The following is a 57,023-nucleotide window of genomic DNA, read 5'->3' as shown; positions in this document are numbered from 1 at the left end:
ATGAAGGTCAGCAGAGTGCCGGCGACCAGGCCGGGTGCCGACAGCGGCAGGGTCACCCGCCAGAAGGCCCGAGCCGGGCTCGCGTACAGGTCGCTGGCCGCCTCCAGCAGCCGGGGATCGAGCCGGTCCAGGCTCGCGTACAGCGGCAGCACCATGAACGGCAGGAAGTTGTACGTCAGCCCGAGCACCACCGCGACCGGGGTGAACAGCAGGCGGCCGTCCGGCGCTAGCAGGTGCAGATCCCGCAGTACGCCGACCAGCCAGCCGTTCTCCGACAGGATCGTCTTCCAGGCCAGGGTGCGGACCAGGAAACTGGTGAACATCGGGGCGACGACGCAGATCAGCATCAGGTTCTTCCACCGGCCGGCCCGCCGGGCGATCGCGTACGCCAGCGGGTAGCCGAGCAGCACCGCGATCACGGTGGCGATGCCGGCGAAGAGGAAGCCGCGACCGAACTGCGTCCAGTACGCCGACAGCGCGTCCGGGTAGTTGCCGAACGACCAGGTCATCGCGTACCCGGTGGCCAGCGAGCCGGTCGGGTCGTACAGGCTGGTCGCGGCGAGCTGGATCGCCGGCGCCGCGAAGAACAGGGTCAGCCACGCCCCGCCCGGCAACAGCAGCAGGTACGGCAGCAGCCGGCCGCGCCGTCGGGCAGCCGGCACCGGGGCGGGGGGCTTACCCGCTCCGCCGCCGACGTGGGCCAGGATGCTCATGAGGCAGGTACGGCGTCGTCAGGCAGCGGGGCGGTCTGGTCGCCGGCGCCCGGCTCGCGGGCCAGCAGGAAGGCGTGCGCCGGCTGCCAGAAGGCGACCACCTCGGCACCGACGGGCAGGAGAGCTTCGTCCCCGCTGTTCGGGCTGAACACGCTCAGCTCGGTGCCCCAGCCGGTGCGCACCTGGTACTGGGTGCTGACCCCGAGGTACGCCAGTTCGGTGACCACGCCGGTGACCGACTGCGCCCCGGCCGGTACGCCGTCCGCGTCCCGGGTCAGGGCGAGCTTTTCCGGGCGTACCCCCAGATGGACCGGACCGTCGACGGACCGGGACCGGGCCGCGGGCACGGTGAACCGCGAGCCGTACGCGGTGACCAGCACGTCGTCGCCGGATCGGCCGGTGGCCTCGCCGGCCAGCAGGTTCGACTGGCCGAGGAAGTTCGCCACGAACGCGGTCGCCGGAAACTCGTACATCTGCGCGGGTGGGCCGAGCTGCTCGATCCGGCCGGCGTTCATCACCGCGACCGTGTCGGCCATCGTCATGGCCTCCTCCTGGTCGTGGGTGACGTGCACGAAGGTGATGCCGACCTCGGTCTGGATGCGTTTCAGCTCGGCCTGCATCTGCCGGCGCAGTTTGAGGTCGAGCGCGCCGAGTGGTTCGTCGAGCAGCAGCACCTGCGGGTGGTTGATCAACGCGCGGGCCAGGGCGACCCGCTGCTGCTGCCCGCCGGAGAGCTGCTGCGGTCGGCGCGGGCCGAACCCGTCGAGCTGCACCAGGGCGAGCATCCGATCGACCTGCGGGCGCACGTCGCGGATGCCACGCCGCCGCAGTCCGAACGCGACGTTGTCGGCCACACTGAGGTGCGGAAACAGCGCATAGCTCTGGAAGACGGTGTTCACCGGCCGCCGGTACGGCCGCAGCCGGGTGATGTCCCGCCCGCCGAGCAGCAGCCGGCCGCTGGTGGGCTGCTCCAGCCCGGCGACCATCCGCAGCGTGGTGGTCTTGCCGCAGCCGGAGGCGCCGAGCAGGGCGAAGAACGCCCCCTGCGGGATCCTCAGGTCGAGTCCGTCCACGGCTGTGAACGGGCCGAACCGCTTGGTCAGGTCGGTCAGCTGCAGGTCACCGGCGGGTGGGTCGGCTGGGCGTGGGCCGCCGCCGGTCGGGTCGGTCGCCATCGGTTGCCGCCTCAGGCTCCGATGACCTGCTGGAACTTCTGCTCGTACGTGCGTTCCTGCTCCTCGGTCAGCGCCATGAACACCTTGGCCTGGCCGAGCAACGCCTCGTCCGGGAAGATCAGCGGGTTGGCGGCCAGCTCCGGGTCGATGGCGGTCATAGCCTCCTGGGCGCCGGCGACCGGGCAGATGAAGTTGACGTACGCGGCCACCTCGGCGGCGACCGCCGGGTCGTAGTAGTGGTCCATCAGCTTCTCGGCGTTGGTCTTGTGGGCGGCCTGGTTCGGCACCTGCATGTTGTCGGAGAACAGGATCAGCCCGGACTCCGGTGCCTGGAAGACGATGTTCGGGTCCTCGGCGGACAGCTGGATCACGTCGCCGGACCAGCCGATGCAGGCGGCGACGTCGCCCCGGGCCAGGTCGGCGGCGTAGTCGTTGCCGGTGAACCGGCGGATCTGCCCGTCGGCGACCGCCCGGCGCAGCTTCTCCAGGGCATCGTCGAACTGCGCGTCGGTGAAGTCGGCCGGGTCGTGTCCGTTGGACTGCAGCAGCAGCCCCATGGTGTCGCGCATCTCGGTCAGTGCGGTCACCCGGCCGTTAAGGTCGGCCCGGGTGAGCAGCTCGTCGATGGTGCGCACCTCACCGGTCACGGTGCCGTTGTAGGCGATACCGGTCAACCCGGACTGCCACGGTACGGCGTACGAGTCGTCCGGGTCGAACGGGCGGGCGCGCAGTGAGGGCAGCGTGTTGGCGGCGACGTTGGGCAGGTTCGCCTTGTCGAGTTGCTGCACCCAGCCGAGCCGGATCATCCGGGCGGCCAGCCAGTCGGTGAGCACCATGATGTCCCGCCCGGTCGGCTGGCAGGCGGACAGCTGGTTCTGCACCCTGCCGAAGAACTCGTTGTTGTCGTTGATGTCCTCGGTGTAGGTGACCGTGATGCCGGAGGTCTGCTGGAACGCCTCCAGGGTGGGTCGGCGGCTCTCGTCGTCGGCGTCGACGTCGATGTACTGCGGCCAGTTCGAGAAGTTGATCACCTGTTCGCTGTCGGACAGGTCCTCGCTGACGCAGCTCTCCTCGGTCTGCTGGGCTGCCGGGGTGCCGCAGGCAGCGATCGCGCCGCCAGCGAGCAGCAGCCCACCGGAGGTGGCGGCGCCGCGTGCCAGAGTGCGTCGGGTAAGGGTACGGCGCATGCCGAGGGCCGCGAGCAGTGCGGCGGCCGGCGCGGACGGTGGGGGGCGGAGGCGACTGCGCATGGACGGCTCCTGAAGGGTGCGGGCCGGCGGGGCCGACCCGAAGGCAAGGCGTAGCTTGTGAACCAATCAGACGCCGATCCTGGCATGCAGATTCGCACTTCACAAGGGATTCCGTTGCGCAGCTCGCCGTTGGCCACGAAATACGCCAGACTCGGACTCTTAACGCCGACCCACTCGGCGACGTATCAGCGGTGCGGCACAATGCGCCGATTCTGACAGACGAGGAGACCCGGATGGGGACACGACAGCAGGGCGGCGACGGCTCCGGTCACGTCGTCCTCGACGACGTGGCGAAACAGATCATCGAACAGTTGCAGGAGGACGGGCGGCGCCCGTACGCGACGATCGGCAAGGCGGTCGGGCTCTCCGAGGCGGCGGTCCGCCAGCGGGTGCAGCGGCTGCTCGACGCCGGGGTGATGCAGATCGTCGCGGTCACCGATCCGCTGCAGCTCGGCTTCCCCCGCCAGGCGATGATCGGGCTGCGTACCGCCGGGGATCTGGAGACGGTCGCCGACCGGCTTGCGGAGCTGGACGAGGTCGACTACGTGGTGATCACCGCCGGGTCGTTCGACCTGCTCACCGAGGTGGTCTGCCGCAACGACGACCATCTGCTGGAGATCCTGCAGCGGATGCGTACGGTCGACGGGGTCGTCTCCACCGAGGCGTTCGTCTATTTGAAGCTGCGTAAACAGACCTACACCTGGGGCACGGCCTGACCCGCGTCGGCAGCGCCCCACCGGCGGGACCACGGGTGGGCGCCGGTGCGACATATGTCGATTGTTCACCGGGGTCCACAGGGGTCACCACTCGGTGCTACTTTGGAGCTACCCATGGTGACCAGACGGAGAGGCATCAGTCGTGCGCAATTATCTTCGCAGCGCCCTGGCGGCGACGCTACTGGCTGTGGCAACCACCATCGCGCTCACGGCCACCCCAGCGCAGAGCGCCCCACCCGACTACTACACCGTCATTTACTACTACTACTCGGACAGCAGCCACACCACCGAGGTCGGCATCGGCTACCGCTTCCGGTGCCCAGATGGCAACTACAAGTATCTGACGGGCGAAAGTACCGCGTACTTCACCTCGATCACGGTCCCGTACTGCTTCTAGCCCGACCAGGACGGCACGGTACGGCCACAAGCCGGTCGCGCCGGCAGCCGACCCCTGGGGTACGGCCGGACCAGTCGGATTGATTCGCTTCCCTACCCTGACGGCACACGTCGAGGGAAGTGGGGCAACGGATGCGTCGTCAGCTACGGGTGATCGCGGGTGTCGGTGCGCTGCTGGTGTTGACCGTGACCGGCTGCACCACGGTGAGCACCGAGTCGGACCAGGTGGCGCTGCACTATGACGCGGGCGCCTTCTCCAGCACCACCTACCAGGCCTGCGTCACCCAGAACAACCGCACCTGGGACGGGCCGGGCGAGCGGTACTACGTGTACCCGGCCGGCCAGCGGACGTTCGACTTCACCGGCAACGAGGGCTCCGAGTCCACGCCGTTCGTGGTGGTCTCCAAGGACAACCAGGAGCTGACCGTGTCCGGTGGGCTGACCTTCCACCTGGACACCTCGTGTGCCGACGAGGGTGGGATGCTGCGCGAGTTCCACGAGGAGATCGGGCTGAAGTTCCAGCCGGTGATGGACGGCGACGGCCGGACCACCAGCCACTGGCTGGACCTGCTGCGGTTCTACGTCGGGCAGCCGCTGCACAAGGCGATGACCACCGAGGCGCAGAAGTACGACTGGTTGGCGCTGTACAACGATCCGGCCACCCGGGCCGCGTTCGAGACGGCGATCAACGAGGACCTGGGCGCGGCGGTGCAGGCCACCACCGGCGGACGGGCGTACTTCCTGCAGTTCAACCTGACCCTGCAGAAACCGACACCGCGTCAGGATCTGGTCGACGGTCTGGCCGCGGTGCAGGTGGCGATCACCGAGCGTCGGGCGATCGTCGAGCAGAACGCCACAGTCGAGGAGAAGCTCAAGCAGATCCGCCAGCTCGTCGAGGTGCTCGGCCCGGAGGGCTACATCCTGTATGAGGTGTTCCAGCGCTGCCTGACCGACGAGACCGCCAAGGGTTGCCCGACGTTCCTGCCGGTGCCGGCCGGCGGCAGCGTCGACCTCAACGCCGGGCGCCCGGCGAACACCGACTGACCGCTCGCGGGTGTTTGTCGGATCTTCACCGCCCCACATTCCGCCTACGAGTTGCTACGGTATAACTACCGAAAGTCGAGCATCCTGAAGGGACTCGTACCGTGCCGGCTGTCATCCGCAACGCCCTCGCCGCAGCCCTGCTCGCCGTGTCCACCACCCTCGTGGTCACCAGCGCCCCGGCCCAGGCAGCACCCCCCGACTACTACGTGATCGTCACCCACTACTACTCGGACAGCAGTCACACCAACCGGGTCGGCACCTGGTTGCGTGGCCCCTGCCCCGACCGGGACTGGGACCGCCTGTCCGGCGTACGCACCCCGTTCTCCACCAGCGGAATCCACCCCTGCCCGTAGGCACGGACAGGATTCTCCCGGGCCGGCCGGCGTCGGCGACAACCGACCCGGTCGGCTTCGTCGACTCCCCGGAACTGCTGATCACCGATGAGATCCAACGTGTCCCGGAACTGCTGCTGGCTATCAAAGCCGCCGTGGATGAGGATCCCCGACCAGGTCGATACCTTCTCACCGGCTCCGCGCGGTTGTTCGGCACGTCAGCCGCTCCCGACGCGCTGCCCGGCCGGATGGAGACCATCGAGCTCTGGCCGTTCTCCCAGGGTGAGCTGGAAGATGAGCCGGACGGCTTCGTCGACGCCATCTTCACGCTCGGCCCTGAGTTGCGCCACGAGTCCGCCGTGACCCGCGCCGACTACGCCGCCAGAATCGTGCGCGGCGGTCTGCCCGAAGCCACCTCCCGCGACGACCCCCGCCGTCGTCAACGCGATGCTCTCGCTGCGACGACGTTCCAGCTTCCCGTTCACCCGGGTATGTCCGAGGCGGCCCTAGGATGGGTCGCGGACCGCATCCGCGTCTTCGCCGAAGGGCAGCTCCCATGACGATCCGGCACAACACCGCGTCCGCTGTCGTCCTCGACGACGAGGATCGAGTCCTGCTCCTGCACCACAAACAAGATCGGCCTATGGCTCTACCCAGGCGGGCACATCGACCCCAACGAGGACCCGGCCCAGGCGGCGGTGCGTGAGGTGGCCGAGGAAACCGGGATCCAGGCCACCGTGCTCGGCGAGCCTGCGTTCACCCACCCGGCGGTCGCAAGCCATGCCGCCCCGTGGACGGTCATCGAGATGGACGTGACCGACTCCAAGATCGGCGCGCATCGGCACATCGACTTCGCGTACGTGTGCCGCGCCTCCGGTGGCGACCTGACCGCGCAGCTGGAGGAAGTCGCCAGCGCCCGCTGGGTGCCGGTCGCCGACCTCGCCGGGCTCCCCACCCCGGCCGAGCTGCCCGAACTGGTCGCTGCGGCCTCGCGGTGGGCCAAGACACACAGATAGATGGCGAGCGGTTCCACCGACTTGCGCCGAAGGGCGGACCGCAGCCCGGGTCCGCCCTTCGGCGTATTCGTGTGACGGCGTCACACGTGGTCGGGTGTACCGCGCAATGTCAGCGAACGGCCCTGACTGGCCGACTCACCCGTGATGCGGATTTCGTCGTTACAACTGGCCAGGATTGCTCAAATCGTGGCCGAATACCGGTGTTGATCTCGTGAACCTTGCAGTGAGCGGCGGATCTGTGCGATAACCGTATCCAGGACGGCGCCTGCGCAGGTGCCGGTGCGACCGACGCGATGGGGCCACGACATGGGCAACCCGACCGACCACCTCTGGCTGCACTTCACCCGGATGTCCAGCTACCGGGACGCCCCGGTGCCGACAATCGTGCGCGGCGACGGCGCGTACGTCTGGGACAGCGAGGGACGCCGGCTGCTGGACGGGCTGGCCGGGCTGTTCGTGGTCAACGCCGGCCACGGGCGCACCGAGCTGGCCGAGGCCGCCGCGAAGCAGGCCAGCGAGCTGGCGTACTTCCCGATCTGGTCGTACGCCCACCCGACTGCGATCGAGCTGGCCGAACGGATCGCCGCGCTCGCCCCCGGCGACCTCAACCGGGTCTTCTTCACCACGGGCGGCTCCGAGGCGGTGGAGTCGGCCTGGAAGCTGGCCCGCGCCTACTTCAAGCGGGTCGGCAAGCCCACCAAGCACAAGGTGGTCAGCCGGGACATCGCCTACCACGGCACCACGATGGGGGCGCTGGCGATCACCGGGCTGCCCGGCATCAAGGCCGACTTCGAGCCGCTGGTCCCGGGCGGGATCAAGGTGCCGAACACCAACTTCTACCGGGCGCCGGAGCACGGCGACGACCCGGTGGCGTTCGGCCGGTGGGCGGCCGACGAGATCGGCCGGGCGATCGAACGCGAAGGCCCGGAGACCGTCGCCGCCGTCTTCCTGGAGCCGGTGCAGAACGCCGGCGGCTGCTTCCCGCCGCCGCCGGGTTACTTCGAGCGGGTACGCGAGATCTGCGACGCGTACGACGTGCTGCTCGTCTCCGACGAGGTGATCTGCTCGTGGGGCCGGCTCGGCGAGTACTTCGGCGCCCAGCGGTACGGCTACCAGCCGGACATCATCACCACCGCCAAGGCACTCACCTCCGGCTACTCCCCGCTCGGCGCGATGATCGCGTCCGACCGGCTGATCGAGCCGTTCCTGCACGGCACCGAATCGTTCGGTCACGGGATCACCTTCGGCGGACATCCGGTCTCCTGCGCGGTGGCGCTGGCCAACCTGGAGATCTTCGCCCGGGAGGAGCTGACCGGGCACGTACGGGCCAACGAAAGCGCTTTCCGGGGCTCGCTGGAGAAGCTATACGACCTGCCGATCGTCGGTGACATCCGGGGCGACGGGTACTTCTACGGCATCGAGCTGGTCAAGGACAGGGCCACCCGGACGAGCTTCGACGACGCCGAATCGGAGCGGCTGCTGCGCGGGTTCCTCTCCGGCGCGCTGTTCGCCGCCGGGCTGTACTGCCGGGCCGACGACCGGGGAGATCCGGTGATCCAGCTCGCCCCGCCGCTGATCGCCGGCCAGGCCGAGTTCGACGAGATCGAACAGATCCTGCGGGCCGTGCTCACCGAGGCCTGGCAGCGAATGTAGCGCGGGCCGACGGCGGAAGGTGGTGGACCATGCGCGGTCACGGTGACTACCGGGACGTGTCGCACTGGATGGCCACCGTGGACGACGAGCTGGCGGCCCGGCCCGCGCTGGACGGCGACACGGTCGCCGACGTGGCGATCGTCGGCGCCGGCTACACCGGGCTGTGGACGGCGTACTACCTGACCCGCGCCGACCCGGCGCTGCGGATCGTGGTGCTGGAGAAGGAAATCGCCGGGTACGGCGCCTCCGGGCGCAACGGCGGCTGGTGCTCGGCGCTGCTGCCCAGCTCACCGACCGCGCTGGCCCGCCGGCACGGCCGGGACGCCGCCATCGCGATGCAACGCGCCATGTACGCCACGGTCGACGAGGTCGGCCGGGTCGCCGCCGCCGAGGGCATCGACTGCCACTGGAGCCACGGCGGCACGGTCACCCTGGCCCGTACCCCGGCGCAGCTGCGGCGGGCCGAAGCGGCGGTGGCCGAGGTCCACGCGTACGGCGGCACCGACGCCGACCTCACCCTGCTGGACGCTGACGCGGCAACCGCCCGGTGCGCCGCCGACGGCGTACTCGGTGGCACCTACACCCCGCACTGCGCGGCGATCCACCCGGCCCGGCTGGTCCGTGGCCTGGCCCGGGCCGTCGAACGGCGCGGGGTGACGATCCACGAACGGACCCCGGTCACCGGGTACGGCCCCGGGGCGGCCCGGACACCGACCGGCACGGTCCGCGCCCCGGTGGTGGTACGGGCGACCGAGGGCTACACCCCGGCGCTGCCCGGCGCCCGCCGCGCGGTGGCCCCGATCTACTCGCTGATGATCGCCACCGAGCCACTGCCGGACGAGACCTGGGCCCGGATCGGGCTGGCGCGGCGGGAGACGTTCAGCGACTACCGGCATCTGATCATCTACGGGCAGCGGACCGCCGACGGCCGGCTGGCGTTCGGCGGGCGGGGCGCGCCGTACCACTTCCGGTCCCGGATCCGGCCCGAGTACGACCGCGACCCACGGGTGTTCACCGCGCTGCGCCGGACGCTCGGCGAGCTGTTCCCGGTGCTCGGCGACGCGGTGCCGGTGACCCGGACCTGGGGCGGCCCGCTCGGCGTCGCCCGCGACTGGGCGGCGTCGGTGGGGTTGGACCGGGCCACCGGGCTGGCCTGGGCCGGCGGGTACGTCGGCGACGGAGTGGGCACCGCCAACCTGGCCGGCCGTACCCTCGCCGATCTGATCCTCGGCGTGGACAGCGAGCTGACCGCGCTGCCCTGGGTCGGGCACCGCTCGCCGCGCTGGGAGCCGGAGCCGCTGCGCTGGCTCGGCGTCAACGCGGGTCTACGGCTGGTGACCGCCGCCGACGCGGCCGAGAACCGAGGGGACCGGCCGTCCCGGCTGGCCGGGCTGCTGGGCCGACTGACCGGGCAGTGACGGCCGTACCGCCTGTGGCCGGGCTGGCGGAGCGGGGTCGGGGCGGGGCGCAGTCGGGGGCTGATCGGCCGGGCGTCAGGCCGGCGGGATCACCCGGAGGTGGCCGCGGCGGCCGGTCGACGGGTTGATGTCGATGTCGACGGCGTCCGGGGCGCCGGGGCGCGGTGGTGGGGCCGGTCGGGCTGCTTCCCGGACCGCCTCGGCGAGCGCCACCAAATCGTCGGTGGTCGGCGGGGGCGGGTCGAACTCACCCTCGTGCCGGACGACCTGCCAGCCACGGGGCGCGGTCAGGCTGCGGGCGTGCTGCTCGCAGAGGTCGTAGGTGTGCGGCTCGGCGAACGCGGCGAGCGGGCCGACCACGGCGGTCGACTCGTTGTAGACATAGGTCAACGTGGCGACGGCCTGGCGGGGGCAGCCGTTACGGGAGCAGCGCCGTGATGACCTCACGGCGGCACGTTATCTCTAATACCGGCTCCACGACCAGCTTGCCGACGCGACACGCCGGGACTCCTGATCCCCACGCCCGGAAAGGGCCGATCCGGACTACGCTGGGCAGGTGACCGGAGGATTCCAGTGACCATTCCCGTGCCCGGCAGCGCGCAGACGCCCCGCCGGGCGCGTCGGGATCGCCGGGACCGGCACGGGCGCGGGCTGCGTGGTCGGCTGGTGCCGGCGACGGTGCCGTTGGCCCGGACCAAGGCCGAGGTCTTCGACGAGCTGGTCCTGGACACGGTCGAGACGCTGGAGCGGCGCTTCGCGAAGGAGCTGGCCGGTGTCGAGTTCGCCGTCGAGGACGTCCCACCGGATCTGAACGTCTACGACTCCGACGTGCTGGAGGACGGCGAGGTGCCGTTGGCCCGGTTGCTGCCCGGCCGGCCGGGGCGTCAGGAGATGCCGCCACGGATCGTGCTCTACCGGCGTCCGCTGGAGTTCCGGGCGTTGAACCGGGAGGATCTCGCCGACCTGGTGCACGACGTGATCATCGAGCAGGTGGCAAATCTGCTCGGCGTCGACCCGGACGAGCTGGCCTGACTCGGCAACCCGCCCGGGCCGACGGCGGCAGGTCAGGCGACCCTGCGCTTGAGCTTGCGTCGTTCCCGCTCGGACAGTCCGCCCCAGATGCCGAACCGCTCGTCTTGACCGAGCGCGTACTCCAGGCACTCGGACTTCACCTCGCAACGAGAGCAGATCCGCTTTGCCTCGCGGGTGGATCCACCCTTCTCCGGGAAAAACGCCTCCGGATCGGTTTGCGAGCACAGCGCCCGCTCCTGCCACTCCGGGGCGTTACCGAGCAGGTCCGCGACCTCCAGCCGACCATCCATACGCGTGCCTCCTTTCGCGCGCCGCCCCACCCGGCCGGCGCAACCCCCCACGCGGAAGGCGTGTCCATCTTGCCCGTTCGATCCGGTTTTGATGCAGCCCGTCCGAGCGACCCCGTTGAAATTACACGCGTGTAATGCGTGCGTCGTCAAGACGAACCTGGTAAATGGGCTTGCTGTCGCGCACCGGTCACCCGCCCTCCCCGTCGTCATCCGGCCCGCAACCTGCCCTATCGATTCAGCCCCCCACCGGGTAACGCGGGACCGGCGAGTCGCACCACCCGCTCGGCCAGTCCCAGCGCCGACGACCCTGTCCGCAGACAACACCGAGCCGGTGCCGCTCACGCGGCACCGGCTCGGTCTCCGGTCGGTCGACCGGTCTACCTCACCTGCCCTACTTCCCTCCCCAGAGGTCAATCACGCCTACGGCCCAGAAGCCGATCGCGCCTAGCACGTCGATCTCGTCACACTGTCGTGCGGGAGTCCCGTCACCCTGCCTTGGGGATCAGCCGCCCAGCGGCGGCGTGCTGCGGCCAGACGAACTCGGTCACCGCCCCGCCGCTGATCGCCACCTGACCGGCGGGCACCTCGTCGGAGCGCCACACGGTGTAGGAGCCCGCCGGCAGATCGGTGTAGACGGCGCTGAAGAAGACTCCGTCGCGTACCTGCCGCTCCCGGACCGCCGCATGGGTACGCGGGGCCGGATCCGGCTGGTCCGGACCGGCGGTCGGGCTGATCTCGATCTCCCGGCCGTGGAACTCCTGTCCGGTGTAGATGATCAGGGCACCCATGTCGCCGCCGATGTCGAGGACGACGCCGCCGGTCTCCGACGGGGCCAGACTGTGCTCGTGCATGCTCCCCACCTTCTCTGGATGTGCCGGGGTCGGCCCGGACGGGACGTGCGGGCCGGTCAGGACGGGTTGTTGAACCCGTCGTACGGCACGCCGAGGTACGGGAAATGCTTCAGGAACGGGGCAGTCACGTCGGCCGCGCTCAGCCCGTGGGTCACCGCGCCGGCCGCGTCGTCCGGGGTGAAGTTCTGATCGATCAGCGGGAACGTCAAGCCGGCGATGGCCCGGAGCGAGATGGTGACCACGTCGTCGGTCGTCCGGCGGCCGTTCGGGAAGCCGGCCAGGTCGCCGCCGAGCAGACCGAACCGGTCGGGCTGCTCCGCCGGCGGGATCGCGGTGTTCAGCCGCAGCATGTCCGCCTGCAGATCGCCGGTGTTGTTCTGAAAACCGTCGATCAGCCCGGCCGGGATTCCGGTCAGTAGGATCGCCACCAGATCGGCTCGGGGCACGCCAGACTCGTTGAGCTCGGCAAGGTTGGGAAAGACGTCCGGGTAGAGCACCGGCAGCAGCTGCGCCAGTTCGGGCTTCTCCACCAGGCCCGCGAAGCGCTTGTCCTCCGACGGGGGCAGGGTGTTCCACAGGTCCTTCTGCGCCATCGGCACGATGACCTCGTTGAACAGTGGATTACCGAGTCGCGACACCTGTACCGCCGGTCCGACGTTGACGTCGGCCGCCTTGGCACTGCCCAGCATCCGTACCTGCTGACGCGCGGCGGAGGTCCAGACCCCGATCACCGATCGCTGGTCGTTGACGCCGTACTGGCCGCCACCACTGACCAGATGGTTGATCGGGACCTGCAGCGCGATGCTGGAGACGTTCAGCCGGTCGGTCGCGTTGACCGGTTCGTCCGCCACGTTGAAGATGTCCTTACCGACTACGTGGAGCTGCTGGAACGGCCGTAGGTTTCCGAGGTCGAAGATCGAGCCCAGGTCGACGAAGAACCCCTCGGCCCGCTGCCCGGCGAAGACCCGCTCGCCGCTCTTGAGCTGGAAGGTGGCGTCGTTGGCAAGCCCCACGTAGTCGGGGGTGGACAGCGGACCGATGTTGCACGGCGGGCAGGGCACGTCGCGGGCCAGCAGCTGCGCCTTGCCGTGCGCATCGACCTTGGTCAGACTGTAGAACTGGCGCCTGTTCCAGTTCTCACTGTCCAGGGCGTCGATTGGCCCGGTGTTGTAGAGGAACGTGTTCTCGTTGGTGATCTCGGTGCGGAACTGAAACTGGTAGGTGATGTCCGGATGGCCGTCACCATTGTTGTCCACGTGGATCGAGTAGAGCACGTCATCGCCGAACTCGAAGAAGTTCGGCCCGCCCGACGGCACCTGAAAGGGCAGATAGTTGGCGATCAGAGTGACCGTGTCCGGACGGTCCGGACTCACAAAGGCATAGACGTCGGTACTGTCAGCGACCGGGTCCTTGGATATCTCCGGCGCTTCACGGTGCGAAGACATGACGAACCTACCTCACATAGCCTGAGAAGATCGGTGAGTGACGCGGTACGCGTCAGGTGAGACGTGCCCTTACGGCGCACTCAGCCCTGGCGGGCGGCGCGCTGCAACCGGGCGGCAAGGCTTTTGTCTTGTACCTCGATCCGCGACGTGCCGACGAAGACGTCCAACGTCCCGTTTGACGGATCCCGCAGGTGGACGACGATTGCCTCGTCACCTTCGGCAGATCCGGCGAGCCGGCTGTCCACAGCCGATGACAGGCCGGTGACGCTGACCGCGGCCGCGCCGACACCCGCGCTCGCCGCGACGGTCAGCACCTGGCGGCGGGACAGTTTGAACTTCGGTCGGTTCCGCTGGCGAGTTCTCATGGACAACCCTTCCGGTGGGTCAGGGGGTAACCCACTGTCGCGATGGGACCAGTGCCGGCGCGGCCCATCCGTCACCCGCGGTCGCCGGCACCTGTTCATACGGCCGACGACGCCGGTGGGTTCGATCATCCGCCAATCGACTTTTGTCGGACGCGCCACCGCACGGCGTCGGCCGGGACCGAGGCCGATCCGGCCGCCGGTGGGCAGCGGTGGGCGCAGGGCGGAAAGCCGGCATCAGCGTTGGTACGCGGTGGACCGTCGGACCGCCGGACGGCCGGCGGCGGCCGCGATCGACTGCAACTGCGCCTCGGTACGCGCTGAGCCGTTCGCCGAACCGGCCATCCGGGAGATCGTCTCCTCCATCAGCGTTCCGCCGAGATCGTTGCACCCGCCTTGCAGCATCGCGACGGTGCCCTCGTCGCCGAGTTTCACCCAGGAGCACTGGATGTTGTCGATCCGGCCGTGCAGCAACAGCCGCGCCATGGCGTGCACGGCACGGTTCTCCCGCCAGGTCGGCCCCGGCCGGGCCAGCCCAGCGAGGTAGATCGGCGCATTGGTGTGCACAAATGGCAATGCGACGAACTCGGTGAAGCCGCCGGTGCGGTCCTGCACCCCGGCCAGCACCCGGAAATGCGCCAACCACTGGCCGGGATGGTCCACGTGCCCGTACATCATCGTCGAGCTGGACCGCAGCCCCAGCTCGTGCGCGGTGGTCACCACCTCGACCCAGGTGCCGGCCGGTAATTTGCCCTTGGTCAGCACCCACCGCACGTCGTCGTCGAGGATCTCCGCTGCGGTCCCCGGGATGGTGTCCAGTCCCGCCTCGCGCAGCATCAGCAGCCAGTCCCGGACCGGCATGCCCGCCTTCGCGGCGGCGGTGACGATCTCCATCGGGGAGAAGGCGTGCACGTGCAGCTGCGGCACCCGTCGCTTGACCGCCCGGACCAGCTCGGCATACGCGGTCACCGGCAGCTTGGGATCGATGCCGCCCTGCATGCAGACCTCGGTGGCACCGGCCCGCCACGCCTCCTCGGCCCGGTCCGCCACCTGCTCGGCGGAGAGCCGGAACGCATCGGCGTCCCGTTCCCGCTGGGCGAACGCACAGAAGCGGCAGCCGACGTAGCAGACGTTGGAAAAGTTGATGTTGCGGTTGACCACGTAGGTGACGTCGTCGCCGACGGTGTCCCGGCGTACCTCGTCGGCGATCCGGCAGACCTGGTCCAGCGCCGCGCCATCGGCAGTGAACAGGGCGAGCGCCGCGTCGGTGTGCCGTGGTTGCAGCAGCGCCGCCGGATCGTCGGCGGCCAGCCGCAGCCCGGCCCGCAGATTCGCGTCGCCGGCGCCGTCGCCCTTGGTGCCGGCACCGGTCGGTGCGCTGATCCGGCCGGCGACCTCGGCCCAGTCGCCGTACACCCGGTCGAAGTCGCCCCGCCGGTCCCCGGTCCGCCCGGTGGTGTCGATCGTGGTGTGCAGATCGGTCCGGCCGACTGGGGCAAACACCTCCTCCGGCTCCTGCCAGGGGCGGCCGACCGGCATCGCCGACTCGTCGGCCAGACCGGTGCCCGGCTCGGCGAGCGCCGACACGTGCGCGGCGAGCCGGGGGTCCAGCCACGCCTCGCCGCGCCGCACATACTCGGGGTAGACAGTCAGCCGTTCCCGCAGAGTGAACCCGGCGGCGGCGGTACGCCGGGTCAGCTCGTCGATCTGCGGCCAGGGCCGCTCCGGGTTGACGTGGTCCGGGGTCACCGGCGACACCCCGCCCCAGTCGTCGATGCCGGCCCGCAGCAGCAGCGCGTACTCCCCCTCGACCAGGTTCGGCGGGGCCTGGATGCGGGCACCCGGCCCGAGCAGGAGGCGACCGACGGCAACCGTCGCGGCCAGGTCACGCAGTTCGGCGTCCGGCATGCCACGCATCGCCGTGTCCGGCTTGGCGCGGAAGTTCTGCAGGATCACCTCCTGGATGTGGCCGTACTCGCGGGCCGCCGACCGGATCGCGAACAGCGACTCGACCCGTTCCCGGAGAGTTTCGCCGATGCCGATCAGCAGGCCGGTGGTGTACGGCACGCCGACCCGACCGGCGTCGGCGATCGCCCGCAGCCGCACCGCCGGTTCCTTGTCCGGCGAGCCGTGGTGCGGGCCGCCCGGCTCGGACCACAGCCGGGTCGCGGTGGTCTCCAGCATCATCCCCATGCTGGGCGCCACCGGCTTGAGCCGTTGCAGCTCGGCCCAGCTCAGCACCCCCGGGTTGAGGTGCGGCAGCAGACCGGTCTCCTCCAGTACGGCGATCGCGCAGGCCCGCAGATAGTCGACGGTGGAGTCGTAGCCCCGCTCGTCCAGCCACCGGCGGGCCGCCGGCCAGCGGTCCTCGGGCCGGTCACCGAGGGTGAACAGCGCCTCCTTACAACCCTGTGCGGCACCGGCCCGGGCGATCGCCAGGACCTCGGCACGGTCCAGGTACGCGGCGGGCAGCCGGCCCGGCACGGTGGCGAAGGTGCAGTAGTGGCAGCGGTCCCGGCAGAGCCGGGTCAACGGGACGAAGACCTTCCGCGAGTACGTGATCACGCCCGGCCGGCCGGCGTCGCGCAGCCCCGCGTCGCGCAGCGAACCGGCGAGGTCGAGCAGTTCGTCGAACTCGCCATCGGTGGCGGCCAGCAGCGCGGCGGCCTCATCCAGGTCGAGGCTGCGGCCGGTCGCGGCACGACGCAGCGCCCGCCGGACGCTGGTGGTGGTGGGCTGTTCCGCCGGGGCGGCCCCGGTCACTCGGGCGACGACGGATTCAGTGTGCTCGGCCACCACTGCAGACTAGGCCCTCGGGCCTGCGCCGGCCGGTGGCGCTCGCCACAGCGCCCACCGGCGGCCAGCGGTGATCAGGAGATCCGTTGGGTCGTCCCGGCCGAGCCCGGCTCCTCCGGACCGGGCTCGTTCCCAGCCGGCCCCGGCTCGTCCCCGGGCGGGGCCGGCGGCCCGGATGACGGCGCAGGCGGAGCAGGCGGCGCGTACATCGGATGCGGGCCGCTCTGCGGCGGTGGCGGTGGCGGTGGCGGGTACGCCGGTCCGGGCTGACCGGACTGACCGGGCTGGTGGTACGGGTGGTACGGGCCCGGCTGGCCGTATTGACCCGGCTGGCCGTAGCCGGGCGGCGGTGGGCCGTACGGACCGGGGTGACCGTACTGCCCCGGCTGGCCGTAGCCCGGCGGGGGACCGTAGCCGCCCGGTGCCGGCGGCTTCGGTCGCACCACCTGGTAACGCCCCTGCCAGATCCGCCACAGTGCGTACCCGGCGACACCGAGCACCGCCAGCCAGGCCGCCCGGGTCAACAGCGCCTGGAATCCGCCGCGGATGGTGTCGTCGACCAGCACGACGAAGCCGACCAGCAGCCCGAACAGACCACCGAACACCGCGGCGACCCCGTACTCGACGAGGGCGACCAGGGTCATCAGCCGAGCCCGGCCCAGCTCCGGGGTGAGGTGCGTGGCGAGCAGCACCGCCAGCAACGGGAAGCCGACCGTGGCCAGATTGACGAAGCTGCCGAAACTGTCCGCCGAGCGGCGGGCGAACCCCGGCCCGAAGCCGAGCCGGTACGGCACGAGCAGGTCCAGCATTGCGGTGAACAGGAACACTGCGGTGGCACCGAGCAGGACGGCGGCGGCGAACTCCCGCAGCGGCATGGTGAGATCTCTGGCCGGCGGCCGGTCGCCGGGCCCAGCCTCTGGTTGGGTGGTCACGCATTCTCCCGGTGCTCGCAGGTGGCGGCGGTCGATGCCGGTGAGCGTAGTGCTCCGCCGATGGACGAGGATGGACGGCATGCGGATCGTGGTACTGACCGGCGGGATCGGCGGCGCGAAGTTCCTGGTCGGCGCGCGGGAGTACGCCCGACGCACCGGAGCCGAGCTGACCGCCGTGGTCAACGTCGGTGACGACGTCATCCTGCACGGGTTGCGGATCAGCCCGGACCTCGACAGCGTGATGTACACACTCGGCGGTGGCGCGGATCCGGAGCGTGGCTGGGGCCGGGTCGACGAGACCTGGGCGGTGAAGAACGAGCTGGCCGCGTACCAGGCGGAACCCACCTGGTTCGGGCTCGGTGACCGGGACGTCGCCACCCACCTGGTCCGCACCACCATGCTCAACGCCGGCTACCCGCTGTCGGCGGTCACCGAGGCGCTCTGCGCCCGCTGGCGGCCGGGGGTGAGGCTGCTTCCGGCCACCGACGACCGGCTGGAGACCCACGTCGTCGTCTCGGACCCGGAGTCGGGGCCGGGGCCGGGGCCGGGGCCGGGGCCGGGGCCGGGGCCGGGGCCGGGGCCCGATGCCGGCGGCGAGCGGGCCATCCACTTCCAGGAATGGTGGGTACGCCATCGGGGCGCGCTGCCCACCCACCGGTTCGTCTTCGTCGGCGCGGCACAGGCCAAGCCGGCGGCCGGCGTACCGGAGGCACTGGCCGCCGCCGACGTCGTGCTGATCGCACCGAGCAACCCGGTGGTGAGCATCGCGCCGGTGCTCGCCGTACCCGGGATCCACGAAGCGCTGGCCGGCAATACGGCCCCGGTGGTCGGGGTCTCGCCGATCATCGGCGACGCCCCGGTACGCGGCATGGCCGACCGGTGCCTCGCGGTGCTGGGTGAACCGTGCACGGCGGCGGGGGTGGCGGCGCTCTACGGTGCCCGGCGCGCCGGTGGGCTGCTGGACGGCTGGCTGGTCGACCCGGTGGACGAGGCCACCCGGGTGCAAGGGATCGAGGTGCGGGCCGTACCGCTGTGGATGTCCGACGAGACGGCGACGGCCGCGATGGTCGGCGCCGCGATCGAACTGGCCGGCCGGCCGACCGGGGTGACCGGATGAGGCTGGAGATCCTGCCGGTCGCCGGGATCGGCGAGGTGGTTCCCGGTGACGACCTGGCGGCGCTGATCGGGGACGCCGCACCCTGGCTGCGCGACGGCGACGTCCTCGTGGTGACCAGCAAGATCGTTTCGAAGGCCGAGGGCCGGCTGGTGGATCTGCCGGCCGACGAACCGGACCGCAGCCTGGTCCGCGACGAGGTGCTGGCCGCCGAGACCGTCGAGGTGGTGGCACGGCGTGGGGCGACCCGGATCGTCCGGACCCGGCACGGGTTCGTGATGGCGGCCGCCGGGATCGACAACTCGAATGTGGCTCCCACCCGGCTGGTGCTGTTACCGGTCGATCCGGACCGGTCGGCCCGGCAGCTGCGCGCCGGTCTCTACGCCCGGCTGGGGCTCGATCTTGCGGTCGTCGTGTCGGACACCATGGGACGGCCGTGGCGCAACGGCCTGACCGACGTCGCGCTCGGGGCCGCCGGTATCGACCCGGTGCGCGACTACCGCGGCCAGACCGACCGGTACGGCAACGAGCTGCGGCTGACGCAGATGGCGGTGGTCGACGAGATGGCTGCTGCCGGGGACCTGGTGAAGGGCAAGTCGGAGCAGGTGCCGGTGGCGGTGGTCCGCGGCTACCCGTGGCGGGCCGAACCGCCGGCGGGGCCGGCCGGTCCCGCCGGGCCGGGCGTACGACCGCTGATCCGCGAACCAGGTCAGGACCTGTTCACGCTGGGTACGGCGGAGGCCCGCCGGGCCGGGCTGCTCGCGGCGGCGACCCTGCCGCCGGGCGGGCCGGCGGGCGCTCCGGCCGCCGGAGTCGACGACCCTCGTCCGGTCGACGGCCCGTCTGCGGTCGACGGCGAGACCGTGGCCCGGGCGGTCCGGCTGGTGTCCGAGGTGGTGGCCCCCGGCACCCGCTTCGAGCTGGCCGACGCCGACAGCCTGCGGAGCGCGGCCGACGGTTTGCCGGCCGACGCGGCGTACCCGGCGTTGCTGCGCTGCCGGCCGCCGGGCGATACGCCGCCGGACCTGGTGCGCTTCGGCACCGACCTGCACCGGCTACGGGCGGCGCTGGCGGCCGACGGTGTCGCCAGCGCCGAGCTAGGTACCGTCGCCGGCCCCGACGGCACCGTCGTCCTGCTCGGGCTCGTCGCGACGCCGTGACGGACCGGGCGGCTTACACGTACCCGTCCTCGCCGCGTTCCTTGAGCGCGTCCACCAACCGTTTGACGTCCTGCGCCCGGTCGCGGGGGCAGACCATCACCGCGTCGGGGGTGTCCACCACGATCAGGTCCCGTACGCCGAGCGCTGCGACCAGCCGGCCGGAGTGCGGCACCACCACCAAACCGCTGCTGTCCCGCAGCAGCACCCCCGGCTTCTCCTCGGCCGCCGGGGCGCCGAGGACGACGTTGCCGTCCGGATCGGTGGGCAGCACGTCACCGAGGGTGTGGAAATCCCCGACGTCGTTCCAGCCGAAGTCGCCGGGGACGGTGCCGACCCGCCCGGCGGCGGCCGCGCCCTCCATCACCGCGTAGTCGACGGAGATGCGGGGCAACGTCGGCCAGACGTCGCCGAGCACCTCGTCACGGTCGGGGCTGTCCCACCGGGCGGCGATCCGGGTCAGGCCGGAGTGCAGCTCGGGTTGTTGGCGGGCCAACTCGGTGAGGAACACGTCGACCCGCCAGACGAACATGCTGGCGTTCCAGAGGTGGCGACCCGAGCGCAGGTAGTTCTCGGCGACCGCCAGCCCTGGCTTCTCGGTGAACTGCTCGACCCGGCGGACCGGCCCGGGGCCGATGGTGTCGCCGCAGGCCAGGTAGCCGTAGCCGGTCTCCGGCCGGGTGGGGGTGATACCAACGGTCATCAGCAGGCCGGTGCGGGCTCCGTCCACCGCCTGACGGATTGTCTCGACGTACCGGTCGGTGTCGCCGATCAGGTGGTCGGCCGCGAACGAACCCATCACGGCCTGCGGCTCACGCCGGGCGACGACTGCGGCGGCGAGGGCGATCGCCGCGCAGGAGTCCCGGGGCGACGGCTCGACGAGCACGTTCTCCTCCGGCACCGTAGCCAACTGCCGGGCGACCGCTGCGGCGTGCGCCGCACCGGTCACCACCAGAATCCGTTCCGGATCGGTCAGCGGTGCCAGCCGCGCGACGGTCGCCTGCAGCAGCGAGGCCGTGGTGCCGGTGAGGGGGTGCAGGAATTTAGGGTTACCGGCGCGGGACAGCGGCCACAGTCGGGTGCCGCTGCCACCCGCCGGAATGACGGCGAAGAGCATCAGCACATCATGCCCGGCACGGGCACGCCACCCGAGGAGATGGTGGATACCTCCCCGTACCGGTGAGTAGTGGCCGGGTCACCAGGCGGCCCGGTTCATGCTGGCGGCCCGGCTCCACGACGCCACGTGCACCTCGGCGCTGGATGACCAGGTGAACTCCTTGGCCCGGTCCACCCCGGCCTTGGCCAGCGCGTGCCGGCGGGCCTCGTCGTCGAGCAAGGCCACCAGGTCGGCGGCGATCCGGTCCGGATCCTCGCTGGTGTAGGCGACCGCATCACCGCCGACCTCAGGCAGCGACAGCCGCGGCGTGGTCAGCACCGGGGTACCGCAGGCCATCGCCTCCAGGATCGGCAGGCCGAAGCCCTCCCCATAGGACGGGTAGGCGGCGACGAGGGCACCGCCGAGGAAACCGGGCAGGTCGGCGTAGCGCAGGTAGCCGGGACGCAGCAGCCGCAGGTGGGCCGGGACGTCGGAGACGGCACGGTCGATGTCGTCGTCGTGGCCCTGCCCGCCGGCGACCACGAGCGCCGGCGGATCGGGCCGGTCCTGCACCGCGCGCACCCAGCCCCGGATCAGGTTGGGCACGTTCTTGCGCGGCTCCTTGGCACCGAGGAACGCGATGTAGTCGGTGCCGGTCAGCCCGAGCCGGGCCCGTACCCGGGCCTTCTCTTCGTCGCTGGGCACGTGGAAGGCGCCGCAGTCGACGCCGTGGTACGCCACGTCGATCCGGGCCTGGTCGGCGTTGAGCAGCCGGATCAGCTCGTCACGGCTGGCCTTGCTGGGCACGATCACCCGACTGGCCCGGCGCAGCGAGGTCTTGATCGCGCTGCGGAAGAAGGTTCGCCGCGACTTGTCGTAGTGCTCCGGTTCCGTGAAGAACGTCGCATCGTGCACAGTTACCGTTACCGGACATCCCGCCCGCATCGGACAGGTGTAGTACGGCGAGTGCAGCACATCAGCACCGGCCTGCTGGGCGAGCAGCGGCAACCCGGTCTGCTCCCAGGCCAGCCGGGCCGGGCGATGCGCGACGGCGGCCGGCGCGGCGATCACGTCGGCGGCCGGCAACATCCGGGTGTACCGCTCGACATCTGTACGCAGCGCTACGACGGAGAGCTCGACGCCGCTGCCGATGAGCGCGCCGAGGGCCCCCAGCAGGCCGTCAACGTATCGACCGACACCACCGCGGTCGGTGGGCACGCTCGTTGCGTCGATGAGTACGCGGGGCGGTCGACCGGCGGTCACTGGGCAACTCCTCTAAGGGGGTGGTGGAGGGTTGTGAAGAACGACACGTGTGCCAAGACTACGCCGCCCGACGCCGTCCGCCGTGTCGACGACGCGACCGAAAACGCGTCGCGGCGAACCGCGCCGCCGACGATCAGCGGGGCGAGACCACCCGGTGACAGCGTGTACGTACAGTGACGGCGCTACGCTCGGCCCGATGACCAACAACCTGGCCGGGCTGCTCGCGGTCGCCGTCACTGCGGACCCGACGCGGCCCCTGCTCACCTGGTACGACGACGCGACCGGCGACCGGACCGAGCTGTCCGGTGCGACGCTGGCCAACTGGGTGGCCAAGACCGCCAACCTGGTGGTGGACGGGGCCGGCGCGGCCGCCGGTGACCACGCCGACGTCGCGTTGCCGGCCCACTGGCAGACCGCCGGCGTCCTGCTCGGTTGCTGGTCGGCCGCGCTGGTGGTGCGGACCGCCCCGGCCGCTGGGCCCGGCACCCCGGCCGGCCGGGACCCCCTGCCGGCGCTGCCCGACGACCCGGCTGCGGAAGTGCTCTTCGCCAGCCCACCGGCGGTGCCCGAGGTCGATCGGCGGCCCGCCGGTGAGCGCTACCTGCTCAGCCTCGCCCCGATGGCGGCACCCGCCCGGGAGCTGCCGTCCGGCTGGACCGACTACATCACCGAGGTACGCGGCCACGGCGACCATTTCACTCCGTACCCGGCGGTCGACCGGCAGGACGCGGAGCTGGCCGGCCGGGCCCGCCGGCGCGGCGCGGAGCTGGGCATCGGGGCCGGGGCCCGGGTCCTGGTCGACTGCGACCGGTACCCGGACCCGACCGACTGGCTGCTGGCGCCGCTGGCCGCCGAGGCGACCATGGTGCTCTGCCGCAACCTCGACCGGCAGCGGCTCGACGGGCGGGTGGACAGCGAAAAGGTCGATCTGGTCCTGGCCTGAGCGGTCGTCGTCGGCACCGCCTGCCGGTCGGAACCAGTCAGAGTTCGCGGGGCACCACTTCCCGCAGTTCGCCGTCCGGCGCGCAGACGTAGAACCCGGCCCGGTCGGCCAGCCACGGCTTGCCCGCCGCCTCACCGGCGCTGAGCAGCTTCTCCTGCACGCCGAGGATGATGTACCGGGACCCGTCCGGGTTGCCGTCGCGCCAGCCCGGGCCGTACAGCCGGTCGACCAGCAGCTCGCGACGCTGTCGCGGCACCGCGCCGTCCACCACCCAGTCGGTTGGCAGCCGGTACCAGAACGTCCGGGTGATCCCGGCCAGCGGGTTGAAGGCGTGCGCCCCCTCGACCCGGACGCCGAGCGTGTCGGTGATCTTCAAGCGGAAGTAGACACCCACGCCTGTGAGACGCGCTGCGCTGACGCTGCGTTGCCATCCCGGCAGAATCGGTCAACCCACCGGCGTCCCCCGGTCCTGGGCGAACCGGATGAACGGTGCCAACGCCGCCGGATCGGTCAACGCCCCGGCCGCCGCCGCCTGCCCGGCCGGCACCCCGGTGAGAATCTTCTTCACCGGCACCTCCAGCTTCTTGCCGGACAGCGTCCGAGGCACGGCCGCGACCTGGTGAATTCCGTCCGGCACGTGCCGCGGTGACAGCGCCGACCGCAGCTCACGCACGATCCGGGTACGCAGCGCGTCGTCCAGCCCGACCCCGGCCCGCAACGCCACGAACAGCAGCAGCTCCCCCGCCCCGCCCTGTGGATCCTCCAGGTGGATCACCAGCGAGTCGGCGACCTCCGGCAACGCCTCCACCACCGAGTAGAACTCGGCGGTGCCCAACCGCACCCCGCCCCGGTTCAGGGTGGCGTCCGAACGGCCGGTGATCGCGCAGCTGCCGTCCTCGGCGATGGTGATCCAGTCACCGTGGCACCAGACCCCCGGATACCGGTCGAAGTACGCCTGCCGGTAACGGCTGCCGTCCGGGTCGTTCCAGAACCCGACCGGCATGCTCGGCATCGGCTCGGTGATCACCAGCTCGCCCAGCTCACCGACGACCGTCCGGCCGTCGGCGGCCCGGGCCTCGACCCGCGCGCCCAGACACCGGCAGGCGATCTCCCCGGCCCGCACCGGCAGCAGTGGTACGCCGCCCACGAACCCGGTGCACACGTCGGTGCCGCCGGACAGCGACGTCAACTGCAGGTCCTCGCCGACCGACTGGTACACCCAGGTGAAACCCTCAGCCGGCAGCGGCGCCCCGGTCGAGCCGACCCCGCGCAGCCGAGACAGATCGGCGATCTTCCGCGGCGCCAGCCCTTCCTTGCGGCAGGCCAGCAGGAACGGCGCCGAGGTACCGAAATAGGTGGCACCGGTGTCGGCGGCCAGCCGCCACAAGGTGCCCAGGTCCGGGCTGGCCGCGCCGCCCGGGGCCGCGCGCACCGCCGGATTGCCGTCGAACAGCACGATCGCCGCACCCACCGCCGGTCCGGAGGCGAGATAATTCCACATCATCCAGCCGGTGGTGGTGAACCAGAAGAAGCGGTCCCCCGGCCCCAGATCGTGATGCAACGCCAGCATCTTCAGATGCTCCAGCAGGATGCCGCCGTGCCGGTGCACGATCGGCTTCGGCAGCCCGGTGGTGCCCGACGAATAGAGCACGTACAGCGGCTGGTCGAACGGAACCGCGTCGAACGCCAACGCCTCGTCGGTCGGCGCGGTGAGCGCACTCCAGGTCGAGGTGGCCCATGGCAGCTCCGCCGGGTCCGCCGCCGACAGGTACGGAATCAGCACCCGGTGCCGCGCCGACGGCAACGCGTCCGCGATCGCCGCCACCTCGGCCCGGCGGTCGACCGCCTTGTCGCCGTACCGGTAGCCGTCGACCGCGACCAGCACCGTCGGCTCGATCTGCTGCCAGCGGTCGGTGACGCTGCGGGTGCCGAACTCCGGTGCGCAGGACGAGAAGACCGCGCCCAGGCTGGCGGTGGCCAGCATCAACACGTACGTCTCGGGGATGTTCGGCGCGTACGCCGCGACCCGGTCGCCCGATCGCACCCCGAGCCGGCGCAGCCCGGCCCGCACCCGGCGGACCTCGTCGCGCAGTTGCCCGACGGTGAGCGTGACCGGCGCTCGGGTCTGGCTGTGCGCGATCACCACCGGGGCGCCCTCGGCCAACCCGGGTGCGCGCAGCACGTGCTCGGCGTAGTTGAGCCGGGCACCGGGAAACCACCGCGCGCCGGGCATCCGCCGGTCGGCGAGCACCTGCTCCGCCGGCTGCTGGCCGGCCACCTCGAAGTAGTCCCAGACCGACCCCCAGAACCCGGCCAGGTCGTCGACCGACCACTGCCACAGCTGCTGGTAGTCAGCGAACCGCAGCCCTCGGGTGCGCTCCAGCCACGCCAGGTACCCGCCGATCCGGGTCCGCTGCCGCACGTCCGCCGGTGGGCACCACAGCACCTCGCTCACGACTGACACTCCTCCCCGGGTCGCGGCCGCGTCGCCGGACCGCGTGTGGCCGTCCACTTCCATCCTCGCGTACGTCGCGCGCCGCCGGCGGCGGTGCCGCTGATCGATTGTCCTGCCGACCGGGGCGCAACGGAGCGTGCCGGGAACACAAGCTGTCGTCAGCAGGTAGCGCAACGGGCACAGCCTGCGGCGTGTGCCAACGCGGACGGGAGAAAGTGCGCCGCCCCGTTGCGTCCCTGCCCGAGCCTCCCGCCCGAAACGGTACGGTTCGCCCATGCGTCATCTCTGGAGCTTCCTCAGCGGCCTGGCTGCGGCACCGCTGTGCTGGGTGCTGATCGCGGTCGGCCAGACGACGTCGGCCCGCACCATCGCCGGCTGGGTGACCGACGGCGGTTACCACACGGCGACCCTGCTGGCACCGGCCGCGTTCGTGTTCGCCGCCGGTCTGCTGCTCGGGCTGCTGGGCACGCTACGGTTCTCCCCGCTCGGTCCGCTCACCGCCGGGCTGGCTCTGGCGGCCCCGTACGTGGCGATGTTCGTCGACCCGTTCGGTGCCCGCGACCTGATCGGTACGCCGTGGCGGCTCTTCGGTGAACCGGTGGTGCTGCTGCAGCCGGTGGAGAACGGCACCCTCGCGTTGCTCGGGGTGCTGCTCAGCACCGCGGTGCTGAGCAGGCAGCGGTGGCGATCCCGGCCCGCGACGAACGGCACCGACGACGACGAGGCCGGTTCCGACGCGGCGGCGGCGGAGCCGTTGCCGGTCCGGCCACGCGGCGAGTTCGACCCGTCGCTCTGGTCGCTGCCGGGCGGCAGCGCCACGACGTCGGACGACTCCGCCGACGCACCGACCGGCCCGGACCGAGCCGACGCCGACCGGCCGGCGTCGTTGCGGACGAAGACGAGAACGAAGACGACACTGGCCGCGCCGGCCGGAGACGTTCGACCCGACGGCGACGGGCTACGGCCGGCCCGGCCCATCCCCCGGTCCAGTCGGGTGATTCGCTGAACCGACCCACCGACTGTTGCCGGTGACGTTGCGCCTGGCGGGTACCGTGCCCGGAAGGCACCATCCCCGCGAGGAGGTCAGATGCGGCACCTGGGCTCGCTGGTCCTGTCCCTGCTCCTCGCACCGGTGATCTGGTTCCTCGCCGGGCTCGGCCTGAGCGAGTACGCGCTGGCTCGACGGGACGCGTACAGCGAACCACCGCTCGACGTGTTCATCGGGTTGGCCGCGCTCGCGGTCTGCGGAGTGTCGTACGCGCTGTTGTTGCTGCCCCGGTTGTCCCCGGTCGGACCGGTTCTGGCCGGGGCGTCGTTCGTCGGAGTGTCGGCCTGGGCCACCGTCGACATCGTGGGGTTCTACGAGACGATGCCGCGCCGGCTGCTCGGCACGGATTTCGTCCTCACGGCGCCGGCCGAAGGGCTCGCCGTGGTGCTGGCCGTCCCGTTGTTGGCCACCGTGTTCAGCCCACGTCGTTGGCGGGGTGAGCGGATGGTGGCGCTGTACGCCGGCGGGCCACCGCCGCAGGACGTGACGCGGACCGCCCCGCTGCCCGGCCCCGGCGGATACGGCAACCCGAGCGGATACGGCAGCAACCCGGCCGGCGGATACGGCGGCAGCGCCGGACCGCCGGCGTGGTCGGCCCAGCCACCGACCGGCGATCCGGCTCGGACCATCGCTTTCCCGGCCGCCGCCAACCCGCCGCTGCGGCCAGCCCGATCGGCGACGGGTGCCGAACCCGACTCGGAGCACGACACGATGCGGCTGACCCCGCCGGGGCACCGGCGGGACGATCCGACCGTCGTGCTGCCGCAGGCGTCGGCGTTCGCACCGCCCCGACCGGCGGTCACCGGCGGCGACCCGGACGAGACCACCCGGATCAACCAGCCGACCACCACCGACCCGGACGAGACCACCCGGATCAACCAGCCGACCACCACCGACCCCGACGAGACCACCCGGATCGTCCGGACGACGGACGGCGCGGACGGCGGCGACGAGACCACGACGGTGCTGCCGGCCCGTCCCGACGACGCGGGGAAGTCCCCGAGCTGAGGCCGGCTCCGGAAGCCTCAGGTCAGGTCAGGGGGTCAGCAACTGGCGCGCCATCACGATCCGCTGCACCTGGTTCGTGCCCTCGTAGATCTGAGTGATCTTGGCGTCCCGCATCATCCGCTCGACCGGGTAGTCCCGGGTGTAGCCGTACCCGCCGAGCAGTTGCACCGCGTCGGTCGTGATCTCCATGGCCGCGTCTGAGGCGAAACACTTCGCCGCCGCCCCGAAGAAGGTCAGGTCTGCGTCGGCGCGCTCCGACCGGGCGGCGGCGACGTAGGTGATCTGCCGGGCCGCTTCCAGCTTCATGCCCATCTCCGCGATCATGAACTGGACGCCCTGGAAGTCGGCGATCGGCTTGCCGAACTGCTGGCGCTCCCGCACGTACCCGCGGGCGAAGTCGAGCGCACCCTGCGCGATGCCGACGGCCTGGGCGGCGATCGTCACCCGGGTATGGTCCAGGGTGCGCATCGCGGTGGCGAACCCGGTGCCCGGTTCGCCGATCATCCGGTCCGCCGGGATCCGGACGTTGTCCAGGTAGACCTCGCAGGTCGGTGACCCCTTGATACCGAGTTTCTTCTCCGGTGCGCCGAAGCTCACCCCGCGGTCGGACTTCTCCACAACGAAAGCGGAGATCCCCCGTGACCGGGCACCCGGCTCGGTGACCGCGAAGACGGTGTAGTACTCCGAGACACCGGCGTTGGTGATCCACCGCTTCACCCCGTTGAGCACCCAGTGGTCGCCGTCGCGGACCGCGCGGGTGGTCATCGACGCAGCGTCGCTGCCCGCCTCCGGCTCGGACAGGCAGTACGAGAACATCGCCGCGCCCAACGCCACCGGTCGCAGGTAGCGCTCCTTCAACTGCTCCGAGCCGGCCAGCAGCAGCGGCATCGTGCCGAGCTTGTTGACCGCCGGGATCAACGACGAGGACGCGCAGGCCCGCGCCACTTCCTCGATGACGATCGCGGTGGCGAGGGCGTCAGCGCCCGCCCCGCCGTACTGCTCCGGAACGTGCGGGGCATGGAAATCCGCTGCCCGCAGCGCGTCGTAGGAAGCGGTGGGAAACTGTGCGGTCTCGTCGGCTTCAGCGGCGTTGGGGGCGACCTTCGCGTCGCACACCTCCCGGACCGCTTCCCGGATCGCTGTGTGCTCCTCTGGTAACTGATAGACATCGAACGCCGGCCCGGACGTCATCACGCCCTCCCTCGCCTGGAGTGTTCCCTCGATATCCTGCTCGAGTGTGAGGATACCGGTGAGTAACGCCGATGCCGGTCGCCCCCGCCCAGCCGTACGGACTATCGTCTGCCGGGCAGCCGACCGGAACCCCTCGGCCGAGTCGGCACCCACGAAGCGGTACGCCGCGAACGTCAAAACCACGATGATTGGTGTCGAGCCCCCGGCACCGGGCCACCGAGTGCGACGCGACCACAGCGCCGCCAGCGCGAGCGGAGAACAAGGCGTGACCATCCCGTACCCGAACATCCAGCCCGTTCCGGCCATCGCGGCGGTGGCCCCGCCGTCGGGTGCCCCCCGCCCGCGGCTGACCTTCCTCGGCACCGGTTACCTCGGCGCGACGTACGCCATCTGTTTCGCCGAGCTCGGCTACGAGGTGATCGGCTACGACGTCGACGCCGACAAGATCGCGAAGCTGTCCGCAGGTGAAGTGCCGTTCCACGAGCCGGGCCTGGACGAGCTGCTCAAGCGGAGCCTGGCCGCCGGACGGCTGCGGTTCACCACCGACATGGCGGCGACGGCCGAGTTCGGTGACGTGCACTTCATCTGTGTGGGTACCCCGCAGCGGGCCGACGCGATGGGCGCCGACCTGTCGTACGTCGAGGCGGCGGTGACCGGTCTGGCCCAGCACCTGTCCCGTAAGGCGTTGATCGTCGGCAAGTCGACGGTGCCGGTCGGCACCGCGGAGTGGATCGAGCAGCTGGTCGGCAAGCACGCCCAGGGCGACCTGGGCGTCGAGGTCGCGTGGAGTCCGGAGTTCCTGCAGGAGGGTTTCGCCGTCGAGGACGTGCTGCGGCCGAACCGGATCGTGGTCGGGGTACGCAGCGAGTGGGCCAACGGCATGCTGTACGCCGCGCACAAGGGGGTGTTCGACCTGGCTGCCACCGAGGACCGGGAGGTGCCGTTGGTGGTGACCGACTTCGCGACCGCCGAGCTGGTGAAGGTCGCGGCGAACGCGTTCCTGGCCACGAAGATCTCGTTCATCAACGCGATGGCCGAGGTGTGCGAGGTGGCCGGCGGCGACGTCACCCAGCTGGCCCGGGCGATCGGCTACGACCCGCGGATCGGCAACCGGTTCCTGCAGGCCGGGGTCGGGTTCGGCGGTGGCTGTCTACCCAAGGACATCCGGGCGTTCCAGGCCAGGGCGCAGGAGCTCGGCGCGGGTGAGGCGTTGCGGTTCCTGCACGAGGTGGATCTGATCAACCAGCGGCGGCGGTCCCGGGTGGTGCAGCTCGCGGCCGAGCTGCTGGACCGTCGGTCCGGGCCGGCCGGGCCGGATCTGTCCGGCACGACGGTGGCGGTGCTGGGGGCGACGTTCAAACCCAACTCCGACGACGTACGGGACGCGCCGTCGCTCGCGGTGGCGGCGATGCTCGCCAAGACCGGCGCGCAGGTGCGGGTCTTTGACCCCGAGGGTACGGAGAACGCCCGCCGTGCGCAGCCGGACCTGGCCTACGTACCGTCGATGGTCGACGCGGTCCGCGACGCCGACCTGGTCTGCGTCCTGACCGAGTGGGCCGATTTCCGTAACGCCGACCCGGTGTCGTTGGGTGAGCTGGTCGCCGGACGGCGGGTGATCGACGGCCGGAACTGCCTCGACTCGACGTTGTGGACCGGCGCCGGCTGGCAGTACCGGGGCATGGGCCGCCCCTGAGCCCGGCACCGCCCGCGCCGAACCGGCCGGGGGGGGGGGGGGGGGGGGGGGGGGGGGGGGGGGGGGGGGGGGGGGGGGGGGAGGGGGGGAGGGGGGGGGAGGGGGACACCACCGAGCCAAAACACCACAACGAAAAGACGAGTTGTTCTGTGCCCCCCACCACCCCCACGACCGGTTTTTCTCCGATCTCCACGCCGCCTAGGGCTGTTCAACAGTTGCTTGGTTTAGGCATGCTTCGTAGGAAGTGGTCCACAGTGTGGTCCGGGCGTGGAGGAGGGTGCCATGAGTACGCCGTACCGCTGCGCCTCGTGCGGGCGGACCGTGCCGGCGGCGGCGACCTGCCCGCGGTGCGGTGCCGAGCAGCCGCAGTTCGCTGAGGACCTGGCCCGTATCGAGCGGTCCATCGCCGAAATGAAGGCCCGCGAGCTCTCGCTGGCCAAAGAGCAGAAGCAGACGGCCAGCGACCTGCAGGCGGCGATCTTCCAGCGGGACATCCTGTCCACCGGCGGTGCCGCCGGTCGGCGTGGCCCGGGGCCCCGGGTCTCGGTCCGCCGCCGGGCCGGGCGTCGACCGCCGACCGCCGACCAGGGCACCGCCCCGCCGAGGTTCCCCCGGCAGAGCCCCAACCTGGCCGCCGACGACGTGCCGCTGACCGGGCCGCCACCGGGCTCGGAACCGCCCGGCTCCGGCCCGGCCGGCTACCCGCCGGCCGCCGCCGGCGACGATCCGACCCAGGTCCTGTCGTCGGACGGCACCCGACCGGAGGCGTCCGCCCAGTCCATCCAGAACGTCCTGCTCGGCCTCGGCGCGCTGATGGCGGTGGTGGTGTTCGCCGCCGTCGCCAACAGCGCGTTGCCCGATGTCACCCGGTTGAGCGTGCTGTTCGCCGGCACGCTGCTGCTGCTCGCGGCACCGCCCGCAGTCGCCGCCCGCGGGCTCACCTCCACCGCGGAGACGATCGCCGCCGTGGCGCTGGTCCTCGTCCCGATCGACGGCTACGCGATCTGGGCGACCGACGCCGTCCGGGCCGGGCCGGTCAGCCCGTCGGCGTTCGCCGGCCTCACCTTCGCCGTCACCGCGCTGGTCGCCGCCGGTTACGCCGCCACCACCGGGCTACGCCTGCCCCGGTACGGCATGGTGCTCGCGATCCAGCCGGTGGTGCCGCTGCTCGGTCAGGACGTGATCCGGGGGCCTGCCGGGTGGGCGTCGGCCCTCGCCGTGGTCGCCGTGCTCGATCTGCTGCTGGTACGGCTACTGAGCGGCCCCGGGCAGCTCGGCGGCGGCTGGCGGTTCGGGTCGCCGACGGCGCCTCGACCCCGGCCGGACGCGCCGGCCGGGTCGGACAGCGGCAACCAGCCCGTCGACCGGTCCGGCGGGCCCGCCGGGTCAGCCGGGCTGGCACCGACCGGCACCGGCTCCGACCGGCCGGAGAACGCGCCGGAGGAGGCCGACGCCGTCGTCGAGGGTGAGCCTCCCGGTGGCGGCAACGGTGGTCGAGGGCCGGGCTGGCTGCCGCCGGCACCCACCGCGGCCGTCCTCTGGCTACGCGACCTGATCTGGACCCTGCACGGGCTCGCCGTCACAGCCGCCCTGCTGTTCGCCGTGGTGGCGGTACTGCGCGCCGACACGGTGCCCGACGCGCTGGTCGCAGCGGCGGTGCTGCTGATCGCCGCCGGGATCGGGCTCGCCGGTGGATTCACCCTGGGCCACCCGCCACTGCCGGACCTGGCCGCCGGCGTGTTCGCCCTGGCGGTCATCGGCGCGGCCAGCCGGGTCGCGGCGGTCGCCCTGCCCGGTCCGGCGCTGCTGCTGATCGCCGCCGTGGTCGCCGTCGCCGGAATCGGCGTACGGGCCCTGCCGGAGCAGGTCCGCCGTGGCCCGCAGCTCGCGGCGGCGGCCGCGTTGACCGTGCTCGGCGTACTGGTCGCCGGTGGCGCGCTGCGAGCGGCGCTGGCACCGGTCCGCGCCGCGTTGCCCGCATGGCAGGCCGACCTGGCCGGCTACCAGCAGAGCCTGGTCGACTACGCCGGGCCCGCCGACTGGCAGCTCGCCCTGGCCGCGCTGTTGATCACCATCGCGGCGGCGGTCGCCATGCCGGTCGAATGGCGCCGCGAGGCGACCGTCGTCGGCGTGACGTTGACCGCGCTGGCCGTACCGGCGTCCTTCGCACTGCCCTGGTACGCCGCACCGTGGCTGCCGGTGCTCACCGCCGTCGCGGTGGCCGGCACAGGTTTCCTCACCGACACCACCCGGGCCGCCCGGGTGCACGTGATCTGCGCGGCGGTGCTCGGCACCGCCGGTGCGGGCGCGGCGCTGGCCCGCCCCGGCTCCACCGCCGCCGCTCTGCTGGTGCTGGCCGCCGCCGGCGTACTGATCGCGGTGGCCGGGACCCTGCCGGAGGTACGTCGCCGGCCCGCCGGGGACGCGGTCGGCGGTTGGGCAGCCGGCGGTGCAGCATTCGCCCTGCCCGGTGGGGTGGCGGCGTTCGTCGCCGCTCTGGTACCGCCGCCGGGGCCGACCGCGCTGACCGTCCAGGAGACGACCGCCCCGATCCTGGCCGCCGGTTTCCTCGCGGTCTGCGGCACACTCGGCTACTCGGCGCTGGCGCAGGTGGCCGAACGGCAGATCCCCCGGCCGTTGACCATCGGCACCGGGCTCGGGGCGCTCGCGGTCACCGCTGCGACGTTCGGCTCCCCCGGCGCGACCGTCGCCGACGTGTGGGTCGCCGTCGGGCTGCTGGTCGCCGCAGGGCTGCTGCTCATGGCACCGTCGATCGACGCCGGGCGGCGGGCGGACCGGCTGCTCGACGGCCCCGACTACGCCGCAGCGGCCGCCACCGCCGCGCTGGTCGGCACCCTGGCCAGGGTCAGCGCGATCGTGGTACCCGGCACCGAACTGGTGGCCAGCGCGGCGCTGACCCTGCTGGTGGCGGTCGCCGTACGCGCCCTGCCCGAGCACTGGCGGCGCGGACCGGTCCTGGGCACCGCAGTCAGCGGTGGAGTCATCGCCGTCCTCGCCGGCTACACCGCGGTCGCCGGCGGCGTCCAGGCACTGGCCACCCCGGGCCAACTCTGGCAGGCGGACCTGACCGCCTGGTCCACCGAGGTCGCCGCCAACTCGTGGCAGGTGCCGCTGGCCCTGGTACTGCTCGCGCTGGCCGCCGCCGTCGCGCTGCCCCGACCCTGGTCGTTCCACGCCGCCGGCGTGCTGGTCGCGCTCGCCACCGTCGGCACCCCGGCGGCGCTCGGCCTGCCCTGGTGGTCGCCGATCGTGGTCGGATGCCTGGTCGCGATCGGGTACGGGATCGTCTCGGTGGCCGCCGACGATCCACAGGCAGCCACCGCCCGGGCCGGCGTCGCCGTGGCGGTCGCCCTGTACGCCATCGGCGCCAGCCTGGTCCGTCCGTGGACCACCGCCGCCGCGCTCGGTGTCGTGGTGCTGACCTGCGTGGTGGTGGCGGTACTCGCCCGAGTCGTCGCCACCGTGACGCTGGCCGACCAGTCCGCTCCGGCCGACCAGGCTGGTCAAACTGACCAGGATGATCAGGCAGGTACCGGGCAGCTCGTCCCCGACCGGGAGTCGATGCCGGCGCACCTGGCGAAGATCGGTGGCGCAGCGACCGGGGCCGCGCTGCTGGCGATGCCCGGGGCGGTCGCCGCGCTGGCCGCCGCGCTCGGCTGGACCACGGAGATCGTGCTGACCGGGGCGTTGGCCGCCTCGGCGCTCGGCGTCGCCGTGCTGGCCATGGTCCGCCGCCAGGTGCCGCACTACCTGCCGTACGCCACCGTCGGGTTGGCCGGCGGCGCGACGGTCACCGCCCTCGCGTCGCTCCCGACCGACCTGCCGACCGGCATGTACGCCGCCGGGGCCGCACTGCTCGGCGTACTCGCCGAACTGCTGCGGGCCGCCACCCCACCGCCGGTGGACCTGTCCCGGCCGAGTCGCCGATGGTCCGGGCTCGGCGGCCGGTGGAGCCAGCCGGGGCCGCTGGAGATCGGCCGGGAGTGGGCGATCAGCCCGGTCAAGGGTGCGCTGGCAGCCGCCGCGCTGCCCACCGCGTTGGCCGTCGCGGCGGTGGCACCGACGCTGACCGCCGCGCTGGTCGAGCCGTACCGCACGCTGACCGCGATCTGGCAGGGACCACCGGCCGGGCTGCTCGATCCGCCGGCCGCCGCCGTGGACCCGACCAACGTGCTCGCCGCGCTGCTGCTCACCGTCGCGGCGGCGCTGGCCGCGACCGGGTTCAACACCGGCGGGCCGGGCCAGGCGGTTCCGGTGGTGCTGCCCGGCGTGGCGATCACCCTGCTGATCACCCCGATGTCGTTCGGCGTCGGCTGGCCGGCGGGCACCATGGCGGCGCTGCTGGTCTTCGCGGTCGCCATGGTCGGACTGGCGCTGACCGAACCGCCGCCGGACACCGAACGGCACCGGCCGCTGCGCATCGCCCGCCGGCTGCTGTTCCTGATCGGCCTCGCCGCCGGTGGCGCCGGGCTTGCCGGCGCGCTGGCCAACGATCAACTGACCGTCTTCACGCTGGGCAGCTCGGTGTGCGTCGGAGCGGTGGCCGCGTACGCCGGACGCAGCCAGCCGGCTCGGATCCTCGGCTGGCTGTTCGCCTCGGTGATGGCGCAGATGTTCGTACTGACCGTGGGCCTTGTCGCCGGCCTCCCGCCGAGCTGGTCGGCGTTCGGCGTACTCGCCGTCGGTGCCGGCCTGCTGCTGTCCGCGACCCGGCTGCCCCGGCTCAGCCACCCCGAGGCGGTACGCGAGGCGGCGGTGGTCGAGTGGAGCAGCTACGCGGCCGCACTGCTCGCGCTGGCCCTGGCGTACGACTCGGCCGCGCATCTGGCCGGGCTGCTGGCCGCCTGGGGCGCGGTGCTCGGTGTGACGGCCACCCGGCCGGGCCGACGCGCGATGGAGCGTCGGGTCCTGTTCTGGCTGGCGGTCGGCTGTGAGATCACCGCCTGGTGGATGCTGATGCGGATCACCGACGTGGCGCTCACCGAGGCGTACACCTTGCCGTTCGCCGTCCTCGCCCTGCTGGTCGGGGTCCTGGAACTGCGGCACCGGCCGGACCTGAGCAGTTGGACGGCGTACGGGCCGGCACTGGCCGCGGCGTTCCTGCCCACCCTGGTGCTGGTGATCAGCTCCGGGGAGAACAGTTTCCGGCAGGTCCTGTTGCTGCTCGGTGCGGTCGGCACCCTGCTGGTCGGGGCGATGAGTCAGCAGCAGGCTCCGGTGGTGGTCGGTACGGTGGTCAGCGCGGTGACCGCGTTGCACGCGTTGACCTTCTTCGGGCCGTGGCTGGTGCTGATCCCGGTCGGTCTGGTGCTGCTGGCGCTCGGGGCCAGCAGCGAGTGGCGCCGGCAGACCCAGGAACGGGTGCGGGGCGCGCTGCGCGGCATGCGCTGAGGCCGCTCGGGGAGACCCGGCTGGACGGCTCCGGCCGCTGCGGCCGGCCGGGCAGATTCGGCCGGGGTTAGGCGGTACCGCCGTGTGACGCCTGCAGCGCGGCGTCCTTCGTGGCGACCAGCTCGACCAGCTCCTGCTGGTAGGCGAGCATCCGGGCGCGCAGCCCTGGGTCGGTGGCGGCGAGGATCCGCACCGCCAGCAGGCCGGCGTTGCGGGCACCACCGATCGACACCGTGGCCACCGGCACGCCCGCCGGCATCTGCACGATCGACAGCAGCGAGTCCATCCCGTCCAGATGTTTCAACGGCACCGGCACCCCGATCACCGGCAGCGGGGTCGCCGAGGCGACCATGCCCGGCAGGTGGGCCGCGCCGCCTGCCCCGGCGATGATCACCTGGATGCCCCGGTCGGCGGCGTTGCCGGCGTAGTCGAGCATGCCGTGCGGGGTGCGGTGCGCCGAGATCACCCGTACCTCGTGCTCGACGTCGAACTCGGCGAGGGACTCGGCGGCGGCCCGCATCGTCGGCCAGTCCGAGTCGCTGCCCATGATGACGCCGATCATCGCCCCTCCTGCAGCCAGCGGGCGGCCCGGGCGGCCCGGTTTCGGACGTCGGTCAGATCCTCGCCGAGCACCGTCACGTGGCCGATCTTGCGGCCCGGCCGGACCTGTTTGCCGTACAGGTGGACCTTCGCGCCGGGGTCGGTCGCGAACAGGTGGTGCAGCCGTTCGTCGATGCCCATCCCGCCGTCCGCGCCGCCCAGCACGTTCGCCATCACCACCGCCGGGGCGGTCAGCCCGGTGTCACCCATCGGATAGTCCAGTACCGCCCGCAGATGCTGCTCGAACTGGGAGGTACGCGCGCCCTCGATCGTCCAGTGCCCGGAATTGTGCGGCCGCATCGCCAGCTCGTTGACCACCAGGCCACCGCCACCGGTCACCTCGAACAGCTCCACCGCCAGCAGCCCGACCACGTCGAGCGCGCTGGCCAGGTCGATAGCCAGCTGCTGGGCCGCCAGGGCGAGCGGCTGCGGCAGGGCCGGTGCGGGCGCCAGCACCTCGACGCAGATGCCGTCCCGTTGCACGGTCTCCACCACCGGGTAGACCGCCAGCTGACCGAACGGGGAGCGGGCCACCTGCACCGCCAGCTCGCGGACCAGCTTCACCCGCTCCTCGGCGATCAGCTCCACCGCCGGGTCGGCTGACGGGTCGGCCGGGTCGAGACCGGCGGTGACCAGCTCGTCCGGCGTGTCCAGCAGCCACACCCCGCGGCCGTCGTAGCCGCCACGCGCGGTCTTGACCACCACCGGCCAGCCGGCCTCGGCACCGAACGCGGCCAGCTCGTCTACCGAGCCGATCCGTCGCCAACGGGGCACCGGGGCACCCAGCTCGGTCAGCCGCTGCCGCATCACCGCCTTGTCCTGGGCGCAGCGCAGCGCGTCGGCCCCCGGGTGCAGGCGCACCCCGTCGGCAACCAGCGCCCGGATGTGCTCGCCCGGCACGTGCTCGTGGTCGAAGGTGACCACGTCACAGCCCTTGGCGAAGGTACGCAGCGCGGCGAGGTCGGTGTGCTCGCCGTACTGCACGTCGGCGGCGACCAGGGCGGCGCCGTCCTCCGGTGTACGGGCCAGCACGCGCAACGACTGGCCGAGCGCGATCGCGGCCTGGTGGGTCATCCGGGCGAGCTGCCCACCACCCACCATGCCGACGACGGGCAGTCCGGTACGGGTATCCATGGCGGCGACAGCCTAACCCAGCTGCGCGACCAGGTCCGCGACGGAGGTGACCGGCCGGTCGCAGACGAAGCCCCGGCAGACGTACGCGGTCGACGCCCCGCCGATCATCGGCCGGTCCGCCAGCAGCGGTACGCCGGCCTGGTCGGGGCGGCCGGCCACCACCACCGCACCGGGGGGCGCGTGCCGTCGCGCCGCCCGCAGCAGCGGGTCACCGGTCGGGTCCTCGGTGACCACGGCGATCTCGTACGGACCGGAGAGCAACGCCTCGCCGACGGCGGCGGCGTAGCCGGTGAACCGGGCGTGTCGGACGACGACCGGCGCGACGGTGGCCAGCGCGGCCTCGGCGGCGTCCCGGTACTGCGGGGCGCCGCGCAGCGCCGCGTACCAGGTGAGCGCGGCGGCGGTGGCCGAAAGCCCGGACGCGGTGGCGTTGTCGGTCGGATCCGCCGGCCTGGCGACCAGCTGTTCGGCGTCGTCGGCGGTGTCGTAGAAGCCGCCGTTGTCGGCGGCGAACCGGGCCAGCGCGACGTCCAGCAGCTCACCGGCGAGGTCCAGCCATCGGTGTTCCCCAGTTAGCTGGTGCAGCGCGCAGAACGCCTCGGCGAGGCAGCCGTAGTCTTCCAGCACCCCGTCGGGCGCGCCGACCAGACCCTCCCGGGAGACCCGGCGCAGCCGCCCGCCGACCAGGTGGGTACGGGCCAGATGCGCACCGGTCGCAACCGCCAACTCGGCGGCCAGCTCGACGTCGCCGTCGGTGCCGGCTGCGGCACCGGTCAGATCGTCGGCACCGGTCCCGTCGGCACCGGTCAGGGCATCTGCGGCGGTGGCGAACTCGACCAACGCGGTGACCGCCAGGCCGTTCCAGGCGGTCACCACCTTGTCGTCGCGGGCCGGCTGCGGCCGGGCCGACCGGGCCCGACGCAGCGCCGCCCGGACGCGGTCCAACTGCTGCGGCGGTGTGTCGTCGACGTCGCGGGCCAGCCGCAGCACGCTGGTGCCGTGTTCGAAGCTGCCGTCGCCGGTCACCCCGTACAGGTCGGCCGCCCACCGGCCGTCGGCCTCGCCGAGGACCTCGATCAGCTGCTGCGGGGTCCACACGTAGCTGGCGCCTTCGACCCCGCCGGTGTCGGCGTCCAACGCGGAGGCGAATCCACCGCCGGGTACGGCGAGTGCCTCGGCGAGGAAACGGACGGTCTCCCGGGCGATCCGGCCGGCCATCCGGTCGCCGGTGAGCCGCCACAGCAGCGTGTAGACCCGCAGCAGCAGCGCGTTGTCGTAGAGCATCTTCTCGAAGTGCGGCACGGTCCAGGTGCTGTCCACCGCGTACCGGGCGAAGCCGCCGGCGAGCTGGTCGTAGATGCCGCCCCGGGCCATCGCCTCGCAGGTGTGCTGGACGATCTCCAGGCTGTCGGCGGCACCGGTGCGTTGATGATGCCGCAGCAGGAAGAGCAGGCTGAGATGCGGGGGGAACTTCGGTGCCCCGCCGAACCCGCCGTGCGTCGGGTCGTACTCCTTGCCCAGCGTCGCCGCAGCGGCGTCGAGCAGGTCGGCGGTCAACGGCGTGGTCGCCCCGCCGACCGCCTGCGCGCCGCCGACCGCCTCGGCTACCGCGGCCCCCTGGCGCAGCACGGCGTCGCGCTGGTCGCGCCAGGCGGCGCCGACCGAGTGGAGCAGCCGGACGAAGTTCGCCTGCGGGAAGTAGGTCCCGCAAAAGAACGGGGTGCCGTCGGCGGTGGCGAACACGGTCATCGGCCAGCCGCCCTGACCGGTCATCGCCTGGGTCGCGGCCAGGTAGACCGCGTCCACGTCGGGGCGTTCCTCCCGGTCCACTTTGATCGCGACGAAACTGTCGTTGATCAGCTGCCCGACCGCGTCGTCCTCGAACGACTCGTGCGCCATCACGTGGCACCAGTGGCAGGCCGCATACCCGACCGAGATCAGCACCGGCACGTCCCGGCGGCGGGCCTCATCGAACGCCTCCGGGCACCACGGCCACCAGTCGACCGGGTTGTCGGCATGCTGCTGCAGGTACGGGCTGGTCGCCTCGCCGAGCCGGTTCACGCTGGTCGCTCCTCGGGGTCGTGGCACGACCCCGACGGTGTGGGGTCGCACGTTCCGACCATAGCCAGTCGGTGGGCGGCTCACCGCCGGGTCGAAACCGGAACGTCCGGGTATCGCAGCGCGGTGAGGCCCGCCTCGGCGGCGGCCTGCACGTTCTCCGGCCGATCATCGACGAAGGTGACCCGGTCGGCAGGCGCGCCGAGCCGGTGCAGCAGCGCCGCGAAGATCGCCGGATCGGGTTTGGTCAACGCCAGCCGGCAGCTGAACAGCCGGTGGTGGAACACCGCCGCCCAGTCGGCCGAGTCGATCGCCGTGGCGATGGACTCGGGGGCGTTGGACAGCAGCGCCAAGCCGTGTCCGTCGGCGGCAAGGCCGGTGACGAGTTCGACGGTACGCGGATTCAGCTGCGACCAGCTGGCGATGTCGGCCCGGTCCAGTTCGGCCACCAGCGGATCGTCGGCGGACAGCGGCCGACCGACCACGTGGCTCCAGTAGCGCTCGGCCGGCCAGCCGGCGTCGTAGGCGTCCCGGTGCCGCCAGTACCCCTCGTCGAAGGTGGCCTGCGGCAGCCCGGCCAGCTCGGCCATGGCGGCTACCGCGCCCGGCGGCTGCGGCAGCGAGATGACCTGGCCGTAGTCGAAGACCAACCAGTCCCGGACGGCACCGCTGGGCCCGCCGGTCACGACGCACCGTCCGCGCGCAGCGGGTAGATCTGGGCCTGCGCGGAGTCCGCCAGGGACCGGAGCACCGCGAGCACCTTGTCGGCGGGCATCGGCTTGAAGAAGTGGTAGCCCTGCGCGGCGGCGCAGCCGAGGGCGGCCAGGGTGGCCCGCTGGTCGGCAGTCTCCACGCCCTCGGCGACCACCCGCAGGCCCATCTCCCGGCCCAGCCGGACGGTGTGCCGCACGATGGCGGCATCGCGTGGCGAGTCGGCCATCCGGACCACGAAGGACCGGTCGACCTTCAGCTCGTCGACGGTGACCCGGGTCAGGAAGGCCAGCGAGGAGAACCCGGTGCCGAAGTCGTCGACGGCGAGCTGGACGCCCATCTCCCGGAGGCTGGCCAGCACCTCGTCGATGATCTCCAGCTCGCTCATCACCACCGTCTCGGTGATCTCCAGCACCAACCGGTGGGCCGGGACCTGGTGGCGGCGCAGCAGCTCGCCGATCTCGGCTGGCAGCTGCGGGTCGAGCAGGCTCCGGGCCGAGATGTTGACCGAGATCGGTACGTCGATGCCGTGTGCCGCCCACTCGGCGGCGGCCGACAACGCCCGGTCGACGACGTACCGGGTGAACGGGGCGAGCAGTTCACTGCCCTCGACCGCTCTGACGAAGTGGACCGGGGTGAGCCGGCCGCGCCGCGGATGCCGCCACCGGATCAGCGCCTCCACCCCGGTCGGCCCGCCGGTGGCGAGGTCGACCGCCGGTTGCAGGGCCAGTTCGAGCTGGTCGTCGACGTCCAGCGCGGCGCGCAGTTCGGCCAGCAGCGCAAGCTGATCAGTGTTGGCGGCGTCCTTCGCGCTGTCGTAGCCGGCGACGCTGCCGCCGATCGCCTTCGCATGGCTCATCGCGATGTTCGCCCGACGAAGCAGTTCATTCATGTCGGCGGTGCCGGCACCGGCGACCACTACGCCGAGTGCGCCTTCGACCGACATCCGCACACCGGCGACCTCGGTCGGCTCGGCCAGCATCGCGGTGATCTCGCGGGCCCGGCGCATCGCCACCGCGGTCGGCGAGGTCCGCTCGACGCAGCCGGCGGCAGCCGGGCTCAGCGACGTCAGGAGCAGGGCGAACTCGTCGTTGCCGAGCCGGCCGAGCAGCTCGCCGGGGCGGAGCCGGTCACTGAGCCGCCGGGCGGCGGACTGCAGCAGTTCGTCACCGGCGGCGTTACCCAGGGTGTCGTTGACCTCTTTGAAGCCCTTGATGTCGAGCAGCAGCAGAGCGACCGGATGGTCGTGCTCCAGCCGGTGCAGGGCGACGTCGCCCTTGGTGAGCAGCGCCGCCCGGTTGAGCAGCTCGGTCACCGGGTCGTGCATCGACCGGTGCATGGTCCGGTCGGTGAGGTGGCGCAGTGCCCGGTCGGTGGCAGCGTCGTGCAGGGCCGCGGCGAGCGCGTCACCGAAGGCCGAGAGCGCGTTGCGGTCCCGGGACCTCGGCATGGTGCTGGCCGGCAGGTGGATCCGCAGCTCACCGACGCCGGTCCGGCCGACCGTGAGCGGGTGGACGAGCATCTGGTCGGCTGCGTCGTCCGCAGCATCGTCCGCGAGGTCCTCAGCCGCCGCCACGGGGTCGACGGGGTCGGCCGGCGGCTCCGACCGGCGCAACCCGCCGTCGGCGTCGCCGACGTAGCGCCACAGCCTGCCGTCGACCTGCCGCACGTCGATCTCGACGCGTTCGGCGCCGAACAGGGTGAGCCCGCCAGCGACCCCCGCACCGACGACCGCCGGCTCGTCGAGCTGGTTGAGCGCCCGGGTCGCCCGGGCGAACTCCTGCCAGGCCCGACGTTCGTCCTCGACCCGCAGCCGGTGTCCGTAGGTCTGCTGCAGCAGCCACAGCACCGGGGGCAGCAGCAGCAGCCAACGCGGATCGTGGCCGAGCATCCCGACCGTGGCCAGCCCGACCAGGACGTTGCCGACGAACATCAGCAGCTTGTTGCGCAGCGCGTGCAGCAGGGTGGCGACGAACGGCCGGCCGTGCCGCAGCGACAGGGCGACCGTGGCCAGGGCGGCGGTGATCAGCAGATAGACCAGCCCGCCGAGGAGCATGGCGGCGGCGAGCAGCGGGGTGAGCTGCTGGGCGTACGGGTCGGCAACCGCCCGGGCGGCGACGCCGGCCGCCGCGACGGCGACGGTCAGCGACGCGGTGACCCGGAGAATCTCCGGCACCGTACGGGGCTCGGAGAAGATCGACAGTAGGGTCCAGGCGATGCCCACGCCGACGGCGGCGGCGGCGGGCAGCCAGCCGACCGGCAGGATGTAGAGGCCGACGATGAGGGCGGCCTCGCCCCAGGTGAAGCTGACCGTGCCGGTGCCGATGCGGAACCGCAGTCGGGCGAGTTGCGCGACGCCGAGCAGTGCCGCGACGATCGCGAAACCGGCCGGGGCCGGGAGAGCCGACGCCTGCCGAGCCGGCCCGGTGAGCAGCCCGATGGCGATGGTGGCGACGGCGGCCACCAGGACGGCGACGGTGAAGACGGGCAGCCGCCACTGGCCCCCGCCGTCAGGGGCTCCGGTCGCCGCTTCGTGCGCGGTCGCAGCCGGTTCCGGCCGCGCCGACGTCACGGGTCACTCCCGGTGACCGCCGAGCCGTGGACCGGTGCCCGGCGGGGGCGGCCGACCATGGTGAGTATCCCTCGCGTCCGTTCCGTACGACCAGGGACGACAGCTGTGCGATCCATGGTCGCCCCTTTCCGCGCGCGGTCGGAGGAACTGAAGGTCCCCGGCGGAAGGCTAAGCCAAAGCCGATTCCGGCAACAGGGGCCACTGGGCCGGTTTACCGGCGGGAGCCCACTGGAGGGGAGAAAAGTCCCTGGTGAGAGCGCATGTAAGCGGTTACAAAGGGGATCCTGGACGCGAGTCGCCTTCTGTCGGATCAAGGACATTGCGTTCGCCCGGCGCCGCCCCGCCGCCCGGCGCCGCGTCGTCGAACCGCTCGGGCAGCCGACGCAGCCGGGCGTTCATGTTCCGGATCAGCAACACCGTCGCGGCGGCGAGCAGCAGGAGCAGGAACAGCCCCATCGGCCCGGCCAGACCACCGCTGCGGGTGTCCCCGAAGTTGTTCACCGCCAGGACATGGACAGCACTCAGCACGATCGGACCCCTCTGCGTCGCCGACGTCGACTACACGGTACGCCCGGCGCATCAGGATCGGCCGAGCCCCTCACGAATCCCGGCAAAAAGGTCGGATTCCGGCTTCGGACTCTCGACGAACGACCGGACCAACTCGAAATCCTCGGTCGGCCAGGCCTGCCGCTGCACCTCCATCGGCACCTGGAACCAGAAGCCGTCCGGATCGACCTGAGTGGCGTGCGCGCGCAGCGCGTCGTCGCGGACCGGGAAGTAGTCGGCGCAGTCGACCCGGGTGGTGATCCGGTCGCCCTTGTCCGGACGATCCTCCCACCGGTCCATCCACTCCTGGTACGGCGACTCCCGACCGATCGCGAGCATCCCCTCGTGCAGCGCGAGAATCCGCGCCCTGGTGAAGCTCATGCAGTAGTACAGCTTCGACGGCTGCCACGGCTCACCACCGACACCCGGGTAGCGGGCCGGGTCACCGGCCGCTTCGAACGCGGCGACGCTCACCCGGTTGCACATGATGTGGTCCGGGTGCGGATAGCCGCCGTCCTCGTCATAGGTCGTCACCACGTGCGGACGAAACTCCCGCATCAACCGCACCAACGGCCCGGCCGCCTCCTCCAGCGGCTCCAGGGCGAAACACCCATCCGGCAGCGGCGGCAGCGGGTCACCCTCGGGCAGACCCGAGTCGACGAAGCCCAGCCAGGCCTGCTCGACGCCGAGGATCGCCCGGGCGGCGTCCATCTCGGCCCGGCGGATCTCGGCAATGTTCTCCCACACGTCCGGCCGGTCGAGTTTCGGGTTCAGCACACTGCCCCGCTCCCCGCCGGTGCAGGTCACCACCAGCACCTGGGCACCTTCCGCGACGTACCGGGCCATCGTCGCGGCACCCTTGCTGGACTCGTCGTCAGGATGGGCGTGCACCGCCATCAGACGCAGTTGCTCAGCCAACGAAAACGCTCCCTCATCCCGTGCCTGACATCCCCTGCCGGCGGCGTCCGGGCCCGGCTGCGACAATGGGCCCGTCGACCATTCTCGCCGACCCCACCGACACGTCCGCCAAGGAGTTCCGTCCCGGGTGACCGACACGTCCGCCACAACCGCACCGACCGCCGCCATGTTCCCACCCGGGCGGTACGGACGACGACGCGCGCCCCGAACGCGCCGGCCGTGGCTCGTCGCGCTGCTCACGGCGGTAGCGGTGCTGGTCGGGACGGCGATCGCCGGCCGGCTCTACACGCTCTACGGCGACCCGCTGCACCAGCCCGAGGTGATCACCTACACCGAGGCCACCGAGGACGGGATCACCATCGACTTCGCCGTCACGGTGCCCCCCGGCGGTGCGACGACCTGCCTGGTCAGGGCCCGGTCGCGGGACGGGGCGGAGGTGGGCCGGTCCGAGGTGACCATCCGGGCCGAACCGGGCGAACGACACGTCCGCACCACGTACCGGCTGGCCACCGAACGAGTCGCGTTCCTGGGCGAGGTGCCACGCTGCCGACCCGCCGGCTGACCAGCCGAGCGTGACCCTCGCCACACCCGCCGAGGCGGGTGGCGACCCGGCGGTCGGCACCCGGGCCGTTGCAACCCCGGCACCTCGGTGCGGATCGCTGGTACGTTGGTAGTTCGACCTCGACCGCCCGCAAGCCCACAAGGAGATCGTCTGTGTCCACGACCGACCGCGAGGCGCCCACCACCTGGCTGTCCCAGGACGCTTACGACCGGCTCCAGGCCGAGCTCAACGAGCTGATCGCCGGACGGACGGCGATGGCCGCCGAGATCAATGCCCGTCGGGAGGAAGGCGACCTGCGGGAGAACGGCGGGTACCATGCTGCCCGCGAGGAGCAGGGCAAGCAGGAGGCCAGGATCCGCTACCTGCAGGAGCTGCTGCGTACCGCCAAGGTCGGCGAGGCACCAGACGCGGACAGCGTCGCGCCCGGCACGGTCGTCACGATCCACTTTGATGACGATCCCGCCGACACCGAGACCTTCCTGCTCGGCTCCCGGGAGATCTCCTCGACGACCGAGCTGACCGTCTACAGCCCGGAGTCCGCGCTCGGTCAGGCCATTCTGGGCAGCCGGCAGGGTCAGACGGTGACCTACACCGCGCCGAGCGGCGCGGACATCAAGGTCACTGTCGACAAGTTCGAGCCCTTCGCCGGCTGAGTTGCGGCCGCCGCAGCGGCAGCGGGTCAGTAACCGAGGATGGGTCAGTCAGCGGCGGCGAACGCCACCTGGTAGCCGCGATCACGGAGCACCTCGACCAGCTCGGTCGAGTGCTCTGGGCCGCGGGTCTCCACCGACAGGCCGACCTGGACCTCACCCAACCGCAGGTGCGGGTTGCGCCGCTGATGATCGACGTCGACCACGTTCGCCCGCTGCTCGGCGATCAGTGCCAGCAGCGCGGCCAGCTCGCCAGGCCGGTCGCCGCACCGTACGGTGAATCGCAGATACCGGCCGGCGGCGGCCAGGCCGTACTCGATCACCCGCAACAGCAGCAACGGGTCGATGTTGCCGCCGGAGAGCACCGCGACCGTCGGGGTGGCCGGCCGCACCGCGCCGGACAACAGCGCTGCCACCGCGGCCGAGCCGGCCGGTTCGACCACCTGCTTGCCCCGCTCCAGCAACATCAGCAGCGCCCGCGACAGGTCCTCCTCGGAGACCGTCACGATCTCGTCGACCAACTTGCTGACGTGCGCGAACGTCAGGTCACCGGGGCGTCCCACGGCGATACCGTCGGCGATCGTACGGTAGTCGGCCAACCGCACCGGGGCACCGGCGGCCAGCGACGGTGGGTACGCGGCCGCGCTGTCCGCCTGCACGCCGATCACCCGTACGTCCGGGCGCAGTGCCTTGACCGCTACCGCGATCCCGGAGATCAACCCGCCGCCACCCACCGAAGTGACGATGGTGGTGACCTCCGGGCACTGCTCCAGGATCTCCAGCGCCACGGTGCCCTGACCGGCGATGACGTCCGGATGGTCGAACGGGTGGATGAGCACCGCACCGGTCCGGTCGGCGAACTCCCGGGCTGCGTCCAGCGCCTCGTCCACGGTGGTGCCGGCGAACTCGACCTCGGCACCGTACCCTCTGGTCGCGGCGACCTTCGGCAGCGGCGCGCCGGTCGGCATGAACACCGTCGCGCCGATGTCCAGCAGTCCGGCGGCGAGTGCCACGCCCTGGGCGTGGTTGCCGGCGCTGGCCGCGACCACCCCGCGCCGCCGCTGCCGCTCAGTCAGCCGGGAGATTCGCAGGTACGCGCCCCGCACCTTGTAGGAGCCGGCCCGCTGCAGGTTCTCGCACTTCAACCAGACCGGCCCGCCGAGCAGGGCGGTCAACGGGCGGGACGGCTCCAGCGGAGTCACCCGTACCACGTCCGCCAGGACGTCCCGGGCGGCGAGGACGGCCGGCAGTCCGACCAGTTCCGTCATATCGGGCTGTCCGCTCTCGGCCACGACGGGGCGTGGCGGGGCCACGATGCCATAATCTCCAGCTGGCCGGCCACGGCGAGCAGCAACAGCTCCGAGCCGGGCGGCCCGACCAGCTGGATCCCGACCGGCAGGCCGTCCGGGCGCAGCCCGGCCGGCGCCACCAACGCGGGCAGTCCGGCCATGTTCCACGGCGCGGCGTACGGGGCGTACCGAACACAGCTCCACATGTTCGCCGCCCACGACCGGCGCGCCCAGCCGGTCGCGGCCGGCGGGGTGCCGGCCAGTGCCGGCGTCAGCAGCACGTCGGCTCGCTGGTCGGTGAAGAACCCGGTCATCCGGTCCCGCCAGGCGGTCCGGTCGGCCTCCCGCACGTACCCGCGCCGTTGTGCCCACCGGCCGAGCGCGACGTGCCGACGGGTCCGTGGCTGCAGGTCCCGGCCACCGGCCCGGCCGGCGGCGGCGTCCTCGGCCGCGGCGGCGAACCAGGTGGACAGTCCCCGCAGTCCCAGCGAGGCCGGATAGTGCAGCTCGGTGCCGCTCACATCGTGGCCGGCCTCGGTGAGCCGCCGCGACGTCGCCGCCACCGCGTCCCGGTTGGCCGCGTCGGCCCGCAGCCCCGCCACCGGCGAGGTGAGCGAGACCGCCACCCGCAGCCGGCCCGGCTGGACCAGCTTCTCCGGTCGCCGGCCGGCGAGCACCGCGAAGCCGGTGGCGGCGTCCGCCACGCAGGTCGTCAGGATGCCGTGCTCGGTGAGGCCGAACCAGTCCTCAGTGCCGAGCTGTCGCGGAACCACGTCGCGGCCGGGTTTGAGCCCGAGCAGGCCGCAGCAGGCGGCCGGGATCCGGATCGAGCCGAATCCGTCGTTGCCGTGCGCGATCGGCACCATGCCGCTGGCCACCGCCGCCGCCGCGCCGCCCGACGAACCGCCCGGGGTGCGTGACAGCTGCCAGGGGTTGCGGCTGGTCGCTGTGGCGTCGTCGGTGGTCGCCCAGAGCCCGAGCTCCGGCATCCGGGTCACCCCGACGACGACCGCGCCGGCACCGCGCATCCGGCGGACGATCTCGTGGTCGTGTTCGGCGACCGGGGTCCGCGCGGCGGCCGATCCGCGCCAGGTCGGCAGCCCGGCGACCGGGGTGTTCTCCTTGATCGCCACCGGCACCCCGGCCAGCGGCAGGTTCGCCAGGTCCTCCTGCTCGTCGACCTTCTCCGCTTCGACGATGGCCTCGCCGCCACGGACCGCGCGGAAGGCGGACAGCTCCGGGTCGGCCCGGGCGATGTGGTCGAGATGATCGGCAACGACCCGGGTCGCCGAGGTGTCACCCCGGCGTACGGCCCGGGCGATCTGCCGGGCGGTGGTCCCGACCCAGGTCGGTACGATGTCGTGCACGGCACCTCCAGGCAGCCGGTACGCGGTTCGCGTCGCTGTGCGGACCCGTCGCCGGACCCGCCCGGGTGTCGGGCCGGCCCGCAGTGGGCCCGCCCGTCGGATCTCGCCGACGGATCCTCAGCCGAGCGCCTGATCCAGGTCGGCCAGCAGGTCGTCCACGGTTTCGATTCCGACAGACAGTCGCACGAGATCGCCGGGGACTTCAAGAGGCGAGCCGGCGGCGCTCGCGTGGGTCATCCGTCCAGGATGTTCGATCAACGATTCGACCCCGCCGAGCGATTCGGCGAGGACGAACAGTCGGGCCCGGTTGCAGATCCGCACCGCTTCCGCCGCCCCACCGGCCACCCGGAACGAGACCATCCCACCGAACCGGCGCATCTGCTTGGCCGCCGTCTCGTGGCCGGGGTGGTCGCGGTGTCCGGGGTAGAGCACCTGGCGTACCGCCGGGTGCTGGTCGAGGAATTCGACGACCCGTTCGGCGTTGTCGCAGTGCCGCTCCATCCGTACGCCCAGGGTCTTGATTCCGCGCAGGGTGAGCCAGGCGTCGAAGGGTCCGTTGACCGCGCCCATGGCATTCTGGTGGAAGGCCAGCTCGGCGGCGAGTTCCGGATCGTCGGCGACCAGCGCGCCACCGACCACGTCGGAGTGTCCACCGAGATATTTGGTGGTGGAGTGGACCACCACGTCGGCGCCGAGCGCCAGCGGCTGCTGCAGGTACGGCGAGGCGAAGGTGTTGTCCACCACGAGCCGCGCCGCGACGTCGCGGGCCAGGGCGGCCAGCCCGGCGATGTCGGCGATGCCGAGCAGCGGGTTCGTCGGGGTTTCCGCCCAGATCATCCGGGTACGGCCGGGTTGTACCGCAGCCCGGACCGCGTCGACGTCGGAGATCCGCGCGGCGGTCCAGGCCAGTCCCCAGCGTTCGGCGACCTTGGCGAACAGACGGAACGTGCCGCCGTACGCGTCGTCCGGGATGATCACGTGGTCGCCGGGCCGGCAGACGGTACGCAGCAGCGTGTCCTCAGCCGCCAGACCGCTGGCGAAGGCGAGCCCGGTCCGGCCCCCCTCGATCGCGGCCAGGCATTCCTGCAGCGCGTCCCGGGTCGGGTTGGCCGACCGGCTGTACTCGTAGCCCGACCGGGGCACACCCACCTCGTCCTGAGCGTACGTGCTGGTCTGGTAGATCGGCGGCACGACCGCCCCGGTCCGGGCCTCCGGCTCCTGCCCGGCGTGGATGGCGACCGTGTCGAACCCGTATGTCATGGCACGAGGCTAGGCCATCGCTCCGAGCGCCACCGCCGGTGGGACGGATGCCCACCCGACCTGCGGGTACCCCGGCGGGAACGAGCCGGCCCCCGCCGGTGTTGTCCGAGAGGCCACGAACGAGAGGAGTCGCACGGTGTTCCTGCGACCGATGAAAGCGAATCTGCCCGAACCTGGGCAGGCCCTGCCCGGCCGGGACCGGCCGATACCGGTGGCGGACCGGCACGCGGTGCTCGGTACGCCGCTGACCGGCCCGTGGCCGGCCGGTACCCGGGTGGCGGTCTTCGGGATGGGCTGCTTCTGGGGAGCCGAACGGCTGTTCTGGCGACTGCCCGGGGTCGTGTCGACCTCGGTCGGGTACGCCGGCGGCGAGACGCCGAACCCCACGTACGAGGAGGTGTGCTCCGGCGGGACGGGGCACGCCGAGGTCGTCCAGGTGGTTTACGACCCGGCCCGGATCGGCTACGCCGACCTGCTGAAGGTGTTCTGGGAGAACCACGACCCGACGCAGGGCATGCGTCAGGGCAACGACGTCGGTACGCAGTACCGGTCGACGATCTACACCACCGACGCCGAGCAGGCGACCGAGGCCGCCGATTCCCGGGCCGCATTCGCTCCGGTGGTGGCCGCGGCCGGCCGGGACGGGATCACCACGGAGATCCGGCCGCTCGGCGAGTACTACTACGCCGAGAATTACCACCAGCAGTACCTGCACAAGAACCCGGGTGGTTACTGCAACCACGGGCCGAACGGGATGACCTGCCCGGTGGGCGTCGCCCGCAGCGCCGACTGAGCCGCCGCCGACACTGACCCGCAGCCGGCCGCCGCCGATCAGGCGGCGGCCCGCTCCACCTCCCGCAGCATCAACCGCAGCGACTGACTGTGCTTGGCCGGTGGCAGACTCGCCAGCGCCGACCGGGCGTGCCGCAGCCCTTCGACGCGGTCACCCGACTTGACCAGCATCAGCCCACGGTGCAGCTCGATGTGGGTGGCGAACCGGGCCAGGCTGGCCGGCCGGGTCCGGACCGCCCACTCCTGGGCGTCGACCGCGGCCGGGTCGCCGAGGCGGGCGAGCAGCATGCTGGTGAAGATCGCCATCCGCCACTCGGGCACGGCGAAGTCGGAGATCTGCTCGGCGGAGCCGGTCTGGTCGAAGACCCGGCGGGCCTCGTCCAGGTGTGTCAATGCGCTGATCCGGTCGCCACGGACGCCGGCGACGTGCGCCTTGGCCATCAACGCGTTGAGCCGCCCGAGCGATGGTCGGTCAGTCAGCGCGAGGGCCTGATCGGCCAGGTCCTGCGCGACCGTGAGGGCAGCACCCTCGTAGCCGAGGGCCAGCGCGGCGCGGCCGCGGACCCAGACTTGCACGGTCCGGTCGCCGCTGCGATCCGCGCTGACCGCGGCAAGTCGGTACCACCGGACGGCTTCCTGCGCCATCCCGGTGGTCTTGCCGTAGACGCTGAGGAAACGGGCGGCCAGCCCCCACATCACCGGAGTGCCGAGCTGCTGTTGCAGCACGACGAGGTCACTGGCAATCCGGTCCTGCAGCTCACCGGCGCCGACCGACATGTAGTCCCGGCCGAGATTGGCGGCGCGATCCTGCCACTGTTCCTCGGCCGCCGGGTCGCCGAGCGCCGCGGTGAAGCCGCGATGGATCAACTCGGAGACGGCGGCCGGTGCCACCACCGCGGCGGCGAGCCCGGTGATCAGGCCCCGACGTTGCATATGGTCCCCCAAGACCTGCTCGTAGGCGGTCACCACGTCGGCCGTCGCTGTCCGCCGCCCCGCCTCGACGTTCGACAGGTGGCCCTTGCTGAAGTGGCTCAGCGCGGCCATTTTCGCCAAGCTGACACCAGCGGATTCCCGGGCCTTCCTCAGGGTCTCACCCGTATCGCTCATATTCCGCCTGCCCACCTGTATTGAAGACCTTCTGAAAACCCAGCCGCGCTTTTCCTGACCTTCGACTGCCCCTGACTCTATTGGCCAGAGGCCGCGGGGATGGCGCGTGGACGCGTTGGACCGAACCTCCACCGACTCGGCGTAACGGCCCGCCGACCTCGCGGCCCATCGACCAGCATGCCAGTGACAGGCCACCATGTGCACCAACGATCTGGGATCCGGTACACCATACGGCAAAGACGATGGCAGATGTCGACCGCGCTGGACAAGTCCGGGCCGACTTCATCCGATCTCCAGTGAGGTGATACCCGAGACTAAGACCTTAATCAATTATTGTCATTAACCACTCAAAGTAAGTGCAGAGTAACTATTCGTCACCGTCGGTGATGGCCGGCCCAGCCCGGCCGAGGTCCACGCCGTCGCCTCGGCCGAGCTGGTCCGCGCCGTCGCCTCGGCCGGCGGCAAAAATCGTTGCCGGCCGCCGCGCCAGCCGGCTAGCGTGGCCGTACACGGGAAAGGAGGTGGTCCAGCGTTGTATAGCTATAGGACTCGTGAGGTGGCTGCCCGCTAGCCGCTGTCCTTGACAGCTCCGATCGTCGAGACCGTGTGGCAGCGGTGCGGCGAATCCACGACAGCCACCCGACCCCCGGGGTGCCGGCCCAGTCCAGCCGGCCCGCGTCGAAGACGCGGAAGCCCCGGGGGTCGTTTCATGCCGGTAGGCTCGGCCGGATGGCGGTCACCCTGCGCTCGGCCATCCTCGACGACATCGCCCCGGTCGGTCACCTGCACCACCGGTCCCGGCTCAGCGCGTACCAGGGCATCGTGCCGGATGCCGCGCTGGAGACCTACGGCGCCGACGTCACGGCGCGGTGGTGGGTCGAGCGGTGGAGCCACGAACGCGACACGCACCGGCTCACGGTCGCCGAACATCAGGGGCGGCTGATCGGGTTCACCTACGTCGGGCCGCACGAGGACGGCGAGCCGGCCACCGCTGAGCTGTACGCGATCCACGTCGACCCCGAGCACCAGGGCTGCGGTGTCGGCCGGGCGCTGATCCGCGACGCGCTGGGCACGATGCGCGAGCGCCGGTGCCAGCGCGCGGTGCTCTGGGTGTACGCGGCCAACCACCGGGCCCGAAACTTCTACGAAGCGGGCGGCTGGCACCCGGACGGGGTCCGCCGGGACGGCTGGCTCGGGCCGGTGTCGACTCCGCAGTTGCGTTACGCGCGTGACCTCACGGTCGCCGCAGCTGAGCCGGTGACACCGACCGCCGCAGCGGGCTGACCGGCCGCGCCGCCGCAGCGGGCTGAAGCCGGGCGAGAGTACGGGACCGCTGCTGCGGGGGTTCCGTCCAGCCCCGCACTCTCGCCCGGCACTGCCCGCCCTAACCGGGGGAAAACGCCTGGCCGAAGGCGCTCAACCGGCGGAGGCGTGCCGGTTGATCGGTGTGGGCGGGCAACAGTGCGGGACCCCGGGATGCTGGCGGGCGCCCAGGGTCACCGCAGTGGTGAAGCACCATGGTCGGCTGCCCCGGTGGCGGACCGTGCCGGGGCAGCGCTTCCATGGCTCTAGTCAACCCCAGTCGCCAGCGATCAACCGGACACATTGTGCGACTATCGGCCGGACTTTCCCAGGTTTGCCAGCAGGTCCTGGCGGGTGATCACCCCACGTGGTTTGCCGTCAACCAACACCAGGGCCGCGTCGGTGCCGGCCAGCAGCGCCACCGCGTCGCGTACCGGCTGGCCACCGCCCACCATGGGCAGCGGCTGCGCCATGTGCCGCTCGATCGTGTCGTGCAGCTGCGCCTTGCCGCTGAACAGCGCGTCCAGCAGATCCCGCTCGGCGATCGACCCGGCCACCTCGCCGGTCACCACCGGCGGCTCCGCCTTGAGCACCGGCAGCTGCGAGATGCCGTACTCGCGCATGTAGTCGATCGCGTCCCGGATCGTCTCGGTCGGGTGCACGTGCACCAGCTCCGGCAGGCCGCCCGGCTTCGCCGCCAGCACGTCGCCGACCGTTGGCTCGGCCGCCTCTACCCCCAGGAACCCGTACCGGGCCATCCACTCGTCGTTGAAGATCTTCGACAGGTAGCCGCGTCCGCCGTCCGGCAGCAGCACCACAACCACGTCGTCCGGACCGGCCCGGCGGGCCACCCGCAACGCCGCCGCGACCGCCATCCCGCACGAGCCACCGACCAGCAGCCCTTCCTCCCGGGCCAGCCGCCGGGTCAACTCGAAGGACTCCTGGTCGGAGACCTCCACGATCTCGTCACAGACCGACCGGTCGTAGGTCTGCGGCCAGAAGTCCTCCCCCACCCCTTCAACCAGGTACGGCCGCCCTGACCCGCCGGAGTAGACCGAGCCCTCCGGGTCGGCGCCGACCACCCGTACCGCACCGCCGGACGCCTCCTTCAGGTAGCGGCCCACCCCGGAGATGGTCCCTCCGGTGCCCACCCCGGCGACGAAATGGGTGATTCGCCCCTCGGTCTGTGTCCACAACTCCGGCCCGGTGCCTTCGTAGTGCGACTGCGGATTCGCCGGGTTCGCGTACTGGTCCGGTTTCCACGCGCCGGGAATCTCCGCCGCCAGTCGGTCGGACACCTGGTAGTACGAGCGGGGATCCTCCGGCGCGACCGCCGTCGGACAGACGACCACCTCGGCACCGTACGCCCGGAGCACGTTCTGCTTGTCCTCGCTGACCTTGTCGGGACAGACGAAGACGCACGAATAGCCGCGCAGCTGCGCGACGAGCGCCAGGCCGACGCCGGTGTTCCCGCTGGTCGGCTCGACGATCGTGCCGCCGGGCCGGAGCAGCCCGGCCTGTTCGGCGGCCTCGACCATCCGCAGCGCGATCCGGTCCTTCACCGAGCCGCCCGGGTTGAAGTACTCGACCTTGGCCAGCACCGTCGCGGAGATCCCCGCGGTGACGTTGCGCAGCCGCACCAGCGGGGTGTCGCCGATGAGATCGACAACGCTGTCGTGGTAACGCACCTCGTTGTGCCCTTCTGCTGACGCCGGCGAGGCGCCATCGTCGGTTTGAGGTCGTCAGCCGACAACAGCCCGCTGCCGGCGGTGGAGTATGTCGCGGTCAGCCTACTGGTGCCCGGGCACCTCAGCCGACCACCTGACCGGGCACCACCGAATCGCGCCGGGCCTCCCAGTCCAGAAAGCGTTCGGTTTCGGCGAGCACGGTGCCAGCGAGCCAGGTCACCACGAGCGCGTCGTCGACGATGCCGAGCATCAGCAGCATCGCCTCCGGCACCAGGTCGAACGGGGACGCGACGTAGGCCACGGCCGCGGTCATCAACGCCAGCCGCAGGCCGCCGTCGTAGTCGCCGCGCATCGTTGCCCGGATCATCCGGGGCAGCGCCGCCAGCCGCCGCCCGAGTGAGGGACCACCGCGGGTGCCCGCGGTCAGTGCCCGCCCCAGCGCCGCGAACGCCGCCGCCCGCTTGAGTGTCCTGGCCATCGCGGCCACCTCCTCGTCACCGGGCCTGCCGGATGTATGTGTGTCCACCGGCCGCCGGCCGTGCCCCGGTCGTCGACCCGTGGTGTCCTGCCCTCCATGATGCCCGGGATCGGCAAATGTCGCCGGACACGCGTCCCCAGGCCGGTGGACCCCGGCCAGAATCGGGCTGAGCCGGACACCGCGTGCCGAGATAATCTCGAAGGACCTAGCACGACGGCAGCAGCGGATCGCAGCGGGGGGGGCGCGATGGGCACGGGTGGTACGGGGACGCGTCCGACCGACCGGACCGTGGCGACACTGGCCGTCCGGCTGGTGGCGTTCGGAGCCGGCGCCGCCGCAGCGGCCGCAGTGGCCACCGCCGGCACCCTCTACGGGCAGGCCAAGCAGGCCCGGCGGATCATCCCGCTGGCCGAGGCACCGCCGCCACGCGGCGACGGGGTGTACGGTTCCCGGCTGCCCGGACCGCCGCTGACCCTGGTGGTGCTCGGCGACTCGTCGGCCGCCGGCTACGGCGTGCACCGCCCCCGGGAGACCCCCGGCGCGCTGCTGGCCACCGGCATCTCGCGCCGGCAGCGGCGACCGGTCCGGCTGCACCGGCTGGCGGTGGTGGGTGCCCGGTCGGTCGGCCTGGTCCCGCAGGTGGAGGCGGCGCTGGAGCTGCGACCGGACCTCGCGGTCATCCTGATCGGCGGCAACGACGTCACCCACCGCACCCCGCCGGAGGTCGCGGTCGGGCACCTCGTCGACGCGGTACGGCAACTGCGCGCAGCCGGGGCCGAGGTGGTCGTCGGTACCTGCCCGGACCTGGGCGCGATCAAACCGATCAAACCGCCGCTGCGCTGGCTGGCCCGTCGGTGGAGCCGACAACTCGCCGCGGCCCAGACCGTCGCGGTGGTCGAAGCCGGCGGCTGGACGGTCTCCCTCGGCGACCTGCTCGGTCCACGGTTCGCCGCCGAACCGGGTCGGCTCTACTCCTGGGACCGGTTCCACCCCTCGGCTGAGGGGTATGCCATGGCCGCCGCCGTCCTGCTGCCGGCGGCGCTCGGCGCGCTCGGCGCCAGCACCGCGGCGCGTGCTGGCGTCGCCGGCCGGGAGAAGGTGCGGACGCTGCCCCAGGCCGCGCACGAGGCCGTCCGCCACGCCGGCACCGAGGTCCGCGGCACCCGGGTGGCCGGCCGGGAACGGGGTCCAGCCGGCCGCTGGGCCCGGCTGCGCCGTCGGCCGAGGTTCGCCGGCCGATCCTGGCAGACCGCCGCGCTCAACTGGTTGTTCGGTCCGCCGGGCGGCGATCGGGACGGCGACCACCGCAAGTCGGCCGTATCCTCCGATCAGCGGGTAGGCCTGTCCGCCGCCGGACAGCAGGACTGAGCCGTGCGCGACCGCAACCGTACCGACGGAAGGTGACCGCCGTGACGTCGAGAAACATCGCTGTACGGATAGGCCGGGTCACCGCCGCCGCGGTCACCGCCGGTGCGGTGGGCAGCGCCGCGCTGCTGGCCGGAGAGGCGCTGCTGGCCCGCCACCGCCGGTACGCCCAGCCGGAGTTGGAGCTGGCCGTACGGGTGGCGCTCGGTCCGGCCAGCGGCGCGCCACTGCGGCTGGTGCTGCTCGGCGACTCGGTGACCCTCGGAGTGGGGGTGGACCGGGTGGCCGACACGGTCGGCGGCCAGCTGGCCCGGCTGCTCGCCGAGCACGAAGGCGGTTCGGCGGTCGCCGGGCGCCGGGTCCTGCTGTCGAGCGTCGGCGTGGCCGGCTCCCGTTCACGGGACCTGGCCACCCAGGTCGCCCGAGCGCTGCTGGGCGAACGACCGGACGTGGCGGTCGTCCTGATCGGCACCAACGACGCGGCCGCGCTGCGCCGGCCCGGTGAGTCGGCGGTTCATCTCGCTGCGGCGGTACGCCGGCTCCGTAGTGCCGGGACGGAAGTGGTGGTCGGCACCTGCCCGGACCTCGGCGCCGCCCGGGCGATCGCGCCGCCGCTGCGTCAGCTCGCCGGGCTGCTCGGCCGGCGGACCGCCCGGGCCCAGGCCCTGTTTCTTCTCCACATCTCCGAGCCCACAAGACACAGCCGGTTATCTGGGGGGGGGGGTTTTTTTTTTGGGGAGGGGGGGGGGGGGGGGGGGGGGGGGGGGGGGGGGGGGGGGGGGGGGGGGGGGGGGGGGGGGGGGGGGGGGGGGGGGGGGGGGGG

The 57,023-nt window shown here is 72.0% G+C and carries 50 protein-coding genes and 1 pseudogene (1 of these 51 running past the window's edge); 23 read left to right on the top strand and 28 right to left on the bottom strand.

All coding sequences use genetic code 11. The features are described 5' to 3' along the window. The 3 genes in view from ACXAHD_RS03715 to ACXAHD_RS03705 are tightly spaced (at most 11 nt apart) and all read right to left on the bottom strand, a layout consistent with a single transcriptional unit that may run on beyond the window. On the bottom strand, positions 1–713 hold the 5' portion of the coding sequence (locus ACXAHD_RS03715) for an ABC transporter permease (RefSeq protein ID WP_475048604.1). It extends 199 nt beyond the left edge of the window; the window shows 713 of its 912 coding nt (coding positions 1–713); it begins with the start codon at positions 711–713; the stop codon falls past the left edge of the window. Beyond that, on the bottom strand, positions 710–1,888 hold the full coding sequence (locus tag ACXAHD_RS03710) for an ABC transporter ATP-binding protein (protein WP_475048602.1): 1,179 nt from the start codon (positions 1,886–1,888) through the stop codon (positions 710–712). The genes ACXAHD_RS03715 and ACXAHD_RS03710 overlap by 4 nt, the downstream gene beginning before the upstream one ends. Before the next feature lie 11 nt (positions 1,889–1,899). Beyond that, on the bottom strand, positions 1,900–3,138 hold the full coding sequence (locus ACXAHD_RS03705; RefSeq protein ID WP_475048599.1) for an ABC transporter substrate-binding protein: 1,239 nt from the start codon (positions 3,136–3,138) through the stop codon (positions 1,900–1,902). A gap of 233 nt (positions 3,139–3,371) precedes the next feature. On the opposite strand from ACXAHD_RS03705, the gene ACXAHD_RS03700 reads away from it, so the two are divergent. From ACXAHD_RS03700 to ACXAHD_RS03665, 8 genes and pseudogenes are all read left to right on the top strand, one after another. Further along, complete coding sequence (locus tag ACXAHD_RS03700) at positions 3,372–3,854, top strand: Lrp/AsnC family transcriptional regulator (RefSeq protein ID WP_281551730.1); 483 nt, start codon at positions 3,372–3,374, stop codon at positions 3,852–3,854. A gap of 142 nt (positions 3,855–3,996) precedes the next feature. Next, positions 3,997–4,251, top strand: a complete 255-nt coding sequence (locus ACXAHD_RS03695) for a hypothetical protein (RefSeq protein ID WP_281551731.1) — start codon at positions 3,997–3,999, stop codon at positions 4,249–4,251. Positions 4,252–4,382: 131 nt separating this feature from the next. Beyond that, entirely contained in the window at positions 4,383–5,294 is a 912-nt protein-coding gene (locus ACXAHD_RS03690) for an SPFH domain-containing protein (protein ID WP_475048595.1), read from the top strand. Between the two features lie 101 nt (positions 5,295–5,395). Next, a complete protein-coding gene (locus ACXAHD_RS03685) occupies positions 5,396–5,647 on the top strand; it encodes a hypothetical protein (RefSeq protein ID WP_281551733.1) in 252 nt (83 codons plus the stop codon). A gap of 29 nt (positions 5,648–5,676) precedes the next feature. Next, positions 5,677–6,072, top strand: a pseudogene (locus ACXAHD_RS03680) (AAA family ATPase); the annotation flags it as partial. A gap of 252 nt (positions 6,073–6,324) precedes the next feature. Further along, positions 6,325–6,642, top strand: a complete 318-nt coding sequence (locus ACXAHD_RS03675; protein ID WP_281551734.1) for an NUDIX domain-containing protein — start codon at positions 6,325–6,327, stop codon at positions 6,640–6,642. A gap of 306 nt (positions 6,643–6,948) precedes the next feature. Continuing rightward, positions 6,949–8,295, top strand: coding sequence for an aspartate aminotransferase family protein (locus ACXAHD_RS03670; protein WP_475048632.1), 1,347 nt, complete (start codon positions 6,949–6,951; stop codon positions 8,293–8,295). Positions 8,296–8,324: 29 nt separating this feature from the next. Further along, positions 8,325–9,713 carry an NAD(P)/FAD-dependent oxidoreductase gene (locus tag ACXAHD_RS03665; protein ID WP_281551736.1) on the top strand — a complete coding sequence of 463 codons (1,389 nt, stop codon included), beginning with the start codon at positions 8,325–8,327 and terminating at the stop codon, positions 9,711–9,713. Positions 9,714–9,788: 75 nt separating this feature from the next. Here ACXAHD_RS03665 and ACXAHD_RS03660 read toward each other — a convergent pair whose 3' ends face one another. Beyond that, complete coding sequence (locus ACXAHD_RS03660) at positions 9,789–10,160, bottom strand: DUF3499 domain-containing protein (RefSeq protein WP_281551737.1); 372 nt, start codon at positions 10,158–10,160, stop codon at positions 9,789–9,791. Positions 10,161–10,379: 219 nt separating this feature from the next. Between ACXAHD_RS03660 and ACXAHD_RS03655 the strand changes: the two genes are divergently transcribed. After that, the gene (locus ACXAHD_RS03655) at positions 10,380–10,745 is read left to right on the top strand and encodes a metallopeptidase family protein (RefSeq protein WP_233606708.1); all 366 of its coding nucleotides are present in this window, start codon (positions 10,380–10,382) and stop codon (positions 10,743–10,745) included. Between the two features lie 32 nt (positions 10,746–10,777). On the opposite strand, the gene ACXAHD_RS03650 is transcribed toward ACXAHD_RS03655, so the two are convergent. The 6 genes from ACXAHD_RS03650 to ACXAHD_RS03625 form a co-directional block, all read right to left on the bottom strand. After that, positions 10,778–11,035, bottom strand: coding sequence for a WhiB family transcriptional regulator (locus tag ACXAHD_RS03650; RefSeq protein WP_281551738.1), 258 nt, complete (start codon positions 11,033–11,035; stop codon positions 10,778–10,780). 485 nt (positions 11,036–11,520) lie between these two features. Next, the gene (locus ACXAHD_RS03645) at positions 11,521–11,886 is read right to left on the bottom strand and encodes a phospholipase (RefSeq protein ID WP_281551739.1); all 366 of its coding nucleotides are present in this window, start codon (positions 11,884–11,886) and stop codon (positions 11,521–11,523) included. Between the two features lie 56 nt (positions 11,887–11,942). Next, positions 11,943–13,331 (bottom strand): DUF4331 domain-containing protein, encoded by a 1,389-nt coding sequence (locus ACXAHD_RS03640; RefSeq protein ID WP_281551740.1) that lies wholly within the window; start codon positions 13,329–13,331, stop codon positions 11,943–11,945. An 80-nt stretch (positions 13,332–13,411) separates the two neighbouring features. Then, a complete protein-coding gene (locus tag ACXAHD_RS03635; RefSeq protein WP_281551741.1) occupies positions 13,412–13,696 on the bottom strand; it encodes a hypothetical protein in 285 nt (94 codons plus the stop codon). Between the two features lie 234 nt (positions 13,697–13,930). Further along, the gene (locus ACXAHD_RS03630) at positions 13,931–16,456 is read right to left on the bottom strand and encodes a bifunctional FO biosynthesis protein CofGH (protein ID WP_289213637.1); all 2,526 of its coding nucleotides are present in this window, start codon (positions 16,454–16,456) and stop codon (positions 13,931–13,933) included. Positions 16,457–16,563: 107 nt separating this feature from the next. After that, positions 16,564–17,421: a hypothetical protein gene (locus tag ACXAHD_RS03625; RefSeq protein WP_281551742.1), complete on the bottom strand. Its 858-nt coding sequence runs from the start codon at positions 17,419–17,421 to the stop codon at positions 16,564–16,566. A 79-nt stretch (positions 17,422–17,500) separates the two neighbouring features. On the opposite strand from ACXAHD_RS03625, the gene ACXAHD_RS03620 reads away from it, so the two are divergent. Next, entirely contained in the window at positions 17,501–18,538 is a 1,038-nt protein-coding gene (locus tag ACXAHD_RS03620) for a 2-phospho-L-lactate transferase CofD family protein (protein ID WP_475048587.1), read from the top strand. Further along, the gene (locus ACXAHD_RS03615) at positions 18,535–19,695 is read left to right on the top strand and encodes a coenzyme F420-0:L-glutamate ligase (RefSeq protein ID WP_281551744.1); all 1,161 of its coding nucleotides are present in this window, start codon (positions 18,535–18,537) and stop codon (positions 19,693–19,695) included. The genes ACXAHD_RS03620 and ACXAHD_RS03615 overlap by 4 nt, the downstream gene beginning before the upstream one ends. A 13-nt stretch (positions 19,696–19,708) precedes the next feature. Here the strand turns inward: ACXAHD_RS03615 and ACXAHD_RS03610 are convergent, their stop codons facing one another. Further along, positions 19,709–20,809, bottom strand: a complete 1,101-nt coding sequence (locus ACXAHD_RS03610) for a mannose-1-phosphate guanylyltransferase (protein WP_281551745.1) — start codon at positions 20,807–20,809, stop codon at positions 19,709–19,711. Positions 20,810–20,887: 78 nt separating this feature from the next. Continuing rightward, positions 20,888–22,051 (bottom strand): glycosyltransferase family 4 protein, encoded by a 1,164-nt coding sequence (locus tag ACXAHD_RS03605; RefSeq protein ID WP_281551746.1) that lies wholly within the window; start codon positions 22,049–22,051, stop codon positions 20,888–20,890. Positions 22,052–22,247: 196 nt separating this feature from the next. Between ACXAHD_RS03605 and ACXAHD_RS03600 the strand changes: the two genes are divergently transcribed. Next, complete coding sequence (locus tag ACXAHD_RS03600) at positions 22,248–22,994, top strand: TIGR03089 family protein (protein ID WP_281551747.1); 747 nt, start codon at positions 22,248–22,250, stop codon at positions 22,992–22,994. Between the two features lie 37 nt (positions 22,995–23,031). Here the strand turns inward: ACXAHD_RS03600 and ACXAHD_RS03595 are convergent, their stop codons facing one another. Both ACXAHD_RS03595 and ACXAHD_RS03590 read right to left on the bottom strand, forming a co-directional pair. After that, positions 23,032–23,388: a hypothetical protein gene (locus ACXAHD_RS03595; protein WP_475048582.1), complete on the bottom strand. Its 357-nt coding sequence runs from the start codon at positions 23,386–23,388 to the stop codon at positions 23,032–23,034. Positions 23,389–23,439: 51 nt separating this feature from the next. After that, entirely contained in the window at positions 23,440–25,449 is a 2,010-nt protein-coding gene (locus ACXAHD_RS03590) for an acetoacetate--CoA ligase (protein ID WP_289211360.1), read from the bottom strand. A gap of 274 nt (positions 25,450–25,723) precedes the next feature. Between ACXAHD_RS03590 and ACXAHD_RS03585 the strand changes: the two genes are divergently transcribed. After that, positions 25,724–26,455, top strand: a complete 732-nt coding sequence (locus tag ACXAHD_RS03585; RefSeq protein ID WP_281551750.1) for a hypothetical protein — start codon at positions 25,724–25,726, stop codon at positions 26,453–26,455. Positions 26,456–26,536: 81 nt separating this feature from the next. Next, positions 26,537–27,505 carry a hypothetical protein gene (locus ACXAHD_RS03580; protein ID WP_475048580.1) on the top strand — a complete coding sequence of 323 codons (969 nt, stop codon included), beginning with the start codon at positions 26,537–26,539 and terminating at the stop codon, positions 27,503–27,505. Positions 27,506–27,532: 27 nt separating this feature from the next. Here ACXAHD_RS03580 and ACXAHD_RS03575 read toward each other — a convergent pair whose 3' ends face one another. After that, the gene (locus tag ACXAHD_RS03575) at positions 27,533–28,696 is read right to left on the bottom strand and encodes an acyl-CoA dehydrogenase family protein (RefSeq protein ID WP_281551752.1); all 1,164 of its coding nucleotides are present in this window, start codon (positions 28,694–28,696) and stop codon (positions 27,533–27,535) included. 265 nt (positions 28,697–28,961) lie between these two features. On the opposite strand from ACXAHD_RS03575, the gene ACXAHD_RS03570 reads away from it, so the two are divergent. From ACXAHD_RS03570 to ACXAHD_RS03560, 3 genes are read left to right on the top strand one after another with little or no spacing between them, the layout of a single operon-like run. Next, entirely contained in the window at positions 28,962–30,389 is a 1,428-nt protein-coding gene (locus ACXAHD_RS03570) for a UDP-glucose dehydrogenase family protein (protein ID WP_281551753.1), read from the top strand. Then, positions 30,344–30,766 (top strand): hypothetical protein, encoded by a 423-nt coding sequence (locus ACXAHD_RS03565; protein ID WP_475048576.1) that lies wholly within the window; start codon positions 30,344–30,346, stop codon positions 30,764–30,766. Before ACXAHD_RS03570 ends, ACXAHD_RS03565 begins: the two co-directional genes overlap by 46 nt. After that, positions 30,672–35,801, top strand: coding sequence for an SCO7613 C-terminal domain-containing membrane protein (locus ACXAHD_RS03560; RefSeq protein ID WP_289211361.1), 5,130 nt, complete (start codon positions 30,672–30,674; stop codon positions 35,799–35,801). Before ACXAHD_RS03565 ends, ACXAHD_RS03560 begins: the two co-directional genes overlap by 95 nt. 67 nt (positions 35,802–35,868) lie before the next feature. On the opposite strand, the gene purE is transcribed toward ACXAHD_RS03560, so the two are convergent. The 7 genes from purE to mca form a co-directional block, all read right to left on the bottom strand. Further along, the gene (gene purE / locus ACXAHD_RS03555) at positions 35,869–36,363 is read right to left on the bottom strand and encodes a 5-(carboxyamino)imidazole ribonucleotide mutase (RefSeq protein WP_281551755.1); all 495 of its coding nucleotides are present in this window, start codon (positions 36,361–36,363) and stop codon (positions 35,869–35,871) included. Further along, positions 36,360–37,535 carry a 5-(carboxyamino)imidazole ribonucleotide synthase gene (locus ACXAHD_RS03550; RefSeq protein WP_475048572.1) on the bottom strand — a complete coding sequence of 392 codons (1,176 nt, stop codon included), beginning with the start codon at positions 37,533–37,535 and terminating at the stop codon, positions 36,360–36,362. Before ACXAHD_RS03550 ends, purE begins: the two co-directional genes overlap by 4 nt. A gap of 12 nt (positions 37,536–37,547) precedes the next feature. Continuing rightward, the gene (locus ACXAHD_RS03545; protein WP_475048569.1) at positions 37,548–39,596 is read right to left on the bottom strand and encodes a thioredoxin domain-containing protein; all 2,049 of its coding nucleotides are present in this window, start codon (positions 39,594–39,596) and stop codon (positions 37,548–37,550) included. Between the two features lie 80 nt (positions 39,597–39,676). Continuing rightward, entirely contained in the window at positions 39,677–40,279 is a 603-nt protein-coding gene (locus tag ACXAHD_RS03540) for an HAD family hydrolase (protein WP_281551757.1), read from the bottom strand. Then, the gene (locus ACXAHD_RS03535) at positions 40,276–42,876 is read right to left on the bottom strand and encodes a putative bifunctional diguanylate cyclase/phosphodiesterase (RefSeq protein ID WP_475048566.1); all 2,601 of its coding nucleotides are present in this window, start codon (positions 42,874–42,876) and stop codon (positions 40,276–40,278) included. Before ACXAHD_RS03535 ends, ACXAHD_RS03540 begins: the two co-directional genes overlap by 4 nt. Positions 42,877–43,146: 270 nt before the next feature. After that, positions 43,147–43,404, bottom strand: coding sequence for a hypothetical protein (locus ACXAHD_RS03530; RefSeq protein WP_281555822.1), 258 nt, complete (start codon positions 43,402–43,404; stop codon positions 43,147–43,149). A 51-nt stretch (positions 43,405–43,455) separates the two neighbouring features. Next, a complete protein-coding gene (gene mca, locus ACXAHD_RS03525) occupies positions 43,456–44,340 on the bottom strand; it encodes a mycothiol conjugate amidase Mca (RefSeq protein WP_281551758.1) in 885 nt (294 codons plus the stop codon). A gap of 127 nt (positions 44,341–44,467) precedes the next feature. On the opposite strand from mca, the gene ACXAHD_RS03520 reads away from it, so the two are divergent. Beyond that, positions 44,468–44,902 carry a DUF4307 domain-containing protein gene (locus ACXAHD_RS03520; protein ID WP_281551759.1) on the top strand — a complete coding sequence of 145 codons (435 nt, stop codon included), beginning with the start codon at positions 44,468–44,470 and terminating at the stop codon, positions 44,900–44,902. A gap of 152 nt (positions 44,903–45,054) precedes the next feature. Continuing rightward, positions 45,055–45,555 carry a transcription elongation factor GreA gene (gene greA, locus ACXAHD_RS03515; protein WP_278173899.1) on the top strand — a complete coding sequence of 167 codons (501 nt, stop codon included), beginning with the start codon at positions 45,055–45,057 and terminating at the stop codon, positions 45,553–45,555. Between the two features lie 44 nt (positions 45,556–45,599). Here the strand turns inward: greA and ilvA are convergent, their stop codons facing one another. The 3 genes from ilvA to ACXAHD_RS03500 all read right to left on the bottom strand — a co-directional run bounded on the left by ilvA (position 45,600) and on the right by ACXAHD_RS03500 (position 49,468). Further along, positions 45,600–46,820 carry a threonine ammonia-lyase gene (ilvA, locus tag ACXAHD_RS03510; protein ID WP_281567265.1) on the bottom strand — a complete coding sequence of 407 codons (1,221 nt, stop codon included), beginning with the start codon at positions 46,818–46,820 and terminating at the stop codon, positions 45,600–45,602. Further along, positions 46,817–48,208 (bottom strand): amidase, encoded by a 1,392-nt coding sequence (locus ACXAHD_RS03505; RefSeq protein WP_475048561.1) that lies wholly within the window; start codon positions 48,206–48,208, stop codon positions 46,817–46,819. The genes ilvA and ACXAHD_RS03505 overlap by 4 nt, the downstream gene beginning before the upstream one ends. A 117-nt stretch (positions 48,209–48,325) precedes the next feature. Further along, complete coding sequence (locus ACXAHD_RS03500; RefSeq protein ID WP_281551762.1) at positions 48,326–49,468, bottom strand: cystathionine gamma-synthase; 1,143 nt, start codon at positions 49,466–49,468, stop codon at positions 48,326–48,328. Between the two features lie 136 nt (positions 49,469–49,604). Between ACXAHD_RS03500 and msrA the strand changes: the two genes are divergently transcribed. Next, a complete protein-coding gene (gene msrA, locus ACXAHD_RS03495) occupies positions 49,605–50,261 on the top strand; it encodes a peptide-methionine (S)-S-oxide reductase MsrA (protein WP_281551763.1) in 657 nt (218 codons plus the stop codon). Between the two features lie 38 nt (positions 50,262–50,299). Here the strand turns inward: msrA and ACXAHD_RS03490 are convergent, their stop codons facing one another. Next, complete coding sequence (locus ACXAHD_RS03490; protein WP_281551764.1) at positions 50,300–51,367, bottom strand: helix-turn-helix domain-containing protein; 1,068 nt, start codon at positions 51,365–51,367, stop codon at positions 50,300–50,302. 729 nt (positions 51,368–52,096) lie between these two features. On the opposite strand from ACXAHD_RS03490, the gene ACXAHD_RS03485 reads away from it, so the two are divergent. Continuing rightward, positions 52,097–52,651, top strand: a complete 555-nt coding sequence (locus tag ACXAHD_RS03485; protein WP_281551765.1) for a GNAT family N-acetyltransferase — start codon at positions 52,097–52,099, stop codon at positions 52,649–52,651. A 329-nt stretch (positions 52,652–52,980) separates the two neighbouring features. On the opposite strand, the gene ACXAHD_RS03480 is transcribed toward ACXAHD_RS03485, so the two are convergent. Together ACXAHD_RS03480 and ACXAHD_RS03475 are read right to left on the bottom strand one after the other, a co-directional pair. Next, positions 52,981–54,357, bottom strand: coding sequence for a cystathionine beta-synthase (locus ACXAHD_RS03480; RefSeq protein ID WP_281551766.1), 1,377 nt, complete (start codon positions 54,355–54,357; stop codon positions 52,981–52,983). Positions 54,358–54,478: 121 nt separating this feature from the next. After that, positions 54,479–54,835 carry a YkvA family protein gene (locus ACXAHD_RS03475; RefSeq protein ID WP_281551767.1) on the bottom strand — a complete coding sequence of 119 codons (357 nt, stop codon included), beginning with the start codon at positions 54,833–54,835 and terminating at the stop codon, positions 54,479–54,481. A gap of 288 nt (positions 54,836–55,123) precedes the next feature. Here ACXAHD_RS03475 and ACXAHD_RS03470 point away from each other — a divergent pair, with 288 nt between their 5' ends. Beyond that, positions 55,124–56,203: an SGNH/GDSL hydrolase family protein gene (locus tag ACXAHD_RS03470; RefSeq protein WP_348650038.1), complete on the top strand. Its 1,080-nt coding sequence runs from the start codon at positions 55,124–55,126 to the stop codon at positions 56,201–56,203. A gap of 41 nt (positions 56,204–56,244) precedes the next feature. Then, positions 56,245–57,023, top strand: a 779-nt coding sequence (locus ACXAHD_RS03465; RefSeq protein WP_475048555.1) for an SGNH/GDSL hydrolase family protein, incomplete at its 3' end; no start/stop codon positions are given.

This window comes from Micromonospora sp. ABR4_055 (assembly GCF_056160425.1).
The sequence above is the reverse complement of the archived record's forward strand: the minus strand, read 5'-3'. Positions and strand labels throughout refer to the sequence as shown.

What these genes read in the sequence shown, in the direction of transcription:
- ACXAHD_RS03635 (WP_281551741.1), bottom strand. Translation starts at nt 13,696, where the DNA reads ATGAGAACTCGCCAGCGGAACCGACCGAAGTTCAAACTGTCCCGCCGC.
- ACXAHD_RS03615 (WP_281551744.1), top strand. Translation starts at nt 18,535, where the DNA reads ATGAGGCTGGAGATCCTGCCGGTCGCCGGGATCGGCGAGGTGGTTCCC.
- ACXAHD_RS03700 (WP_281551730.1), top strand. Translation starts at nt 3,372, where the DNA reads ATGGGGACACGACAGCAGGGCGGCGACGGCTCCGGTCACGTCGTCCTC.
- ACXAHD_RS03585 (WP_281551750.1), top strand. Translation starts at nt 25,724, where the DNA reads ATGCGTCATCTCTGGAGCTTCCTCAGCGGCCTGGCTGCGGCACCGCTG.
- ACXAHD_RS03575 (WP_281551752.1), bottom strand. Translation starts at nt 28,696, where the DNA reads ATGACGTCCGGGCCGGCGTTCGATGTCTATCAGTTACCAGAGGAGCAC.
- ACXAHD_RS03705 (WP_475048599.1), bottom strand. Translation starts at nt 3,138, where the DNA reads ATGCGCAGTCGCCTCCGCCCCCCACCGTCCGCGCCGGCCGCCGCACTG.
- ilvA (WP_281567265.1), bottom strand. Translation starts at nt 46,820, where the DNA reads ATGACGGAACTGGTCGGACTGCCGGCCGTCCTCGCCGCCCGGGACGTC.
- ACXAHD_RS03600 (WP_281551747.1), top strand. Translation starts at nt 22,248, where the DNA reads ATGACCAACAACCTGGCCGGGCTGCTCGCGGTCGCCGTCACTGCGGAC.
- ACXAHD_RS03670 (WP_475048632.1), top strand. Translation starts at nt 6,949, where the DNA reads ATGGGCAACCCGACCGACCACCTCTGGCTGCACTTCACCCGGATGTCC.
- ACXAHD_RS03475 (WP_281551767.1), bottom strand. Translation starts at nt 54,835, where the DNA reads ATGGCCAGGACACTCAAGCGGGCGGCGGCGTTCGCGGCGCTGGGGCGG.
- ACXAHD_RS03640 (WP_281551740.1), bottom strand. Translation starts at nt 13,331, where the DNA reads ATGTCTTCGCACCGTGAAGCGCCGGAGATATCCAAGGACCCGGTCGCT.
- ACXAHD_RS03610 (WP_281551745.1), bottom strand. Translation starts at nt 20,809, where the DNA reads ATGCTCTTCGCCGTCATTCCGGCGGGTGGCAGCGGCACCCGACTGTGG.
- ACXAHD_RS03645 (WP_281551739.1), bottom strand. Translation starts at nt 11,886, where the DNA reads ATGCACGAGCACAGTCTGGCCCCGTCGGAGACCGGCGGCGTCGTCCTC.
- ACXAHD_RS03710 (WP_475048602.1), bottom strand. Translation starts at nt 1,888, where the DNA reads ATGGCGACCGACCCGACCGGCGGCGGCCCACGCCCAGCCGACCCACCC.
- ACXAHD_RS03490 (WP_281551764.1), bottom strand. Translation starts at nt 51,367, where the DNA reads ATGAGCGATACGGGTGAGACCCTGAGGAAGGCCCGGGAATCCGCTGGT.
- ACXAHD_RS03560 (WP_289211361.1), top strand. Translation starts at nt 30,672, where the DNA reads ATGAGTACGCCGTACCGCTGCGCCTCGTGCGGGCGGACCGTGCCGGCG.
- ACXAHD_RS03620 (WP_475048587.1), top strand. Translation starts at nt 17,501, where the DNA reads ATGCGGATCGTGGTACTGACCGGCGGGATCGGCGGCGCGAAGTTCCTG.
- ACXAHD_RS03550 (WP_475048572.1), bottom strand. Translation starts at nt 37,535, where the DNA reads ATGGATACCCGTACCGGACTGCCCGTCGTCGGCATGGTGGGTGGTGGG.
- ACXAHD_RS03665 (WP_281551736.1), top strand. Translation starts at nt 8,325, where the DNA reads ATGCGCGGTCACGGTGACTACCGGGACGTGTCGCACTGGATGGCCACC.
- ACXAHD_RS03650 (WP_281551738.1), bottom strand. Translation starts at nt 11,035, where the DNA reads ATGGATGGTCGGCTGGAGGTCGCGGACCTGCTCGGTAACGCCCCGGAG.
- ACXAHD_RS03500 (WP_281551762.1), bottom strand. Translation starts at nt 49,468, where the DNA reads ATGACATACGGGTTCGACACGGTCGCCATCCACGCCGGGCAGGAGCCG.
- ACXAHD_RS03485 (WP_281551765.1), top strand. Translation starts at nt 52,097, where the DNA reads ATGGCGGTCACCCTGCGCTCGGCCATCCTCGACGACATCGCCCCGGTC.
- ACXAHD_RS03580 (WP_475048580.1), top strand. Translation starts at nt 26,537, where the DNA reads ATGCGGCACCTGGGCTCGCTGGTCCTGTCCCTGCTCCTCGCACCGGTG.
- ACXAHD_RS03690 (WP_475048595.1), top strand. Translation starts at nt 4,383, where the DNA reads ATGCGTCGTCAGCTACGGGTGATCGCGGGTGTCGGTGCGCTGCTGGTG.
- purE (WP_281551755.1), bottom strand. Translation starts at nt 36,363, where the DNA reads ATGATCGGCGTCATCATGGGCAGCGACTCGGACTGGCCGACGATGCGG.